54 protein-coding genes and 1 riboswitch are annotated in these 55,352 nt (G+C 67.7%); of the genes, 18 read left to right on the top strand and 36 right to left on the bottom strand.

Annotated elements, in window-relative coordinates; all coding sequences use genetic code 11:
- Positions 1–37: 37 nt before the first annotated feature.
- From AX767_RS18690 to nth, 3 genes are read left to right on the top strand one after another with little or no spacing between them, the layout of a single operon-like run.
- Entirely contained in the window at positions 38–298 is a 261-nt protein-coding gene (locus tag AX767_RS18690) for a helix-turn-helix domain-containing protein (RefSeq protein WP_068632689.1), read from the top strand.
- The gene (locus AX767_RS18685; protein ID WP_068632688.1) at positions 292–1,653 is read left to right on the top strand and encodes a type II toxin-antitoxin system HipA family toxin; all 1,362 of its coding nucleotides are present in this window, start codon (positions 292–294) and stop codon (positions 1,651–1,653) included. Before AX767_RS18690 ends, AX767_RS18685 begins: the two co-directional genes overlap by 7 nt.
- Entirely contained in the window at positions 1,650–2,294 is a 645-nt protein-coding gene (gene nth, locus AX767_RS18680; protein ID WP_068632687.1) for an endonuclease III, read from the top strand. The genes AX767_RS18685 and nth overlap by 4 nt, the downstream gene beginning before the upstream one ends.
- A gap of 4 nt (positions 2,295–2,298) precedes the next feature.
- On the opposite strand, the gene AX767_RS18675 is transcribed toward nth, so the two are convergent.
- From AX767_RS18675 to AX767_RS18660, 4 genes are read right to left on the bottom strand one after another with little or no spacing between them, the layout of a single operon-like run.
- Entirely contained in the window at positions 2,299–2,856 is a 558-nt protein-coding gene (locus AX767_RS18675; protein WP_068633887.1) for a histidine phosphatase family protein, read from the bottom strand.
- A complete protein-coding gene (gene cobS, locus AX767_RS18670) occupies positions 2,853–3,635 on the bottom strand; it encodes an adenosylcobinamide-GDP ribazoletransferase (protein ID WP_068632686.1) in 783 nt (260 codons plus the stop codon). The genes AX767_RS18675 and cobS overlap by 4 nt, the downstream gene beginning before the upstream one ends.
- A complete protein-coding gene (gene cobT / locus AX767_RS18665) occupies positions 3,632–4,675 on the bottom strand; it encodes a nicotinate-nucleotide--dimethylbenzimidazole phosphoribosyltransferase (RefSeq protein ID WP_068632685.1) in 1,044 nt (347 codons plus the stop codon). Before cobT ends, cobS begins: the two co-directional genes overlap by 4 nt.
- Before the next feature lie 4 nt (positions 4,676–4,679).
- On the bottom strand, positions 4,680–6,143 hold the full coding sequence (locus tag AX767_RS18660) for a cobyric acid synthase (RefSeq protein WP_068633886.1): 1,464 nt from the start codon (positions 6,141–6,143) through the stop codon (positions 4,680–4,682).
- 81 nt (positions 6,144–6,224) lie between these two features.
- On the opposite strand from AX767_RS18660, the gene AX767_RS18655 reads away from it, so the two are divergent.
- Together AX767_RS18655 and AX767_RS18650 are read left to right on the top strand one after the other, a co-directional pair.
- Positions 6,225–6,833: a phosphatase PAP2 family protein gene (locus AX767_RS18655; RefSeq protein ID WP_068632684.1), complete on the top strand. Its 609-nt coding sequence runs from the start codon at positions 6,225–6,227 to the stop codon at positions 6,831–6,833.
- 37 nt (positions 6,834–6,870) lie between these two features.
- Positions 6,871–7,833 (top strand): MBL fold metallo-hydrolase, encoded by a 963-nt coding sequence (locus tag AX767_RS18650; RefSeq protein ID WP_068633884.1) that lies wholly within the window; start codon positions 6,871–6,873, stop codon positions 7,831–7,833.
- Here AX767_RS18650 and AX767_RS18645 read toward each other — a convergent pair.
- The 5 genes from AX767_RS18645 to AX767_RS18625 all read right to left on the bottom strand — a co-directional run bounded on the left by AX767_RS18645 (position 7,799) and on the right by AX767_RS18625 (position 15,646).
- The gene (locus AX767_RS18645) at positions 7,799–8,542 is read right to left on the bottom strand and encodes a Coq4 family protein (protein WP_237288493.1); all 744 of its coding nucleotides are present in this window, start codon (positions 8,540–8,542) and stop codon (positions 7,799–7,801) included. The two genes, AX767_RS18650 and AX767_RS18645, sit on opposite strands and share 35 nt — an antisense overlap.
- 193 nt (positions 8,543–8,735) lie before the next feature.
- Complete coding sequence (locus tag AX767_RS18640) at positions 8,736–10,175, bottom strand: efflux transporter outer membrane subunit (RefSeq protein ID WP_068633878.1); 1,440 nt, start codon at positions 10,173–10,175, stop codon at positions 8,736–8,738.
- Between the two features lie 23 nt (positions 10,176–10,198).
- Positions 10,199–13,450 (bottom strand): efflux RND transporter permease subunit, encoded by a 3,252-nt coding sequence (locus AX767_RS18635; protein WP_068632683.1) that lies wholly within the window; start codon positions 13,448–13,450, stop codon positions 10,199–10,201.
- Positions 13,447–14,637, bottom strand: a complete 1,191-nt coding sequence (locus tag AX767_RS18630; protein WP_068632682.1) for an efflux RND transporter periplasmic adaptor subunit — start codon at positions 14,635–14,637, stop codon at positions 13,447–13,449. Before AX767_RS18630 ends, AX767_RS18635 begins: the two co-directional genes overlap by 4 nt.
- Positions 14,638–14,764: 127 nt before the next feature.
- Complete coding sequence (locus AX767_RS18625) at positions 14,765–15,646, bottom strand: alpha/beta hydrolase (RefSeq protein WP_068632681.1); 882 nt, start codon at positions 15,644–15,646, stop codon at positions 14,765–14,767.
- A 184-nt stretch (positions 15,647–15,830) separates the two neighbouring features.
- Here AX767_RS18625 and AX767_RS18620 point away from each other — a divergent pair, with 184 nt between their 5' ends.
- The gene (locus tag AX767_RS18620; protein ID WP_068632680.1) at positions 15,831–16,745 is read left to right on the top strand and encodes a LysR family transcriptional regulator; all 915 of its coding nucleotides are present in this window, start codon (positions 15,831–15,833) and stop codon (positions 16,743–16,745) included.
- Between the two features lie 17 nt (positions 16,746–16,762).
- Here AX767_RS18620 and AX767_RS18615 read toward each other — a convergent pair whose 3' ends face one another.
- Genes AX767_RS18615 through AX767_RS18555 form a run of 13 tightly spaced genes read right to left on the bottom strand, consistent with a single transcriptional unit; the run spans position 16,763 to position 31,113 of the window.
- A complete protein-coding gene (locus AX767_RS18615) occupies positions 16,763–17,773 on the bottom strand; it encodes an aminotransferase class I/II-fold pyridoxal phosphate-dependent enzyme (RefSeq protein ID WP_068632679.1) in 1,011 nt (336 codons plus the stop codon).
- A complete protein-coding gene (gene yidD / locus AX767_RS18610) occupies positions 17,770–18,177 on the bottom strand; it encodes a membrane protein insertion efficiency factor YidD (RefSeq protein WP_082755168.1) in 408 nt (135 codons plus the stop codon). The genes AX767_RS18615 and yidD overlap by 4 nt, the downstream gene beginning before the upstream one ends.
- 41 nt (positions 18,178–18,218) lie before the next feature.
- The gene (gene cbiB / locus AX767_RS18605; protein WP_068633876.1) at positions 18,219–19,172 is read right to left on the bottom strand and encodes an adenosylcobinamide-phosphate synthase CbiB; all 954 of its coding nucleotides are present in this window, start codon (positions 19,170–19,172) and stop codon (positions 18,219–18,221) included.
- Entirely contained in the window at positions 19,169–23,293 is a 4,125-nt protein-coding gene (cobN, locus tag AX767_RS18600; RefSeq protein WP_237288492.1) for a cobaltochelatase subunit CobN, read from the bottom strand. Before cobN ends, cbiB begins: the two co-directional genes overlap by 4 nt.
- Positions 23,290–23,628 carry a DUF2149 domain-containing protein gene (locus tag AX767_RS18595; protein WP_068632677.1) on the bottom strand — a complete coding sequence of 113 codons (339 nt, stop codon included), beginning with the start codon at positions 23,626–23,628 and terminating at the stop codon, positions 23,290–23,292. Before AX767_RS18595 ends, cobN begins: the two co-directional genes overlap by 4 nt.
- The gene (locus AX767_RS18590) at positions 23,625–24,098 is read right to left on the bottom strand and encodes a MotA/TolQ/ExbB proton channel family protein (RefSeq protein ID WP_068632676.1); all 474 of its coding nucleotides are present in this window, start codon (positions 24,096–24,098) and stop codon (positions 23,625–23,627) included. Before AX767_RS18590 ends, AX767_RS18595 begins: the two co-directional genes overlap by 4 nt.
- A 4-nt stretch (positions 24,099–24,102) precedes the next feature.
- Positions 24,103–24,672 carry a cob(I)yrinic acid a,c-diamide adenosyltransferase gene (gene cobO / locus AX767_RS18585; RefSeq protein WP_068632675.1) on the bottom strand — a complete coding sequence of 190 codons (570 nt, stop codon included), beginning with the start codon at positions 24,670–24,672 and terminating at the stop codon, positions 24,103–24,105.
- 9 nt (positions 24,673–24,681) lie between these two features.
- The gene (locus tag AX767_RS18580) at positions 24,682–25,452 is read right to left on the bottom strand and encodes an ABC transporter ATP-binding protein (protein WP_068632674.1); all 771 of its coding nucleotides are present in this window, start codon (positions 25,450–25,452) and stop codon (positions 24,682–24,684) included.
- Positions 25,449–26,453, bottom strand: coding sequence for a FecCD family ABC transporter permease (locus AX767_RS18575; RefSeq protein WP_068632673.1), 1,005 nt, complete (start codon positions 26,451–26,453; stop codon positions 25,449–25,451). Before AX767_RS18575 ends, AX767_RS18580 begins: the two co-directional genes overlap by 4 nt.
- Complete coding sequence (locus AX767_RS18570) at positions 26,450–27,304, bottom strand: ABC transporter substrate-binding protein (protein WP_068632672.1); 855 nt, start codon at positions 27,302–27,304, stop codon at positions 26,450–26,452. The genes AX767_RS18575 and AX767_RS18570 overlap by 4 nt, the downstream gene beginning before the upstream one ends.
- Complete coding sequence (locus AX767_RS18565) at positions 27,301–27,873, bottom strand: bifunctional adenosylcobinamide kinase/adenosylcobinamide-phosphate guanylyltransferase (protein WP_068632671.1); 573 nt, start codon at positions 27,871–27,873, stop codon at positions 27,301–27,303. The genes AX767_RS18570 and AX767_RS18565 overlap by 4 nt, the downstream gene beginning before the upstream one ends.
- On the bottom strand, positions 27,866–29,227 hold the full coding sequence (locus tag AX767_RS18560; protein ID WP_068632670.1) for a cobyrinate a,c-diamide synthase: 1,362 nt from the start codon (positions 29,225–29,227) through the stop codon (positions 27,866–27,868). The genes AX767_RS18565 and AX767_RS18560 overlap by 8 nt, the downstream gene beginning before the upstream one ends.
- Positions 29,212–31,113, bottom strand: a complete 1,902-nt coding sequence (locus AX767_RS18555) for a TonB-dependent receptor domain-containing protein (RefSeq protein ID WP_082755075.1) — start codon at positions 31,111–31,113, stop codon at positions 29,212–29,214. The genes AX767_RS18560 and AX767_RS18555 overlap by 16 nt, the downstream gene beginning before the upstream one ends.
- 89 nt (positions 31,114–31,202) lie before the next feature.
- Positions 31,203–31,462: riboswitch (cobalamin riboswitch) on the bottom strand.
- 42 nt (positions 31,463–31,504) lie between these two features.
- On the opposite strand from AX767_RS18555, the gene AX767_RS18550 reads away from it, so the two are divergent.
- The 5 genes from AX767_RS18550 to AX767_RS18530 all read left to right on the top strand — a co-directional run bounded on the left by AX767_RS18550 (position 31,505) and on the right by AX767_RS18530 (position 34,224).
- The gene (locus AX767_RS18550) at positions 31,505–31,735 is read left to right on the top strand and encodes a hypothetical protein (protein ID WP_068632669.1); all 231 of its coding nucleotides are present in this window, start codon (positions 31,505–31,507) and stop codon (positions 31,733–31,735) included.
- Positions 31,732–32,064: a cell division protein ZapA gene (locus AX767_RS18545; RefSeq protein ID WP_068632668.1), complete on the top strand. Its 333-nt coding sequence runs from the start codon at positions 31,732–31,734 to the stop codon at positions 32,062–32,064. The genes AX767_RS18550 and AX767_RS18545 overlap by 4 nt, the downstream gene beginning before the upstream one ends.
- A 290-nt stretch (positions 32,065–32,354) precedes the next feature.
- The gene (locus AX767_RS18540; protein ID WP_068632667.1) at positions 32,355–33,170 is read left to right on the top strand and encodes a sulfite exporter TauE/SafE family protein; all 816 of its coding nucleotides are present in this window, start codon (positions 32,355–32,357) and stop codon (positions 33,168–33,170) included.
- 95 nt (positions 33,171–33,265) lie between these two features.
- Positions 33,266–33,709: a universal stress protein gene (locus tag AX767_RS18535; protein WP_068632666.1), complete on the top strand. Its 444-nt coding sequence runs from the start codon at positions 33,266–33,268 to the stop codon at positions 33,707–33,709.
- An 89-nt stretch (positions 33,710–33,798) separates the two neighbouring features.
- A complete protein-coding gene (locus tag AX767_RS18530; RefSeq protein WP_068632665.1) occupies positions 33,799–34,224 on the top strand; it encodes a universal stress protein in 426 nt (141 codons plus the stop codon).
- Positions 34,225–34,228: 4 nt separating this feature from the next.
- Here the strand turns inward: AX767_RS18530 and AX767_RS18525 are convergent, their stop codons facing one another.
- The 8 genes from AX767_RS18525 to AX767_RS18490 form a co-directional block, all read right to left on the bottom strand.
- Positions 34,229–35,107, bottom strand: coding sequence for a TorF family putative porin (locus AX767_RS18525; RefSeq protein ID WP_068632664.1), 879 nt, complete (start codon positions 35,105–35,107; stop codon positions 34,229–34,231).
- A gap of 101 nt (positions 35,108–35,208) precedes the next feature.
- Complete coding sequence (locus tag AX767_RS18520; protein ID WP_068632663.1) at positions 35,209–36,768, bottom strand: malonate--CoA ligase; 1,560 nt, start codon at positions 36,766–36,768, stop codon at positions 35,209–35,211.
- Positions 36,769–36,782: 14 nt separating this feature from the next.
- A complete protein-coding gene (locus AX767_RS18515) occupies positions 36,783–37,541 on the bottom strand; it encodes an enoyl-CoA hydratase/isomerase family protein (RefSeq protein WP_068632662.1) in 759 nt (252 codons plus the stop codon).
- Positions 37,538–38,536 carry a Bug family tripartite tricarboxylate transporter substrate binding protein gene (locus AX767_RS18510; RefSeq protein WP_068632661.1) on the bottom strand — a complete coding sequence of 333 codons (999 nt, stop codon included), beginning with the start codon at positions 38,534–38,536 and terminating at the stop codon, positions 37,538–37,540. The genes AX767_RS18515 and AX767_RS18510 overlap by 4 nt, the downstream gene beginning before the upstream one ends.
- Positions 38,537–38,583: 47 nt before the next feature.
- Entirely contained in the window at positions 38,584–39,939 is a 1,356-nt protein-coding gene (locus AX767_RS18505) for a malonyl-CoA decarboxylase (RefSeq protein WP_082755074.1), read from the bottom strand.
- A complete protein-coding gene (locus AX767_RS18500) occupies positions 39,936–40,607 on the bottom strand; it encodes a GntR family transcriptional regulator (protein WP_068632660.1) in 672 nt (223 codons plus the stop codon). Before AX767_RS18500 ends, AX767_RS18505 begins: the two co-directional genes overlap by 4 nt.
- A 90-nt stretch (positions 40,608–40,697) precedes the next feature.
- The gene (lgt, locus tag AX767_RS18495; protein ID WP_068632659.1) at positions 40,698–41,528 is read right to left on the bottom strand and encodes a prolipoprotein diacylglyceryl transferase; all 831 of its coding nucleotides are present in this window, start codon (positions 41,526–41,528) and stop codon (positions 40,698–40,700) included.
- Between the two features lie 30 nt (positions 41,529–41,558).
- Positions 41,559–42,488, bottom strand: a complete 930-nt coding sequence (locus AX767_RS18490) for a LysR family transcriptional regulator (RefSeq protein WP_068632658.1) — start codon at positions 42,486–42,488, stop codon at positions 41,559–41,561.
- A 101-nt stretch (positions 42,489–42,589) separates the two neighbouring features.
- Here AX767_RS18490 and ilvD point away from each other — a divergent pair, with 101 nt between their 5' ends.
- Positions 42,590–44,278, top strand: coding sequence for a dihydroxy-acid dehydratase (gene ilvD / locus AX767_RS18485; RefSeq protein ID WP_068632657.1), 1,689 nt, complete (start codon positions 42,590–42,592; stop codon positions 44,276–44,278).
- 15 nt (positions 44,279–44,293) lie between these two features.
- Here ilvD and AX767_RS18480 read toward each other — a convergent pair whose 3' ends face one another.
- Positions 44,294–44,551, bottom strand: a complete 258-nt coding sequence (locus tag AX767_RS18480; RefSeq protein ID WP_068632656.1) for a TIGR04438 family Trp-rich protein — start codon at positions 44,549–44,551, stop codon at positions 44,294–44,296.
- A 79-nt stretch (positions 44,552–44,630) separates the two neighbouring features.
- Between AX767_RS18480 and AX767_RS18475 the strand changes: the two genes are divergently transcribed.
- A complete protein-coding gene (locus AX767_RS18475) occupies positions 44,631–44,936 on the top strand; it encodes a c-type cytochrome (RefSeq protein WP_068632655.1) in 306 nt (101 codons plus the stop codon).
- Positions 44,937–44,951: 15 nt separating this feature from the next.
- Here the strand turns inward: AX767_RS18475 and AX767_RS18470 are convergent, their stop codons facing one another.
- Together AX767_RS18470 and acs are read right to left on the bottom strand one after the other, a co-directional pair.
- Complete coding sequence (locus tag AX767_RS18470) at positions 44,952–45,440, bottom strand: Signal transduction histidine kinase (RefSeq protein WP_068632654.1); 489 nt, start codon at positions 45,438–45,440, stop codon at positions 44,952–44,954.
- A 112-nt stretch (positions 45,441–45,552) separates the two neighbouring features.
- On the bottom strand, positions 45,553–47,553 hold the full coding sequence (gene acs / locus AX767_RS18465; RefSeq protein ID WP_068632653.1) for an acetate--CoA ligase: 2,001 nt from the start codon (positions 47,551–47,553) through the stop codon (positions 45,553–45,555).
- 156 nt (positions 47,554–47,709) lie between these two features.
- Between acs and AX767_RS18460 the strand changes: the two genes are divergently transcribed.
- Complete coding sequence (locus tag AX767_RS18460; RefSeq protein ID WP_068632652.1) at positions 47,710–48,324, top strand: YqhA family protein; 615 nt, start codon at positions 47,710–47,712, stop codon at positions 48,322–48,324.
- Between the two features lie 21 nt (positions 48,325–48,345).
- Here AX767_RS18460 and fumC read toward each other — a convergent pair whose 3' ends face one another.
- Both fumC and AX767_RS21450 read right to left on the bottom strand, forming a co-directional pair.
- The gene (fumC, locus tag AX767_RS18455; RefSeq protein ID WP_068632651.1) at positions 48,346–49,731 is read right to left on the bottom strand and encodes a class II fumarate hydratase; all 1,386 of its coding nucleotides are present in this window, start codon (positions 49,729–49,731) and stop codon (positions 48,346–48,348) included.
- Between the two features lie 61 nt (positions 49,732–49,792).
- Positions 49,793–49,969: a hypothetical protein gene (locus tag AX767_RS21450; protein ID WP_156481085.1), complete on the bottom strand. Its 177-nt coding sequence runs from the start codon at positions 49,967–49,969 to the stop codon at positions 49,793–49,795.
- A 244-nt stretch (positions 49,970–50,213) separates the two neighbouring features.
- Between AX767_RS21450 and AX767_RS18450 the strand changes: the two genes are divergently transcribed.
- From AX767_RS18450 to AX767_RS18435, 4 genes are all read left to right on the top strand, one after another.
- Complete coding sequence (locus AX767_RS18450) at positions 50,214–51,470, top strand: branched-chain amino acid ABC transporter substrate-binding protein (protein WP_068632650.1); 1,257 nt, start codon at positions 50,214–50,216, stop codon at positions 51,468–51,470.
- Positions 51,471–51,540: 70 nt separating this feature from the next.
- Complete coding sequence (locus AX767_RS18445) at positions 51,541–53,094, top strand: fumarate hydratase (RefSeq protein ID WP_068632649.1); 1,554 nt, start codon at positions 51,541–51,543, stop codon at positions 53,092–53,094.
- Positions 53,091–53,912 (top strand): glutamate racemase, encoded by an 822-nt coding sequence (gene murI / locus AX767_RS18440; protein ID WP_068632648.1) that lies wholly within the window; start codon positions 53,091–53,093, stop codon positions 53,910–53,912. Before AX767_RS18445 ends, murI begins: the two co-directional genes overlap by 4 nt.
- Positions 53,913–53,923: 11 nt before the next feature.
- Positions 53,924–54,694 carry a hypothetical protein gene (locus AX767_RS18435; protein WP_082755166.1) on the top strand — a complete coding sequence of 257 codons (771 nt, stop codon included), beginning with the start codon at positions 53,924–53,926 and terminating at the stop codon, positions 54,692–54,694.
- A gap of 1 nt (position 54,695) precedes the next feature.
- Here the strand turns inward: AX767_RS18435 and AX767_RS18430 are convergent, their stop codons facing one another.
- Positions 54,696–55,346, bottom strand: coding sequence for a DUF6806 family protein (locus AX767_RS18430; RefSeq protein WP_068632646.1), 651 nt, complete (start codon positions 55,344–55,346; stop codon positions 54,696–54,698).
- Positions 55,347–55,352 lie beyond the last annotated feature (6 nt).

The raw sequence follows: 55,352 nt of genomic DNA, 5'->3' as shown, positions 1-55,352 counted from the left end.
GTAAATTGCATTCACCACTTCAAAGTAGTAAATTGACATGCGATACCCGCTCGAGACCAGCCAGCAACTCAGCGCTGTACTGAAGGCCCTGCGGCAGTCCCGCCACCTCACGCAAGCCGAGTTGGGCGAGCAGCTCGGCGTGAACCAGAAGCGGGTGGCCCGCATCGAGGCGGCGCCCGGCGTCACCAGTTTCGATCAGATCTCGCGGCTGGTCGCGCTCATGGGCTATCGGCTCGTGCTCGAAGCCCTGCCCTCTACCGAAGCGCCGAGCGCCGACACACAGGAAAAATCATGGTGAGCAGCCCGAAGAAGCGGGGTCGCGGTCCGCGGCATCCACACCCACTCCAGGTCTGGATCAACGGCCAGACGGTCGGTGAATGGACCATCCGCGAAGGCGAGGATCGTTTCCAGTACACCGAGGAATGGACCGCCTCGCCGGCGGCACGCCGCCTCTCGCTGTCCTTGCCGATCACGCCTGGCAACGCGCCGTTGCGCGGCGCGGTCGTGCAGAACTACTTCGACAACCTGCTGCCCGACAGCGACGCGATCCGCACGCGCCTGCAGCGCAGGTTCGCCACGCAAAGCACCGATGCGTTCGATCTGCTGACCGCCATCGGCCGCGAGTGCGTCGGCGCCGTCCAGTTGCTTGCGCCGGGCGTCGAGCCCACCGGCTTCGACCGCATCGAGATCGAGCCGCTGGACGATGCCGGCGTGGAGCGCGCCATCAACGCATCGCTCTCGACGGGCCGGGTGCTCGGCCAGCGCGACGACGAGGATTTCCGCATCTCGATCGCGGGCGCGCAGGAGAAGACCGCGCTGCTGCAGCGCAGCGGCCACTGGTTTCGCCCGCTCGGCGCCACGCCGACCACGCACATCTTCAAGTTGCCGCTCGGCCTCGTCGGCAACCTGCAGGCCGACATGCAGCAGTCAGTCGAGAACGAATGGCTTTGCTCGAAGATCATGTCGGCTTTCGGCCTGGCCACGGCACACGCCGACATGGCCACCTTCGGCGAACGCAAGGTGCTGGTCGTGCAGCGTTTCGACCGCGCACTGCAGAACGCAGGCACCGACAGCGAATGGATCGCGCGCCTGCCGCAGGAAGATTTCTGCCAGGCGCTCGGCGTGCCGGGCGCGCAGAAGTACGAGGCCGATGGCGGGCCGGGCATGCGCGAAATCCTGCGGGTGCTCGACGCGAGCAGCAACGCCGCGGCCGACAAGCTGGCTTTCGTCAAGGCGCAGATCGTGTTCTGGCTGCTCGCGGCGACCGACGGCCATGCGAAGAACTTCTCGATCTTCCTGGAGCGTGGCGGCGGCTACCGGCTCACGCCCTTCTACGATGTGCTGTCGGCCTGGCCGGTGATCGGCCACGGCGCCAACCTGATCGCGCCGCAGAAAGCCAGGCTCGCGATGGCGCTGCGCAGCAAGAGCGCGCACTGGGGCCTGACCGACATCCAGGCGCGGCACTGGGATGGCGTCGCCAAACTGGCCGGCCTCGGCGATGCGCGCGCGGTGTGCGACGAGCTCGCCGCGCAGGTGCCTGAGGTGCTTCGCGCCGTGCAGGCGCAACTGCCGGCCGACTTCCCGGAGCCATTGGCGTCCGCCATCTTCGACGGCCTCCACCGCACGGCGAAGCAGCTCGAACACGCCTCGTGAAAAAAGACGACATCGTCCCGTTCTTCGCCACGCTCCAGGCCGCCAACCCCGAGCCGAAGACGGAGCTCCAATACAACACGCCGTTCGAGCTGCTGGCCGCCGTGCTGCTGTCGGCACAAGCCACCGACGTCGGCGTGAACAAGGCGACGCGCAAGCTCTATCCTGTGGCCAACACGCCGCAGGCGATCTTCGACCTCGGCGTTGAAGGGCTCGAGGGCTACATCAAGACCATCGGCCTGTACCGCAGCAAGGCGAAACACCTCATCGAGGCGTGCCGCATGCTCGTCGAGCTGCATGGCGGCGAGGTGCCGCGCACGCGTGCGGAACTCGAAGCGCTGCCCGGCGTCGGTCGCAAGACGGCGAACGTGGTGCTCAACGTAGCCTTCGGCGAGCCGACGATGGCGGTCGACACGCACATCTTCCGCGTGAGCAACCGCACCGCGCTGGCGCCGGGCAAGACGCCGCTGGCCGTCGAACTGAAGCTCGAAAAGCGCGTGCCGAAGGAATTCAGGCTGCACGCGCACCACTGGCTGATCCTGCACGGGCGCTACATCTGCGTGGCGCGCAAGCCCAGATGCTGGGAATGCGCCGTGCACACGATGTGCAGCTACCAGCCGAAGACGCCCGCGCCGAAAAGCTGAGCGATCAAGCGCCCGTCGTTTCGACGAGCTGGCATTCGCCATAGCCGATCGGCTGCGACGGCCATTCGTCGGCACGCTCGACATGCCGCACGCCACGGTGCAGCAACTGCACCGCGCGCATCACGCCGGCATGCGTGACCCACACCGCATCGCGACCCGACGCGCGCCAGTCGTCGAAGGCCCCGCCGACGCGCTGCATGAACCGACGCGTGCTCTCGCCGTGAACGCCGGGGTTCCCGTCGGCGAAGTTGCCGGTCCACGCATCGAAGTCTTCGCGTGCGATGGACGACCAGGGCCGTCCTTCCCACGCGCCGAAATCCATCTCCGCGAGGCGCGGATCGACCCGCGCCTGCAAGTCGGGTCGCAGCGTTGCGAGGGTGCGCGCGAGTTCGGCGCAACGCCGCAGCGGCGACCCGTACAACGCAACGCCGAGGGGAATTTGCGCCACCACGCCCTGCGCCGCCTGCAAGGTCGCTTCGGCCGGCACGCCGACATCGGTGCGGCCGTAGCAGAGCCCCGGCGCCGCCTCGGTGAGCGCGTGTCTGACCAGCCAGAGCTTCACGCGCGCCACGCCAGCGCGACATACATCGCGAGTTCGCACACCTGCTGCGTGGCGCCGAGCCCGTCGCCCGTGAAGCCCTGGAGGCGCCGCCGGAACAGACGCGCCATCCACCCCGCCGCGAGCGCGCACGCGGCGAGCGCCGCGATGGCGTCGATCACGCCCAGCGCCACGACGACCAGCGCGACAGCGGGCAGCGCCCACAGCATGCCGACGAACAAGGCGCTGCCGTCGATGGCGTCGGCGAGCGGCTTCGACTTGCTGGCGCCGCTGTCGCCGACGTAGGGCAGCCATCGGATCAAAAACAGCGGCGCGAGGCGCGACAGCACATGTGCGAACACGATGGCGCTCACCACCGCCCCGGCGCCCTGCCCCGCCATCGCAGCGAGCAAGGCGACCTTGAGGCCGAGCGCGAGCACGAGCGCGATGGCACCGAAGGCGCCGATGCGCGAGTCCTTCATGATCGCCAGCGCGCGCTCCCGGTCGGATGAACCGCCCAGCCCGTCCACGACATCCGCGAGCCCGTCTTCATGGAAGGCGCCCGTCAACAGCACGGTGGCGATCGTGCAAAGGAGTGCCGCCACCATCGCCGGCAGCCCCTGCCAGGCCAGCACGAACACCGCGGCACCGACAAGCCCGACCAGCCACCCCACCCCCGGAAAATGTGCCGCGCTGGCGCGCAACATCTGCGGGCTGAACCCGACCCAGGCCGCCAGTCGCCCGGTGACCGGCACCCGCGTAAAGAACTGCAAGGCCAGCAGGAAGTGACGAACGCCGTTCATTCCGGCGCGCTGTCCTGCCGCGACACGCCCGCTGCCTCGAAGCTCGCCATCTCGCGCAGGATTCGGCAGGCCGATTCGAGCAACGGCCACACCAGCGCGGCGCCCGAGCCTTCGCCCAGGCGCAGGTCGAGCCGAAGCAGCGGTTGCAGGCCGAGCGCCTGCAGCAGCAGCGCGTGTCCCGGCTCGGCCGACTCGTGTGCCGCCACGCAGCGCTGCACCACGTGCGGTTGCAGCCGTGCGGCGACGAGCACGGCCGAGCTCGCGATGAAGCCGTCGAGCACGATCACGCGCCGCTCGTCGGCCGCCTGCAGCACCGCACCCACCAGCGTGGCGATCTCGAAACCGCCGAACGCGGCGAGGGCGTCGAGCGGCGAGCGCGCGTCCACATGCAGCGCCATCGTGTCGCGCAGCACGGTGCGCTTGTGGGCACGACCCGCCGCGTCCAGGCCGGTGCCGGCACCGACGCAGGCCTCGATGTCCTGCCCGGCCAGCCGCGCGAGCAGCATCGACGCGGCCGAGCTGTTGCCGATGCCCATCTCGCCGAGCAGCAGCGCGTTGCCGGGCAAGCCGCGCACGACCGCGCGACCGTTGGCGATGGCCTCTGCGCATTGCGCCGCGCTCATCGCCGCACCGACCGACGCGTCCGCGGTGCCGGCGGCGATCTTGTGGATCAGCAAGCCCGGCTGCGGCGCGAAATCGTGCCGCACGCCGCAATCGACCACCGTGAGCGCGAGGCCGTGCTGCCGCGCGAGCACGCTGACCGCGGCACCGCCCGCCAGAAAGTTCTGCACCATCTGCCAGGTCACGTCGCTCGGGTAGGCCGATACGCCTCGCGCCGCCAGGCCGTGATCGCCCGCGCAGACGAGCATCTGCGGCGCGACCAGCTGCGGCGTTTCGGTGCCGAGGATGCTGCCGAGACGGAGCGCCAGTGCCTCGAGCTGCCCCAATGCGCCCACCGGCTTGGTCTTGTTGTCGAGCCGGTGCTGCAGGCGCTGGAGGAGCACGTCGTCGTGCAGGTCGGAGACGTCGGGAATGTTCATCGTGTCAGTCGATCAGGGCGCGCAGCACGCCCGTTGAAAAGTGGGTGTCGATGTAGTCGGCGAGGCCGTCGAACACCGAGTCGAGCGTGGGCGCACCGGCCCCGAACAACGCGTGCAGCACGGCAGGGTCTTCGAACATGCCGTGCAGGTAGAGGCCGAGCACGTTACCCGCGCTGTTTTGCCAGGCCAGCCCGTCGGGCATGACCGCCGTGGCGAGGTCGCCGGCAGCGGCCATCGCCGTGTGTTCGGCGGTCTGGCCGTGGTGAATCTCGTAGCCGTGCATTGCGACGCCCGAGAGCGCCGCCCAGCCGCCGGTGAGATCACCAAAATGCGCGTCGCGATGCCGCACCGTCTTGTCGGGCGCGAACACCGTGACCAGCGGCAGCAAGCCGAGGCCGGGCGCATTCCCGTCGATGCCGTGCGGATCGATCAGCGCCTCGCCCAGCATCTGCAGCCCGCCGCAAATGCCGAGCACCGCGCCGCCGCGCGAAGCGTGCGCGGCAATGGCGCGGTCCAGCCCCTGTGCACGCAGCCAGGCCAGATCGCCGCTTGTGTGCTTGGAACCGGGCAGCACGATCCAGTCCGCATCGGCCAGTTCGGCCGGAGCGCGCACCCACCGCAAGCGCACCCCCGGCACGTTTTTGAGCGGTTGGAATTCGTCCAGGTTGCTGATGCGCGGATATGCGACGACGGCGATCGTGCGTGTCACTTCGCCGCTGCTGCGCGCGGTGGCGTCGAACACGCCGTCTTCCTCCGGCAGGCCGTGCTGCCACCACATCGGCAAGGTCGCCACGGTCGGCACGCCGGTCATCTCCTGCAGCATCTGCGGCGCGGGTGCGAGCAGTGCCGCGTCGCCACGAAACTTGTTGAGTACGAAGCCGTGCAGCAACGCGCGGTCTGCCTCCGGCATCAGCGCCCAGGTGCCGTAGAGATGCGCGAAGGCGCCGCCACGGTCGATGTCGGTCACGAGCAGGCAGCGCGCCTCGGCGTGCCGCGCGACGCGCAGGTTGACGATGTCGCTCGCCATCAGGTTGATCTCGGCCGGCGAGCCCGCGCCCTCGATCACCACCACGTCGTTCTCGGCACGCAGTTCGTCCAGCGCCTGCGCGATCTGCGGCCACACGCGCTCGCTGCGCCCGCGCCACGGCAAGGCCGACATTTCTTCGCTCACCTGCCCCATCAGCACGACCTGGCTGTGCGTGTCGCGTTCGGGCTTGAGCAGCAGCGGGTTCATGCGCACATCGGGCTCGGCGCGGGCGGCAAGCGACTGGAAGTACTGGGCGCTGCCGATCTCGCCGCCGGCCACGACGCGCGCGTTGTTGCTCATGTTCTGGGCCTTGAACGGCGCCACGCGCAGGCCTTGCCGCGCGTACCAGCGACACAGCGCAGTGGTCAGCCAGCTTTTGCCTGCGCCGCTGGTGGTGCCCAGCACCATGACGCAGCGGGCGGGCCGGTTCTTCTCTCGCATTTCACTCATCGCCGCATTGTCCCCGAGCCTTCTTGCGGCTTGACATGCTGTTGCCACAGACCGCCGCCACGCTCCGTGTCCATGCAAGCGTTGAACCTCCTGCTTTTCGATGTGCTCGGCGCGGGCTTCGCCCCCGATGCGTGGACGCTCGACGTGGCGCGCGCGGCGACAGCGGCATCGGTCTGGGCCGTCGTGACGCTGCTGGCGGGCGCCGTGTGGCGGCATCCGGCTCAGGCCTTCGACGTCGCGCTCGGGCTGGCGTGCGCCGGCTGCGTCGCGGTGATCGCGCACGCGCTGGCGGCCTGGCTCGACTCGCCGCGGCCGTTCATGGTCGGGCTCAGCCCCCCGCACGTTGCACACGGCGCCCGTGGCGGACTGCCCAGCACGCACGCGTCGGTCATGACGGCGCTCGCCGTGTTCCTGATGCTGCGACCGGGCCTGCAACGGGTCGGCATCGCCGCCGCGGCACTCATGCTCGCGACGGGCTGGGCGCGCATCCATCTCGGCCTGCACTTCCCCCTCGACATCGTCGGCGGCATCGTGCTGGGGACGCTCTCGGGCGCGGTCACCGCCGCTGCAGCGCGCCTCCTGCGCCCCTACGGCGTCGCGGTCGCTGCACGGATTTCGCGAGCGAAATCGCGTTCTTCCTCCAGCGTCCTACAGGGCGCGAATCGGTGGCGGCCATACTGACATCCCCTCGTTCCCTCGACGACTGCCGGAGATGTTCATGAAGCGATTTTCCCCACTCGCGGCGCTCGCCGTGTCGGCCCTGCTGGCCCTTCCCGCACTGGCCCAGAACGTCAAGGTGACGTCGCTCGGCGGCATCGACGGCGAGTTTTGCCCACAAGACCGCGCGCTCGTCTTCGAAGACCCGAACGGCACGCGCGTCCTGTACGACCCGGGCCGCACCGTGGCGGGCCCCAGCGATCCGCGGCTCGGCAAGATCGACATCGTGCTGGTGAGCCACATGCACGGCGACCACGTCGGCAATGCGCACACCAAGGCCCCGAACGCCGGCACCTGCGCCAGCCCCGACATGTCCGTCTCGGCACTGCCCAACACCAGCGCGGTGAACATCGCGCTCGCGAAGAATTCGAAGATCGTCACCGGCAGCGAGATGCCGGCCTTCTTCGCGGCCAAGCTCCGCGCGAACGGCGGCGATCCGGCCAACTCGGTTGCCGCACGCTTCGGCGCCAGCGTGACCATCGGCGGCGTGCGCATCGCGACCGTCACCGCGATGCACAGCAATGGCGTCGACCCCGACTTCATCGGCGGCGACCTCGGCAAGGCCATGAAAGACGCGGGCATCGCCGGCGACGTGGGCCTGGCCACCGGCTACGTGCTGCGCTTCAGCAACGGCCTGGTCACCTACCTTTCGGGTGACACCGGCATCACCGCCGATCAGGAGCGCGTCGTGCGCGACTACTACCAGGCGAAGCTGGTGGTGATGAACATCGGCGACGGCCTCACCACCGGCCCGCTCGAGTCGGCCTATGTGATCAACGAACTCGTGAAGCCCGCGGCAGTGATCGCGTCGCACGCAAACGAGGTCGGCACGGTCGGCGGCAAGGTGCGCCCCGGCAGCAAGACCGAGAACTTCGTCAAGGCGGTGAAAGTGCCGGTGCACATTCCGCTCTCGGGCATGCCGATGGAATTCACGTCGGCCGGTGTGTGCGCTGCGGGCTGCTGACAGGCACTTCACCGCCGATGGCCACGTAGGCGACCGGCTCGCCGATGCGGAGTCGCTCACGCGCCGCAATCAGCGGTTCGTGCATCAGCGCTTCGTAGTCTTCGCCCATCAGCCACGCCGCTTTCCGACCGTTGCGATAGCCCTCGGCGATGGCGCGCGCCACGCCCTTGTTGCCTTCGCGCAGGTTTTTCAACACCGCCGCCAGCGCGATGAAGCCCCAGCCCAGGCCGCCGGTCTGCGCGAAGCTGAACGCGACCAGCGCGGCCTCGCCTAACGGATCGTCGGCCTTGTAGCCAGTCAACGCGTGCCAGATGTCGTGCACGTCGCGCTGTCGACGGGCGCACCAGGCGTACGGATGCTCCGCCAGCGGCTCTTTCTCCAGGTTGGAAATCTCCGCCAGGCCTATGGCGGTGTAGCCGGTCTCGCTCAGGAAATCGCGGTAGGTGGCGCCGACGGTGCCGGGCGCAAAACTGGCGATGAAAGCAGGATCGGAGAAGCGCTCGGCCAGTTCGACCCGACGGTAGGCCAGGCGCGGACCGCCGGGCGTCTTGAGCAGCCGCTGGTAATTCTTGACCGCCATCTTGCCGTTGAGCGATCGCATGATGACGAAGACCTGCGTTGTGTCGTCCGGGTTCGACAACAGCTTGCGCACGGCGCGGTACGCCGCCGGAAGGTCGCGCTCGTAGGGCGACTTTGCGGGAGCAATCACCGGGGACTTCTCAGGGGTCAAATCGAGGTCGTTGTTCATGGTCATTGAATCCGGATGCCTGCCGCCAGCGTACCTGCTGAACGACCCGGGCGCCCGCGCCGGGTCATGACGTGAGTTCCTCCTCTGTCTGGCCCGAAAGGCCAGCTTCTAAAGCCCACCGGGGCCTTAACCCGGTGGGCTCTTTTTCGGGCGCTCAGGAAGCGCTGGCCACCTTGGCCGCCGGAACATCCCATCCGCCGCCGAGCGCGCGAATCAGCCCCACCGTCGCCTGGTATTGCGCCGACTTCACCTGCAGCGCCTGACGCCGGTTGCGCAACTCGCTGCGGCGCGCGTCGAGCAGGTCGAGCTGGCTGACGTAGCCATTCCGATAGCGCGAATCGGACAGCACCGTGGCGCGGCGTGCCGAAGCGACCGCCCTCGCCTGCACTTCCGATTGCGCCTGCAGCAGCCGGAGAGACGCCAGCTGGTCTTCGACTTCGCGGAAGGCGACGAGCACCTGCTCGCGGTAGCTGGCCAGCGCGCCATCGAGCTGCGCCGAGGCACCCTGCACGCCCGCCGCTCGACGCCCGCCGTCGAGGATCGGGAGCGACAGCAACGCGCCGATGCCCCACGAACGCGCAGACCACTTGAAGAGGTCGCCGAGCTCGGGCGAAGCGAAGCCGCCGCCGCCGGTGAGCGCGATGGTCGGGAACCAGGCCGCCTCTGCCGCGCCGACGCGGGCCTGCGCGGCCTGCACGGTTTTTTGCGCCGCGACCACGTCGGGCCGGCGTTCGAGCACGGTCGACGGCACGCCGGCCGGAATGGACGGCAAGGCCGTCGACCATTCGGCGGCACGCATCCCGAAGTTGGACGCGATATCGCCGGTCAACACAGCAAGCGCGTGTTCGAGCAAGGCACGCTGGCGGTCGAGCGCGAGCGCTTCCGATTCGGTCGCGGCCAGTTCGGTCTGCACGCGCGCCAGGTCGAGCTCGGCGAGATCGCCCGCGCGCACCCTGCGTTCGATGAGCCGCAGCGTGTCGCCGTAGGCATCGACCTGCTCGCGCACCAGACCGCGCTCGGCGTCGAGCGCACGCAGCGACAGGTAGGTCTGAGCGGTTTCGGCCTGCACCAGCAGGCGCGCGCTTTGCAGCAGCGATTCGCGCGACTGCGCGTCGAGCTTCGCCGCATTGCTCGCGCCCGAGAGCTTGCCGAACAGATCCAGCTCGTACGAAATGCTGGCGCCCGCGCTCAGCAACGTTGACGGCCGGGTGCTCAGGTTGCGATCGAGGCCGGCCTGGCGATTCGCGCCGGCACCGAGCCCGACCTGCACCGCGCGATCGGCGTCGACGGTGCGCGCCAAAGCGCGTGTTTCGGCCAGCCGGGCCGCCGCCTGCTGGATGCTGGTGTTGCCAATGGCTGCGCGCTCGACCACGGCGTCGAGCGCCGGATCGTTGAACGCGCGCCACCAGTCGCCGGCGGCCTGCAAAGGCGCCGCGGTGCCGGCCCTGGCCGATTGCTCCTTGAACTGCGCCGGCGTGGTGATGCCGGTCGCGACTTCGGCGGTCGAGGCGCAACCGGCGAGCACCAGTGCGGCGACGAGCGGCAGCAGCGCGGTGCGCAACGGCCGGGTGAAGGTTGAAAAGCGGAGGGTCATGATCGAATTTCTTTTCGCGTCGTTCATTCGTGCGACGAATGCGGTGCGGCGGGCTGCAGATGCTGGTTGCCAGCGCCGCCGCCCAAAGCAGGGACCGCTGTTGCCGGCAGATCGGATACGGTCGATTCACCTTGCTGCTTCAGCGGCCGGTTGCCGGCCAGGCGGCGCAACACCACGTAGAACACCGGCGTGAGGAACAAGCCGAAGGCCGTCACGCCGATCATTCCGGCGAACACCGCGACGCCCATCGCCTTGCGCATTTCGGAGCCGGCACCGGTCGACAGCACCAGCGGCAGCACACCCATCACGAAGGCCAGCGAGGTCATCAGGATCGGGCGCAGGCGCAGACGGCTGGCCTCGATCGCGGCCTGGATCGGTGACCTGCCTGCGAACTCCAGCTCGCGTGCAAACTCCACGATCAGGATCGCGTTCTTCGCGCTCAGGCCCACCAGCACGATCAGCCCGATCTGCGTGAAGACGTTGTTGTCACCCCCCGATATCCAGACGCCGGTCATCGCGGCGAGCAGGCCCATCGGCACGATCAGGATGATCGCGATCGGCAGCGTCAGGCTCTCGTACTGCGCAGCCAGCACCAGGAACACCAGCAGGATCGACAGCGGGAACACGAGGAACGCGGAGTTGCCGGCCAGGATCTCCTGGTAGGTGAGCTCGGTCCACTCGAAGCTGATGCCCTGGGGCAGCGTTTCGGCCGCGATGCGCGCGACCGTGTCCTGCGCCTGGCCCGACGAAAAGCCGGGTGCGGGGCCGCCGTTCACGTCGGCCGCGAGGTAGCCGTTGTAGCGCATCGCACGCTCGGGGCCAAAGCTCGAATTGACCTTCATGAGCGCCGACAGCGGCACCATTTCGCCAGAGGTCGAGCGCACCTTCAGCAGCCCGACGTCTTCGGCGCGCGCACGGTACGGTGCATCGGCTTGGACCCGCACCGAGTACGTGCGGCCGAACTTGTTGAAGTCGTTCGCGTACAGGCTGCCGAGGTAGATCTGCATCGTGTCGAAGATGTCGGTCACCGGCACGCCGAGCTGGCGCGCCTTGGTGCGGTCGATGTCGGCATAGAGCTGCGGCACGTTGACCTGCCAACTGGTGAACATGCCGGCCAGTTCGGGCGCCTGCGAGGCCTTCGCCATGAACGCTTTCACGGCCTTGTCCATCTCGTCGTAGCCGAGCGAGGCGCGGTCTTCGATCTGCATCTTGAAGCCGCCCGTGGTGCCCAGCCCCGCCACCGGCGGCGGCGGGAACATCACGATGAACGCGTCCTGGATGCTGGAAAAAGCCCCGTTGAGTTGACCCGCCACCGCGCCGCCGCTCTGGTCGACGCGCTTGCGCTCGTCGAAGGGCTTGAGCGTGACGAACACCACGCCCGAGTTCGAGCTGTTGGTGAAGCCGTTGATCGAGAGGCCCGGGAACGCGATCGCGTCTTCCACGTTCGGGTTCTTCTTGACGATCTCGCCCATGCGGTGGATCACATCCTCGGTGCGGTCCAGCGTGGCGCCGTCGGGCAACTGCGCGAAGCCGATCAGGTACTGCTTGTCCTGCGCCGGCACGAAGCCGCTCGGCACTGCCTTGAAGAGGCCGAAGGTCACGCCGATGAGCGCCAGGTAGATCACCAGCATCAGCGTCTTGCGCGAGATTGCGCCCGTCACGCCGCCGCTGTAGGCCTGCGAGCCGCGGTGAAACAGCTTGTTGAAGCCGCGGAACAGCCAGCCGAGCGAGGTGTCCATGCCGCGCGTCAGGGCGTCTTTCGGCTGGTCGTGCCCGCGCAGCAGCAAGGCCGCGAGCGCGGGCGACAGCGTGAGCGAATTGATCGCCGAGATCACCGTCGAGATCGCGATGGTCACCGCGAACTGCTTATAGAACTGGCCGGTCAGTCCGCTGATGAAGGCCAGCGGCACGAACACCGCGACCAGCACCAGCGCGATCGCGATGATCGGCCCCGAGACTTCGCGCATCGCCTTGTAGGTCGCCTCGCGCGGGCTCAGCCCGGCTTCGATGTTGCGCTCCACGTTCTCGACCACGACGATCGCGTCGTCCACCACGATGCCGATGGCCAGCACCAGCCCGAACAGGGAGAGCGCGTTGATCGAGAAGCCCAGCACATGCAGCATCGCGAAGGTGCCGACCACCGACACCGGCACCGCCAGCAACGGAATGATCGAGGCGCGCCAGGTCTGCAGGAACAGGATCACCACGAGCACCACGAGCGCAATGGCTTCGAGCAGCGTGTGAATGACCGATTCGATCGACGCCCGCACGAACTGCGTCGGGTCGTAGGCGATGCGGTACTCGACGCCTTCGGGCATGCCCTTGGCGATGTCGTCCATCGTGGCGCGCACGTCGCGCGAGATGTCCAGCGCGTTGGAACCCGGCGCCTGGAACACGCCCATGCCGACGGCCGCGTCGTTGTTGAGCAGCGAGCGCAGCGAATAGTCGGCCGCGCCCATCTCGAGGCGGCCGATGTCGCGCAGCCGGGTCACGGCGCCGTCGGTGCCGCTCTTGACGATGATGTCGCCGAACTCTTCTTCACTTTGCAAACGCCCCTGCGCATTGATCGACAGCTGCATGTCGACGCCCGTGAGCCCCGGCGATGCACCGACCACGCCGGCGGCGGCCTGGATGTTCTGGCTGCGGATCGCCGCCACCACGTCGCTCGCCGACAGGCCACGCTGCGCGACCTTCTGCGGATCGAGCCAGACGCGCATCGAGTACTCGCCGCCGCCGAAGATCTGCACCTGCCCCACGCCCTGGATGCGGGCGAGCCGGTCTTTCACATTCAGCACCGCGTAGTTGCGCAGGTAGTTGATGTCGTAGCGGTCGTTCGGCGACACGAGGTGCACCACCATCGTGAGGTCGGGCGCGCTCTTGATCGTCGTGAGCCCCAAGCGCCGCACTTCTTCGGGCAGGCGCGGCTCGGCTTGCGACACGCGGTTCTGCACCAGCTGCTGCGCCTTGTCCGGGTCGGTGCCGAGCTTGAAGGTCACGGTCAGCGTCATGACGCCGTCGGTCGTGGCCTGGCTGCCCATGTAGAGCATGCCTTCCACGCCGTTGATCGATTCCTCGAGCGGCGTCGCCACGGTTTCGGCGATCACCTTGGGGTTGGCGCCGGGGTACTGCGCGCGCACGACCACCGAGGGCGGCGCCACGTCGGGGTATTCCGAGATCGGCAAGGCTCGCAGGGCGATGAGCCCTGCGATGACCATCAGCACCGACAGCACGCCGGCGAAGATCGGCCGGTCGATGAAGAACTTCGAGAGATTCATGACGCTTCCTGGGGTGCCACGAGCGCGCCGGGGCGGATGTGCTGCAGGCCGTTCACGACCACGCGTTCACCCGGCTTGAGCCCCTTGCTCACGATGCGCAGGCCGTCGCTCGGCGCGCCGAGCGTCACTTCGCGGTACTCGGCCTTGTTGTCGGCGCCGATCACCATCACGAACTTCTTGGCTTGATCGGTGCCGACCGCGCGTTCGCTCACGAGGATGGCCTTGTCGGTGCGCGCCTGGCCCATGCGGATGCGGGCGAACTGGCCGGGCATCAACGCGCCGTCGGTGTTGTCGAACGCGGCGCGCACGCGCACCGTGCCGCTCTTGGCGTCGACCTGGTTGTCGATGAGCTGCAGCTTGCCGAGCCACGGCGTGCCGTCGCTCACCGCCGTGCCCATCTGCACCGGAATGCGTTCGATGAGGCCGCGCGCACTGCTGCCGGCGGTCGACACGTCTTTCAGTGCCCGCACGATCACGCCCTCGTCGGCATCGAAGCTCGCGTAGATCGGGCTCACCGACACCAGCGTGGTGAGCACCGGTGCACCGGGGCCGGCCGCCACGAGGTTGCCGACCGTCACTTCGAGCTTGCCGATGCGGCCGGCCACCGGCGCACGCACCTGCGTGTAGCCGAGGCTCAGCTTCGCGGTTTGCAGCGACGCTTGCGCGGCGCGCAGGTTGGCGTCGGCTTCGTTGCGGCCGTTGGCACGCTCTTCGAACTCACGCTGCGCGATGGCCTGCTCGTCCCACAGGCGCTTGGCGCGCGCCTGTTCGCTGAGGGCCTGGGCCACGCGGCTCTGGGCGGCAGCGACCTGCGCCGACGCACGATCGACGTCGGCTGCGTAAGGCGCCGGGTCGATGGTGATGAGCAGATCACCCGCCTTCACCAGCGCGCCCTCCTTGAAGTGCACGGCCTGCACGGCACCAGCGACGCGCGAGCGCACGTCGACGCGTTCGACCGCTTCGAGGCGTCCCGAAAAATCGTGCCAGCCGGCGACGTCGCTTTCGGCGACGGTCGCGACCGACACAGGGATCGCCTGCGGTGCGCTCGCGGTCGGCACATCGCTGGCTTCGGCCTTCAGGGTGTGGAGTCCGAGGCCGGCCGAGACCAGCGCAAGGACGGCAGTGAGGCCGGTGACAGTCGGCCAGAGGCCACGACGGGCCAGCAAAGAGAGTTGATTTTTAGACATGGGAAACGTCCTTGTGGTGACTTGGGGATGCAGAAGGCCAGCCCGGCGCGATTGGCGACAGGCGGCGGCTCCGGTGGCCGGGATCACCGGCTACCGAAAATTCGGAAAGGGAAAGAAAGGAGCGGCGTCAGCCAGCTGCTTGGGGGGGCGTCGCGGGCGGTGGCGTCGAGGCGCTGAAGAACTCGCGAAAGTGCTGCTGCACCGTCGCGCTGCACACGCACTCGTTGGCTTCGGGCGCCGACAGCGCCTCCGGCCAGTTGGTCGCCGACGGCAGCACGTTGCTCGTCACCGGGTTGCCGGCATGGCGAAGGCGTTCGGCGAAGGCCAGCGCTTCGTCGCGCATCGGGTCATCGGCACCGACCAGCACCAGCGTCGGCGCGATCTCCGAGAGGCGCAGCGACGCGCCCGGCACGGCATACGGATGCACCGCATCGTTCGGGCAGCGGAAGAAGTCCTGCCAACCCGACGCGAACTTGCAGTCGGTCGCATCACCCGTGGCCTTGCGCAGCGACGCCGTACCGGCACACGGGTCGAGCATCGGCGACAGCAGGATCTGCCCGCCGAGCGGCGGATGCCCGCGGTCGCGCGAAATCAGCGCCACGGCGGCGGCCAGGTTGCCGCCCGCTTCTTCTCCGGCGAGGAACAGCGGCGCGCCCTTGCCGGCGAACTTCACGCGGTTCTTGTAGAGCCACTCGAGCGCGGCGTAGCCGACCTCGATCGGTTCCGGGAACGGATACTTCGGCGCCAGCGGATAGGCCAGCGACACCACGACCGCGCCCGCACCGGCGAGCATCAGGCCGACGGTGCGCCCGTTGTCCAGGTCGCCCGAGACGAAGGTGCCGCCATGAAAATGCAGCACCAGCGGCGAGACGACGCCTTTGGTTTTCGCGCCATAGGTGCGCGCCTTCACCGGCTCGCGATGGGGCAACTCGATGGTGATGTCGGCCTCGGCAACGACCGCCGCGGCGGCGGAACCTCGGGCGACTGGCAGCGGTGAACGGGGTGACATGGCGAACCTGGTGAATGGACGGGGCGCCCGGAGAGGCGATGGATCGAATATAGGACCTGCGGTGCGTTCAAAAACAGCGTTGTGACCCCTTCTCTGTTTCCATTCGAACAACAATCGGCCCAAAAGCGCATGTGAGAATTCCGCAGCGCCGGCATTTCCGCTGCGCGCTGCCAGGAGCACTTCGATGGACCAGATCCAGGCCATGCGGATTTTTGTCCGCGTCGTGGAGGCCGGCACCTTCACCCGTGCCGCAGATTCGCTTGGCCTGCCCAAGGGCACGGTCACCAAACAGATCCAGGCACTGGAAGCGCGCCTGCGCGTCAAATTGCTCAATCGAACCACGCGCCGCGTGACGGTCACGCCGGACGGCGCCGCGTATTTCGAGCGCACCGCGCGCCTCCTGAACGACTTCGACGACATCGAGGCCGGCATGACCAACGCGCAGGCCAACCCGACCGGCCGGTTGCGCATCGACGTCGGCACGCAGATCGCGCGCTACGTCATCTTGCCGGCGCTCGCGCAGTTCATGGAGCGTTATCCAGACATCCAGGTCGACCTGGGCGTGAGCGATCGCGCGATCGATCTCATCACCGACAACATCGACTGCGTGATCCGCGGCGGCGCGCTCACCGACCAGTCGCTCGTGGCACGCCGCATCGGCAGCCTGCCTTTCGTGACCGTGGCGTCACCCGCCTACCTCAAGCGCTACGGCATGCCGCAGCACCCGAACGACATCGAAAAGCGCCACCAGCTCGTCGGCTTCTTTTCGGGCAGCACGCGCCGGCCCTATCCGCACGAGTTTCACAAGGGCGACGAGGTGATCGACCTGACCGGGCCGTACCGCGTGTCGGTCAACGACGGCAACGCGCATCTGGCCGCTGTGCTGGGTGGCTTCGGCATTTCGCAGTGCGTGCGCCTCGTGGTCGAGCCGCACTTGGCGAACGGTGAGCTGGTGGAAGTACTGCCCGACTGGCTCTGCCCGCCGATCCCGATGCACGTGGTCTACCCGCCGAACCGCCACCTGAGCGCCAAGGTGCGTGCCTTCGTGGACTGGGCCGCGGAGCTGTTCGCGAAGAACCCGCACCTGCAGCAGCGCTGACCCGGCCGCAGCGCTTTTCAGCCGCGCCGCATCACATCTGCCAGCGCCTGCTGGCTCGCTGGCGGCATCACCGCCATCCGCACATGACCTGGCAGGCCGAAGGACGCACAGTCGCGCAGCTTGATGCCGCGGGCGCGCAATGCGGGCAACAGAGTGTCGAGCGGTTGCTCTACCCGTGCGCAGAAGAAGTTGGCATCGCTCGCCAGCAGGTGCCATCCCGGCATCGCCCCCAGGCACGCGCGTTGCGCAGCCTTCCAGACGCGCAGGGTGACCAGGCTCTCCGCGAGCCATGCCTGCACTTCCGCCGACACCCACGCCTCCAGCAACGCTGCACCGTGTGCGCCGAGCGGCCAGGACGGCGCGAGGGCCTCGAGCCGCTGTTGCAGCGCCGCCGCCACGTCGTTCGCAGGCGCGATCGCGTAAGCGGCGCGCACTCCCGTCAGGCCGAGCGCCTTGTTGGGCGTCCACAGCTGCCAGAGGCGATCGCGCTGGCCGGCGTCGAGCGCTGGCCGACCTTCCAGTCGCAGCGGCGCGTAGGCCATATCGAGTACGCGGGCGCCCTCCCCGCTCCAGGCATCGATGCGCGCGCCCAGCGCTGGCGGCGTTTGCCCCAGCGGGCTCGACGGGTCGCAGCACCAGACAAGGTCGGCAGTCCCTGCGGCGCCGTCGTCGCGGATCAGGTGGAGCTGCCAGGCCGATGCGGCGTGCGCGTAGTCGCCATAGCTGTGGGTCGGCACCGCGACCGTCCGGCCGCCCGACTGCGCGACCGCCGCGGTGACGCGGGCGATGAATTCGCTGCCGCTCGCCGCGACCACGATGCGCGATGCAGCGACGCCGTGAAAGCTGGCGAGCCGCGTGCGCAGCGCGGTCGACTGCGGGTCCGGATAGCGGCTTGCATCGGCCGCCCGAACCGCCGCCAGCGCGGCCGGACAGGGCCCGCACGCATTGCTGTTGGTCGAGAAATCGTGCGGCACCGGACCCGATGCATCCACGCCGCCGTGAACCGCTTGCCCTGCGTTCGCACTCATGGCGTGCGCGGAATGTGCATGTATTCGGGCGTGCTGCGTTCTTTTTTCCTGTGGGCCCGTGGGTCGCCGCAGCCGCGCGGCAGATCGCAGGTCGCCACATCGCAGCAGTCCAGGTCGAGCCCGTCGCACGAGACATCGCAAAAGCCGGCCTCTCGAAGACGCGACGCGGACAGCGCCGGTGCCGAGTGGCGCCGATGCACGGCGGCGCAACGCGCGAAGCGCTGCCGAAGGATGCCGATGCCGCGCCACACGCCGTGGCGCCGGATCGCGCGATAGCCGAGCGCCGAACAGCTCGCGCAGCCCGTGTGGCAACGGTAAGCACACGAGAAGCCCTTGTACGGCGAGATGAAGCGCTGGTAGCCGCGGATTGCTGCGAGCGCCGCCAACACGGCCGGGTGCGACATGGCGAGTCCTTTCATCGGAGTGGGCCGCAGTGTGCCAGCCGTCAGGCCCGCGCAGCCGCCCACAGCGTCACGCTGGCCGCAGTCGCCATCCACACCACCGAGACTGCTCCCCATCGCGCCGCGCGGTGCAGCTCGGCCGCCTCGGGCGTGCGACCCGCTGCGTTGAGCACGTAGACCCCCGGCTTGCCCAGGCGCACGCCGAGCAGCAGTGCCATCGCGGCCATCGGCCAACCACTGTTCGGTGACGGTGTGCGCGCCGCTTCGCGCCACAGCCCGGACGGCCAGTGCCGCGCCGCGACGCCCAGCAGCAACGCGGTGATGCGTGCCGGCACCCACGACAGCACATCGTCCGCCCGCGCTGCGAATTTGCCGGCCCAGCTCCAGTCGCGGCCGCCGCGTTCGCCACGGTAGCCCCACATCGCATCGGCCGTGTTCGCGAAACGGTAGACCGCGGCGCCGGGCAGGCCGAGCAGCACGAACCAGAACACCGGCGCGACGACGGAATCGTTGAGGTTTTCGGCGAGCGATTCGATGGCGCTCTCCCGCACCGCCGCAGCGGTCAGGTCGCTCACGTCGCGGCTCACCAGCCGGGCCAGCTGCGCGCTCCCGGCGTCGAGCGATACGCCCAGTGCGGCTTCGACGGCCAGCACTTCGTCCCGCAACATGCGCCACGCGAGCAAGGGCTTGAGCGCGACGCCGAGCAGCACCCCACCCGCCCACCACGGGAGCCAGCGGACCAGCGCACCGACGGCCAGTGCGGCGATCAGAACCATCGCGGCACCCGCACACCAGGCCAATGCGCCGGCGACGAAAGGCTTCAGCTGTTGCAGGCTGCCCGCAGCGGCCAGCGGTGCGATGCGACGGCCGATCCAGCCGAGGTAATGCCCCATCCAGACCACCGGATGCCAGCGTGCGGGCGGTTCGCCGAGTCGCCAGTCGACGGCGAGCGCGAGCCACAGCGCGAGCACCGGGACGAATGCGCCCGCCATGCTCATGCGCCCGCGATGGTGCGCACAGCCGGCCGGCGCGACTGGCGCCATGCGCCGGCCAGCAGCACCAGCGCCAGCCCAAGCAACGCGGCGAGGCTCGCGATCAGCGACTGCGTCGGCGCCGGCACGCGTGGCGACTCCGGCTGCGGCGTCAGTTGCAGGCCCCGCACCGGCGTCGGGGCATCGGGGTCCGGCGCAGGGGCCTCGGCCGCTGCGCTCATCGGCGGCTGTGCGGCCGCGACTTCGACCGGACGCGGTGCCACGGGCCATGCGTTGCGGCGCGGCGCGCTGCCGTCCGCCGCTGCAGCGTCGGTGGCCTCGCCGGCCTGGCGCGCGGCGAAGCGTTGCACCGCCGCATTGCCGTCGCGCTGGCCGGTCGCCTGGATCGCCGCGTTGTAGGCCTGCACCAGTTCGCGCCGGGTCGCTGCATCGGGCTCCCAGTACTTGAGGCGCACCGCGTCGAGCATGCGTTCCAGCGTCTGCGCGAAGGCGGCGCGGTTGTCGCCTTCGAGCCATTCGCGCGTGCCGAGCTGGTACTTGTCGCGCACGTAGACCTCGTGCAGCGATTGCCAGTGGTCTTGCCGCACCGCCTGCGGGGCCGTCACCTGCCAGCCCCACAGAAACTGCGCGGTCTTGAGCACTTGCAGCGTGCCGCTGTAGCCCTCGGCCTTCTGGGCGTTGATCCACTGCGGATGCAGGTAACGCGTCTGCATTTCCTTGGCGATCGCGGTGTCGGCGCTGTCGGTGCGCACCTCGCTGCCGTCGCGCAGGTTCTGCACATACAACGCCGGGCTCTTGCCGGTGAGCTCGCGCACCGCGAGCGCGATGCCCCCGAGGTACTGGAACGGATCGTCGCTGGTGAGCATGCCGTAGGTGTTCGAGGTGCGCGAGAGCAGCGCCGCGTCGACCTGCGCGAGGTTGGCCGCATAGGCCTTGTGGCGACCCATGCCGTCGACATCGTCGCCCTGCGCGTGGCCCATGCGGTCGAGGTAGAGCGCCGCCATCTGCGCATCCCCGCCCGCCTTGTCCTGCATTTTCCAGGTGTCGCTGGCGAGCGCCGCGTCGGCCAGGCCGCTGCCGTAGCTGCCCTGTGCATTGGAGAACACGCGCGCCGTCGACCAGCGCTGCGCCTGTGCCGGCGTTGCGCCTTCGGCGACCATGCGGGCAGCCAGCGCGTCGCTGTTGCGGGCCACGAAGTTGTCTTGCTCCCGCAGCAGCGCGACCTGCCGCACGGCCGTGTCGAGCCAGCGCATCACGGTCGGGAACTGGTCGCGATAGGAACCGGTGACGCTCACCAGCACGTCCATGCGCGGGCGCTTGAGCGCATCCATCGGCAGCGTGTCGACACCGACCACGCGGCCGGCTTCGTCCCAGCGCGGCTTCACGCCCATCGCGTAGAAGGCCTGGCTTTCCATCACGCCCTGGTGCCGCATCGTCTCGCCGGCCCACAGCGTGAAGGCGATCTTCTCGGGCGGCTTGCCGCCATGCGTCTTGCGGTGCTCGGCCACCCAGGCGTCGAGTGCGGCCACGGCCGTGTCCCAGGCCTCGCGCGTCGGCACGCGGCTCGGATCGAAACCGTAGAGGTTGCGCCCGGTCGGCAGGCTGTCGGGGTTGCGCACCGGGTCGCCGCCGTAGCTCGACGCGAGATGCCGCGCATCCAGCGCACTGAGGAAGCCTTCGATTTCCTCGTTGCGCGCGAGCACCGCATCGAGTTTCTGCGCGCGCTCGGCCAGCGCGAGCAGCGCGGCGCTGTCGAGCTTCTTTGCCTCGGCGCGGTTCGGGATGGCGCTGGCCATGTGCGGCTGCGCGGCGTCGACGGCGCGCAGGTCGAGCGTGCTGGCGGCGCGCGCATCGGTCAGCGCCGCGGCCAGCCAGCGCGCGGGCCGCGAGGCCGCAAGGTTCTTCGCGTCGAGCAGGAACACCTCGTCGATGTCTTCGCCGAGCGCCTCGATCAGCGGCTTGCGGAGGATCTGCAGGATGGTCGTGCGGCGGCGCTCGGCATCGGGCACTTCGCCGAACGCAGCCAGGCCGAGCGGCTGCGCGGTCATCGCGAGCTCGTCGAGGAACGGGTGCAGCAGCTCCATGAAACCACTGAAGTCGGCGAGGATCTGCTCGCGCGTCCACTTGAGGTCGCGGTGGTATTGGTGCTCGACGAACTGCGCGGTGAGCCGCGCTTCGAGCTCGACCTTTACCGGCCCGGGCGAGACGTTCTCCCAGTCGTGCATGAGCTCGTGCATCTCCTGCACCTGCGGGCGGAAACCGGCCGGCGAGAACATCGGCGTCGAGTGGCTCACCAACACCGCGCGGCCGCGCCGCTTGGCGGTCACGGCCTCGCCGAGGTTGTCCATGATGTACGGGTACACGTTGGGCAGGTCGCCCAGCGCGAGCAGCGGATCGTCCTGCGTCGCGAGGCCGCGCTCCTTGCCGGGCGCCCATTCGAGCGTGCCGTGCGTGCCGACGTGCACCACCGCGCTGGCGCCGAATTGCGTGCGCAGCCAGAGATAGGTCGCGAGGTAGCTGTGGCTCAGCGGCGTGGCCGAGCGGTGGTAGATGGTCTTGGCTTTCTGCGATGGATCGTTGCCCGGCTCCTGCCGCGGCGGCTGCGGCAGCACCACGACGTTGCCGAACGCGACGCGCGGGATCACGAAGGCCGGCTCGCCGGCGACCGTGCGCAGCATCGCCGACTTCTCGGGCGCGCCCCAGTGGCTTTCGATGCGCCGCTGCGTCTCGGGCGGCAACGCACGGAACCAGGCCATATAGCTGCGCAGCGGCAACGCATCGGCCAGGCCGCGCGTCTGCAACGGCGCCAGCATTTCGGGTTTGTAGAAGGCCGACATGGTGGCCTGAACCTGCGGCGTGATCGCATCGGCTGCAGGGGCCTCGGTGCGGTAGCCCGCCGTCTGCATCGCGGCCAGCATGTTGTGCAGGCTCTTGGGCACATTGAGGAACGAGGCGCCGAAGTTGCCCTCGCCGGCCGGATAGTTGTAGACCAGCATCGCGACGCGGCGCTCGGCGGGCGCGATCTGGCGCAGGCGCAACAGCGACGCGGCCTTGGCCGCCACGGCCGCGATTTGCGACGGGATCGGCTGCAACGCGCCGCTCACCGGATCGCGTGCGGTGATCAGCATCGCGTCGACCATGCCGGCCAGCTCGCTCGGCGTGTAGTAGGACGCCACGTCGGACTGCGCAAAGCCGTCCTTGCTGGCGGCCCACTGCGCCGCGTCCATCGCCAGCGCGGGCATCGTCTGCAGCACCGGCACGCCGATGCGCTCCAGCTCGGCCTTGCGCTCGGTCGGGTTGAACACCAGCGCCGCGTTGATGACGAGGTCGGCCACGCGACGCGGCGCGGCGCCCGTGTTCGCATGCGTCATCCCGAAGAACAGGTCTTTTTGCTGACGCGGGCCGTAGAACGCATAGGCGCCCAGGCCGCGCTGTTCCAGCGTGCCGATGAGCTGGTCGAGCCAGCCGGTGTCGTCGCTGCTGAAGACCGCGTTGTTGACCGCGATGGCCACCGTCTTGCCCGGTCCGCGCGACGGCAAGCGGTCGAGCGCCGCGATGTCCGACTCGATGCGCGGCCAGCCCGGGTGATAGAAGCCGGCCAGCGGCACCTGCACCGGCGCGGGCAATCCGTCGAGCACGCCGATGCGGCGCAACGCCGTCATCGATGCGGCCATGTTGGCGGCGCCGGCGAAGCGCCAGTAGGCACGCAGGCGCTGCGCCCAGGCGGCGTCCACGCCACGCTCCGCGGCCAGCGGCACGGCCGCCGACGACTGGCCGCGCGACACGGCAGAGAACTCGCCAACCAGCACGTAGGGCGTCGCGCTCTTGCCGATCGCTTCGCCGAAGCGCACTGCCGTGTTCTGCGCCACGCTCGGGTGCGGCGTGTCGATGACCAGCAGGCTCGCACCCTCGATGGCGCGCGCCAGCACATCGGGTGCATCGCGCTCGGCGGACACGGTGGTGAGCGGGACGCCGGCCTGTTGCGCTGCCGACTGCAGCTTCGCCAGGCGCGCCGGCGACACGAGGTAGGTGCTCAGCAGCACCACGCGTGGCGGCTCGGCCGCCTCTGCCGCAAAGCCCAGCGTCAGCAGGCACAGGGCGGCCCAGGTGGCGCGCAACACCTTCACGGTTTGCCGGTGGCCGGCACGTAGACCAGGGTGCCGTCCTTCATGCGGTAGGCCGTGCCGGCCTTCTCGCCATCGCCCTCGCCCGAGGCGCCGCTCGCCTTGAAGCGCGTGATCTTCTGGCCGTCCTTCTGCAGGATCTCCATGTCGGGCTGGCCTTCGTTGCGGATGATGGTCAGCTTGTCCTGCGCGAACGGATTCATCGGGTTGTTGATCACCGCGATCATCAGCATGCCGATGACCACCATGAACACGTCGATCAGGTTGATGGTCGAGAGCACCGGATCGTCGTCATCGGTGTCCAGGCTGTTCAAGATGGAAAACTGGCGTTTGCTCATGCCGCGACCTGCTGTGCGTCGAGCACCATCACCAGTTCGCGCATGAGCCAGCGGCGGCGCACGGTGTAGACGACGAAGGTGATCGACGCGGCGGCCAGCGCCACGATCACGCTCGCGAACGCTGGCGCCAGGCTTTGCGCCACGCCCTGCGATTCACCCGAGGCCACGGCCACCAGCGCCGGGCCCATCGGGATCATGGTCGCGATGAGGCCGAGCATCGGCGCGACGCGGCTGCACAGCCGCACGCCCTCGAGCTCCTTGAGCACCGCGAGCTCCATCTGGTCTTGTCCACCGATCGCGCTCGCGCCGAGCACCAGCGCACGCGATGGCGCACGGCGCCGCTGCAAGTACTCGATGCCGAAAGCGCCGAGGCAGTACACGGCGTAGACGAACGAGAGCAGCACGCCCAGCGTGACGGGCCAGAGGAACAGGCGCGCCAGCTCGAAGAGGATGGTGTCGAAAGCGAACATCGGGTCAATCCTCGATGCCGCGCTGGGCGGGAATGCCGGCCTTGAAGGCGTGCTTGACCATGGTCATCTCGGTCACGGTGTCGGCCAGCTCGATGAGCTCGGGCGGGCAGCGCCGGCCCGTCAGCACCACGTGCACTTCCTTCGGCCGCGCGCGCAGCGTCTCGAGCACGCCGTCGAGCGGCAGCCAGCCGTAGATCAGCGGATACGTGATCTCGTCGAGCACCACGAGAAAGTGGTCGCCCGAAAGGATCGCCGCCTTGGCCTTCTCCCAGCCATCGCGCGCCAGTTGCGCCGAATGTTCCAGGTCCTGGCTCTTCCAGCTGAAGCCGTCGCCGAGCCCTTCGATCGGGATGCCGATCTGCTCGAACATGCGGTGTTCGCCGAAGCGCGCGCTCGGCACCTTCATGAACTGGAAGATCTTCACGGCCTTGCCGCGGCCGTGGGCGCGCAGCGCGAGGCCGAAGGCTGCGGTGCTCTTGCCCTTGCCGTCGCCCGTGTTGACGATGACGATGCCGCGGCGTTCGCCCTCGGGCTTGTCGTAGGGCTTGGCACTGGGTGGGGTTTCGATCTGCATGGGGATTCCTTATCGGGGCAGCGCGATCCACTGATCGGCCACGCGGTGGATGTGAACGCGCCGGTCGAAGACGTTTTCGAGCGCGCTGTGGGTGGTCGGGTCGTCGCAGGCGCCGTCGTGCAGCACGCGGCCGCCGGCCATCACCACGAGCTGGTCGGCGGCGAGCGCCATCGAGAGTTCGTGCAGCACGCTGACGACCGTCTTGCCGGCGGCGACGAGCGCGCGCGTGGTGGCCATCCAGTCGGCCTGGTGCGGTGGGTCGAGGTTGGCGAGCGGCTCGTCCATGAGCAGCAGATCGGCATCGACGGCGAGCGCACGCGCGAGCAGCACGCGTTGCCGCTCGCCGCCGGAGAGCTGGCCCAGCGGCCGGTCGCGCCAGTCCCACGCCTGCGTGCTGCGCAGCGCGCGCTCCACGGCAGCGCGGTCGGCCGCGCTCGGTGCCGCCAGCCAGCGCTGGTGCGGCAGGCGGCCGAGCATCGTCACGTCGTAGACCATCAGGTCGTCGGCACTGCCCTCGCCCGCGCCGCCTTGACCGAGCCATGAAAGTCTTTGGGCACGCGCGCGACCGGGCATCTTGCCGAGTGGGCTGCCGAACAACCGCACCTCGCCGCTGTGCGCGAGCAGGCCGGCCAGCACCTTGAGCAGCGTCGACTTGCCCGCGCCGTTGGGCCCGACGATGCTGGTCCAGCGGCCGGCCGCGATGCGCAGGTCGATGGTGTGCAGCACGTGCGCGGTGCCGAGCGATGCGGACACGTCGCGCGCTTCGAGCGCTGCCTTCATGGCGCCGCCCTCGCGCTGCGCCGGTGCATGAGCCAGAGCAGGTAGCTGCCGCCGAGCACCGCGGTCAGCACACCGACCGGCAACTCCTGCGGGGCGATGAGCCAGCGCGCGCCGAGGTCGGCCGTCATCAGCAGCAGGCCGCCCATCAAGGTGGCGAGCACGATCAGCCCGGCGTGCGTGGTCTTGACGACCGAGCGCACGAGGTGCGGCGCGGCCAGGCCGACGAAGGCGATGAGCCCGGTCTGCGCGACCGCCGTGCCGGTCGCGAGCGCGAGCACCGCGACCAGCGCCGCACGCATCGCGCCGAGCGGCAGGCCGAGGCTGCGCGCAGTCGCTTCGCCGAGCGCGAGGCCGTCGAGCACCGGCGCGAGCGCCCAGGCGAGCAACAGGCAGAGCGCGCCGGAAGCGCCCATCACCACACACGCGCTCCAGCCGACGAGGCCGGTGTTGCCCAACATGAACGCGGTCATGGCGACAAGGATGTCGGCCGAGGCGATGGTGAAGAGATCCTTGATGGCACCGAAGACCACGCCGACGATCACACCCGCGAGCAGCAGCCGCAAGGTCTGCTGGACGCCGCGCGCCAGCAGCAAGGTGAGCAGCACCGCCGCCACGGCGCCCAGGAACGCGGCGCCGGTCACGCCGATGCGCGTGACCCACTGCGTGCTGGTCGGCGAAGCGCCGAAGAGCACCATGGCCGAGGCCACGCCCAGCGATGCGCCCGAGGCACTGCCGAGCAGGTAAGGGTCGGCCAGCGGATTGCGAAAGAGCCCTTGCGCCACCGCACCCGCGAGCCCGAGCAGCGCGCCCGCGAGCCAGGCGCCGAGCGTGCGCGGCAGGCGGATGTCCCACACGATCTGCATCGCGACCGGGTCGTGGCGCGCGACCCAGAGGCTCTCGAATCCCGTGCTGCCGATGCCGGCGCCGAGCGCGAGCGCTGCAGCGGCCAGCACCAGCAGCACAGCGCCGAACACCAGCGCACGACGGCGCTGCGTGTTCACTTCGCCTTGTCCTGCAGGCAGGCGGCCATGATGCGCGCGGCCTCGCCCATGCGCGGGCCGGGCCGCACCAGCACGTCGGACTCGGCGGCCGCGAAGCGGCAGACGCGCCCGTCGCGGATCGCCCGGATGCCGGCCCAGCCGGGCCGCTGTTCCATGCCCTGCGCACTGCGCTCGCCGACCATGATGAGGTCGGGGTTGGCGCGCACCACGTATTCGGGATTGATCTTCGGGAACGGGCCGAGCTCGGCCGGGATGATGTTCCGCACGCCCAGTCGCGTGAGCGTCTCGCCCATGAACGACGACTCGCCCGCCGCGTACGGCCCGTTGTTGACCTCGTAGTACACGCGGGTGCCCCGCACGCTCGCGGGCAGCGATTGCGCCGCCGCCGACACGCTGGCGTCGATCACGCGCCACACGCGCTGCGCATCGTCGACCGCGAGCACCTGGCCGAGTTTGTCGAGCACGCGCCGCACGTCGGCGTGGTTCTTGGGCTCGAGCACCAGCACCTTGAGGCCGAGCTGCTCCAGCCGCTGCGTCACGCGCGACGACTTCGCGAGCAGCACCACGTCGGGCTTGAGCGCGACGATGGCCTCGACGTTCGGGTCGAGCCCGCCGCCGACCTTGGGCAGCGCCTTGACCGACTCCGGCCAGTTCGAATAGCGGTCCGACCCGACCAGCCGCTCGCACCCGCCAAGCGCACACACCGATTCGGTGAGCGACGGCAACAACGTGACGATGCGTTGCGGGGGTTGCGGCAGGTTGACGGTCACGCCGCGCTCATCGGTCACATCGACCGCGTGCGCCGCGACGCAGCACACCGCCGTCGCCCACAGGGCAAGCCATTTTTTCATGAGGGTTCTTTCAGGGTGAGCGGCAGGCCTGCCGCCATCAGCGTGACGCGATCACAGGCGGCGGCCACGTCCTGGTTGAGGCGCCCGAGCGCGTCGACGAAGGCGCGCACGTCGCGGCCCATCGGGATCACGCCGAGGCCGATCTCGTTGCCCACCAGCACGACGGGGCCACGCGCTGCGCCGATCGCGGCCAGCAGCGCCGTCTGTCGTGACGACGGGACGATCGCCAAAGCCTCTTCCGGCGCGAGATCGTCCGCCGGCATCAGCAGGTTGGTGAGCCAGAGCGTGAGGCAATCGACCACCACGAGCGTATCGGGTGCGCTGTGCGCGGCGATGGCTTCGGCCAGCGCGAGCGGCTCCTCGAGGGTCGCGACCCCGGGCACGCGCAGTGCGCGATCGGCCTGGTGGCGCGCGATGCGTTCGCGCATCTCGTCGTCCCACGGTTGCGCGGTGGCGATCAGCACGGCACGGTGCGTCGGCAAGGCCGCCAGCCAATCGGCGGCGCATTGTTCAGCGCGGTGCGACTTGCCGCTCTTCTGCCCGCCGAGGATGAATTCGCGCTCAGCCATGCGGCACCCCGATCGGGCCGGTGTCGAACAGATGCGCGGTCGCCTCCGGGCTCGACGCGAACCATGCGTGGAAGTAGCTGGCCCGCACCGGTCCCTGCGCGAAGAACGCCTCGCCGGCGCGTGCCCCCGCCATGGCCTCGGCGCCCGGACGTGCGGTGTGCGCGGCCGGCATCAGCGGGGTGTCGCAGGTCGAATAGTGAAAGGTGTGGCCGCGCAACGCGTGCCCGCCGACGTGGAGCTGCTGCGGACCGAGCCCTGCGAGACGCTTGTGCATCGTGACGCGTCCCGGCAGCAGGTTCCACATCGGGTGCACTTCGCCGTCGGACGTGACCAGCGCGTCGAACAGCGCCATCATCCCGCCGCACTCGGCCCAGATCGGCTTGCCCGCCGCGACGTGCGCGCCGAGCGCCGACCGCATGTCGGATGCATCGGCCAGCGCACGCGCGTGCAGTTCGGGATAGCCGCCGGGCAACCACACCGCGTCGCAGGCCGGCAGGGGATCGGCCGCCAACGGCGAGAAGAAGACCAGCCGGGCGCCGAGCGCATGGAGCGTTTCGAGGTTGGCCGGGTAGATGAACGAGAACGCGGCGTCGCGCGCGATCGCGATAGTGCGGCCGGCCAGCAGCGGCGCGATGGCCGCAACAGGCGGCGGTGGCGCCTCGAAGCGCACTTGCGGCAGCGCGTCGAGCGAACGCTGCCCGAGCGGTGTGGCTGCGAGGGCATCGGCTGCCGCGTCGAGGCGCCGCATCGCGTCGGCCAGATCGCCGTCCGCGACGAGACCGAGGTGGCGCTCGGGCAATGCGAAGTTGGCGCCGCGCGGCAGCGCGCCGAGCCATTGTTCGGGCTCGCGCAATGCGGCCTGCAGCATGCCCGCATGCCGTTCGCCCGCCACGCGGTTGGCCAGCACGCCGGCCCAAGGCAAACCGGGCCGGAAGTTCTGCAGGCCGAATGCCAGCGCGCCGAAGGTGCCGGCCATCGCCTGCGCGTCGATGACGGCCAGCACCGGCAGCCCGAGGCGTTCGGCCAGGTCGGCGGCACTGGGGTCGCCGTCGAACAGGCCCATCACGCCTTCGACGATGACGAGATCGGCTTCGGCCGCCGCCGCATGCAGTCGCTGCCGGCAATCGGCCTCGCCCGTCATCCAGAGGTCGAGCGAGTGCACCGGCGCGCCCGTCGCGAGGGCGAGCCAATGCGGGTCCAGGAAATCGGGCCCGCACTTGAAGGCGCGCACGGTGCGGCCCTGCCGCGTGTGCAGCCGCGCGAGCGCGGCGGCCACCGTGGTCTTGCCCTGCCCGGAGGCCGGCGCCGCCACGAGCACGGCGGCGGTGGTGATGGCGTTTAAAGCGGCGTCCACTTGACGCCGATGTAGCCGGTGCGGCCGCCGGTGGCATAGCCGCGGGCCAGCGTGTAGTCCTTGTCGCCGACGTTGTCGATGCGCGCGAGCAGGCTCCACTGCGGCGTGATCTGCGTGCTGGCCGTCAGGTTCAGCAGCGTGTAGCCGCCGAGGCGGCGCTTGTTGGCCGCGTCGTCGTAGCGGAAGCCGGAGGTCTGCACCTCGGCGCCCAGCGTCCAGCCGGCCACGCGCCAGTCGGCACCGAAGCTTGCGTGCTTTTTCGCACGGCGCGCCAGCAGGTTGCCCGTGTCGAGGTCGCGCGGGTCCTGGAAGTCCATCGAGCCGCGCAAGGTCACGTCGCCGAAGTTCTGGCTGGCGCTGAGCGTGATGCCTTCGTACTCGGCGCGCGCCACGTTGCGGTAGCAGCCGAAGAGCGAAGCGCAGCCACGCGCGGTGCTGTCGTAGGTGATCAGGTTGTTCACCCGGTTGCGATACGCCACGATGCCGGCCACGGTGCCGCCATCGGCATAGCGCAGCCCGACCTCGGCGTTGCGGCTGGTCTCGGGCGAGAGGCTGTCGACACCGTATTCGCTGAAGCGCTGGTACAGCGTGGGCGCGCGGAAAGCACTGCCGACGGAGGCCGTTAGACGCCATTGCGGCGTGACGGCGAAGCCGTAGGCTGCGCTGCCGGTGGTCTTGCCGCCGAACTCGCTGTCGTCGTCGCGGCGCGCGTGCAGCTGCAGCGAGTGCGGACCCTGCACGAAGCTGTAGCCCAGGCCGAGCGCATCCTGCGAGCGGTCACGCTTGAGCAACTTGCTCGACAGGCTGACCGGCGGGTTGGTGAGGTCGTCTTCCCGGCGCTCGAGCGTCGCGGTGAACAGGTTCGCACCGAAGCGGAACTCGTTCTGGAACAGGTAGCCGCGCAGGTGCGTTTCGGTGCGGTAGTAGCTCGGCTGCGTCTCGTAGTTGCTGACCGAATCGGTCACCTGCACGCGCGTGCTGTAGATCGCGTTCCACTTCGCGTTCCAGGCGAGGCCCGCGGTGCGCAGGCGCTGGTAGCCGATGTCGTTCGGATAACTGGTTGGAGGCCGTGCGACGAACTTCGACGTGTCGTACTGGGCCTGCTGCTCGTTGTAGAGCACGGTGGCCTCGACGCGCTGGTTCGGCGTGATCTGGTAGCCGAGCTTCACATTGGCGGCGTCGGTGCGATAGCCGTCGCGGTCGGGGCTGGTGAAGCCGTCGGCCGAATACTGGGCGGTGCGGGTCACGTTGCGCTTGTCCCAAGGCTGGATGTTGTAGCCCTTGCTTTCTTCGTGCGTGGCGCCGATCGAGTAGTCGAACACGTTGCCTTCGCCGGCCGTGCCGCTCACGCCGACTTCAGCGCGGCGCAGCCCATGGCTGCCGAAGCCGATGCCGACCTTCGGCGACACACCGCCTTCGCCGCGGCGCGTGAAGAGCTGGATCACGCCGCCGATGGCGTCGGAGCCATACACCGCAGCGGCCGGGCCGCGCAACACTTCGATGCGGTCGATCTGCGAGAGCGGAATGCTCTCCCAGTTCGCGCCGCCGGTCGACTGCGAGTCGACGCGCACGCCGTCGATGTAGACCGCGGTGAAGCGCGTCTCGGCGCCGCGGATGAACAGACTGGCGTTGTTGCCCACGCCGCCGTTGCGCGAGATTTCCATGCCGGGCAGGCGCGCGAGCAGGTCGACGACGCCGACGGCGCCCGCGCGCTCGATCTGGTCACGGTCGAGCACCGAGACATCGGCCACGAGCTGCGACAACGGCTGGGGTGTGCGGTTGGCCGTGACGACGGTTTCGCCGAGGCGGGGTGGCATTTGCGCGAACGCGGCAACAGGCAGCTGCAGCAATGCAGCGGCTGCGAATAAAGAAACGCTGGTTTTCATCAGAGGAGACCGGAAGAACAATGCCCGTCACCGGCTTCCCCGCCGGTGCTTGGGTGTCATGGCGACTCCACGCGCAAAAAATCACGCGCGGCGTCGCCGCCTTGTTGGCCGGTATCCGGGCTGACAGAACGCTCGACCCCCGCCTTCCCAGGCACCTGTTTCAGGGCGCCCAGTGGCTGATGGGGGTGAGTGGTGCGCGAAGCGTGAACTCCGGCACCGTCTGCTTGACCGTTGCGGGGGCAGCGCAGGTGGCTCCGCACTTCGTGACACCGAAGGGCTCGACTCCTGCTTCCCGTTGAACTGCGGCGCGTGAACCACGCCGCGAAGCACCAACGGGCAGGATTCTAAATTGAAAGGGAATGCAAACCGGAGGAACCTACAATCCCCGACCATGTCCGCCGCCAGCCCCATCAATCAGATCGCCGAGCGTGTCGAGCGTCTTCTGGTCCGCCACGAGGAGGTGCAACGCACCAATGCGCTGTTGCAGGAACAGGTCGATGCACTCACGCGCGAGCGCGATGCGCTCAAGTCGCGTCTGGGCGCAGCGCGCACAAGGCTCGATGCCCTGCTCGACCGGCTGCCGCCCGAACCCCCACCTGCCGAAGATTCCCACGCCGCATGAAGCAAATCGAAGTACAGATCATGGGCCAGAGCTACCTGCTCGGCTGCCCCGAAGACGGCGAGGCGCAGTTGCGTTCTGCCGTCGAACGCGTCGATGCCGCCATGTGCAAGATTCGCGACGCCGGCAAGGTGAAGGCCCGGGATCGCATCGCGGTGCTGGCATCGCTGAACCTGGCGTTCGACCTGATCCAGTTGCAGGACGCGCCCGCCGCGCCGGCGACCGAGGTGGCGATGCCCGCGCGCAACGACACGGACATCGACGATCCGCGCTTGTCGCAGCTCGTGCAAAGACTGGACCATGCCCTGGCGGGCGATGGTCATTTGCTCTGAGCGCCTACACGTCGCAAACGTTGCGGGCGTAAAATCCCTTCTGTCTGCAGTGCGCGTCGGGCTTAATATTTCCTTGTTCCAATGCTCTCCGGAGCCGGGCTTGGTACATCGCTTGACGGGTGTGATCATCTCGCGTCAGATGAACCCGAAGTCTCGCTGCCCTCGCCCACCTGAACCCTGGTTCAGGATGCGGGTCCGGCGCTCACACTGCAGACACCTTTTTCGATGAAGCCACGGCCCTGCAATCCTTTGCAGGGCCGTTTCTTTTTTGCCTCCGGACCCGCAACGCCATGACGCTCGAACCCCTCCTCATCGTCGAACTCGCCGTGCTCGGCCTCGGCACCGGTTTCCTCGCGGGCCTGCTGGGCATCGGCGGCGGCATGCTCATGGTGCCGTTCCTCACCATCATCCTGGCCAACCGCGGCGTGCCGGCCGACCTGGCCGTCAAGATGGCGATTGCGACCTCGATGGCGACGATCATCTTTACCTCGATCTCCAGCGTGCGCGCGCACCACAAGCGCGGCGCGGTGCGATGGGACATCGTGAAGCGGCTCGCACCCGGCATCGTGATCGGCAGTCTCATCGGAAGCCTCGGTGTGTTCGCGCTGCTCAAGGGGACGGCGCTCGCGATCTTCTTCGCGCTGTTCGTCGGCTTCTCGGCCACGCAGATGTTCCTCGACAAGAAGCCCAAGCCCACGCGGCAGATGCCCGGCGCGGGCGGGCAGCTCGCCGCCGGCGGCGTGATCGGTTTCATTTCTGGCCTCGTCGGCGCCGGCGGCGGCTTCATCAGCGTGCCGTTCATGACCTGGTGCAACGTGGCGATCCACAACGCGGTCGCGACGAGCGCGGCGCTCGGCTTTCCGATCGCGGTGGCCAACGTGGTCGGCTACATCGCGAGCGGCCAGTCGGTGCAGGGCTTGCCCGAAGGCGCGTTCGGCTACATCTGGCTGCCGGCATTGGCGGTGGTCGCCGTGTGCAGCGTCTTCACCGCACCGCTCGGTGCCCGGGCTGCGCACAGCCTGCCCGTGGGCAAGCTCAAGCGCGTGTTCGCCAGCATCCTGTACGTACTGGCTGCCTACATGCTCTGGAAGGGCCTGCGCGGCTGATCGATTCGGCGCCGGCGCCGGCGCCGATTTTTGAACACGCTGATGGGAGCGCTACGCGGAGCGCTCCGCTCTTCACCCATTTGCCGGAGATTTTCATGTTCCAACGCATCCTCGTCGCCACCGATGGCTCTGCGCTGTCCCGCAAAGCCGTCAAGGGCGCCATCTCGCTCGCTGCGATGAGCGGCGCGGAACTGATCGCGCTCACGGTCGTGCCACGCTACCCGACCAGCTACCTCGACGGCGCGGCGGTGTTCGCGCCCGAGGACGTGGCCCGGGTCGAACGACAGTGGGCCGAGGCCGCGCAGACCACGCTCGAAGCAATCCGCAAGAAGGCGATGGCCGAAGGCGTCAAGGTCAAGACGGCGACGGCGAGTTCGGACCGCGTGGCCGAATCCATCATCGCCGCGACGCGAAAGCACGGCGCCGACCTGATCGTGATGGCATCGCACGGACGCAAGGGCATCAAGCGGCTCTTGCTCGGCAGCGAGACGCAACACGTCCTGACGCACTCGACCGTGCCTGTGCTCGTGCTGCGCTGAACGGGATGCGGGTGAACCCCGTGAGCCGGTTGCGATGGCCGCCCGTATAACGGTATGGCACCCAACCGCTTTCACAGAGGAGCAGAGCCATGAAGATACTTGTCGCCGTCGACGGCAGCGCTTTCACCCGCAAGGCGCTCGATTACCTCGTCACGCACCGCCACATGTTCGTGGAAGGCAACCATCTGGTGGTCGTGCACGTTTGCATGGGCATTCCGAACCACGTCGCCAAGCACGTCTCCAAAGATGTCGTCGACAGCTACTACACGGAAGAAAGCGCCAAGGTCATCGACCCGTTGAGAGCGTTCTTTGCGGAAAAGAACATCACCGACTATTCGCTCGAAGTGCGCCACGGCCATGCAGCAGAGGAGATCCTGCGCACCTGCCGCGCGACCGGCGCCGAGCTCATCGTGCTCGGAACGCACGGCCACGGCATCTTCGGCCGCGCGCTGATGGGCTCGGTCGCGACCAAGGTGATCGGCGAGGCGGACATCAGCGTGCTGCTGGTGCAGTAGTCGTTCAGAAGCTCTTGGTCAGCGTCGCGATCAAGCGCGGCTTGTTGATCGACTGCGTCTGGATGCCGACCGGGCCGAATCCGACGTCGTAGCCAGGGTTCACGGTGGCCAGGTACGCTTCCTTCTTGTTGCCGCCCTGGACCGCTCCGGCCAGCGAGAGCCCGCCGCCGAAATCGTAGGAGGCGCCGACGTTGTAGTCGACGTAGCTCTTGTAGCCGGTGCTGCGGCGGATGTCGCTGTTCAGGTGGGTGTAGCCGACTGCGGCCTTCAGCGTGAGGTGAGGCGCCACTTCCTTCGCGTACGACAGGTTCAGGTAGCCGGTGTTGCGCCCCTGGATGCCGGAGCCGTTCGCGCTACCGGCGAAGCCGAAGTAGTCCCTGGAGACGGTGTGCGAGTACTTGAGCGTGACAGCGCCGAGCTGCTCGTTGGCGTAGGTCGTCGCGGCGTAGAGCTCGGTGGTATTGCCGAGGCGATTGCCCGGGTACACATAAGTCAGCGCACCGAAGTCGAGGTCGAACAGTCCGGCTTTCATTTTGTAGCCGCCGTAGAAATCCATTTCGACGCTGTTGCCCGAAAGCCAGTTGACGCTCGAGTTCCAGTTGCCGACATAGAAACCGCTGTCGCCGAAAGCGTAGTCGAAACCGCCCTGCACGGCGGGCTTGATGCCACGTTTCTTGTAGTTGCCGTCGTGGCCGAGCGTGTCCTGGTCCTGACCACGGAACTTGTAGTGGGTGGTGAACGAGATATTGGCGGTCAACGGCGCTGTGACGGCCGGCGTGGCCGCTGCGGCGCTGGCGTCGGAAGGCGTCGCTTGCGCGAACGTGAGGCACGAGGCCGTTGCGAAGACACCGGTGAACCCGGCCTTGAGAACGAGACTTTTCATTGCGCTGTGGAGTTGTTGGAAGACGGCCGCCAGCGTAAGCACGACCGCATAAAGGCCGCGTAAAAAGAAAGCCGCTTCGCGCAAAGACTGGCAGCGACGTCTTATGGCCTGGCCGCGAACAGCGCCTGGTGCTGCTCCCTCAGCAACGCCTTCTGCACCTTGCCCATGGCGTTACGCGGCAACTCGGCCACCACGAAGCAGCGCTTCGGAATCTTGAAGTTGGCGAGCTTCGACTTGAGCTCGGCGAGCATCGCATCGGCATCCACCGTGGCACCGGGGCGCGCGATCACGATCGCCACCCCGACCTCGCCGAAGTCTGGGTGCGGCACGCCGACCACTGCACTTTCGGCGACGCCGGGCATGTCGTTGAGGTAGCCCTCGATCTCGGCAGGATAGACGTTGTAGCCGCCGCTGATGATCAGGTCCTTGCTGCGGCCGACGATGGTGATGTAGCCGAGGCCGTCGATCCTGCCGACGTCGCCCGTCTTGAAGAAGCCGTCCGCGGTGAACTCTTCCTTCGTCTTCTCGGGCATGCGCCAGTAGCCGGCGAAGACGTTGGGCCCGTCGACCTCGATGCCACCGATCTCGTCGGTCCCACAATCGCGCGCCTCCTGCCCATCTTCACTCGCGCGCACGCGCAGTTGCACGCCGGGCAACGCGAAACCGACCGTGCCGCCGCGCCGCTCACCCTGCACCGGGTGGTAGGGGTTGGAGGTGAGCATCGCGGTCTCGCTCATGCCGTAGCGCTCGAGGATCGTGTGGCCCGTGCGCTGCTTCCACTCGTTGAAGGTTTCGATGAGCAGCGGCGCCGAGCCCGCGATGAAAAGGCGCATGTTGCGCACTGCCTGCTTCGTGAGGGCGGGCTCGGCCAGCAGGCGGACGTAGAGCGTCGGCACGCCCATGAACACGGTCGCATCGGGCAGTCGCTCGACGATGCGCTTCGCGTCGAACTTGCCGAACCAGAGCATCTTGCTGCCGTTGAGCAGCGCCCCGTGGATCGCCACGAACAGGCCGTGCACATGGAAGATCGGCAGCGCGTGAATGAGCACATCACCTTCGGACCAGCCCCAATAATCCTTCAGCACTTCGGCGTTCGACAGCAGGTTGCGGTGCGTGAGCATCGCGCCCTTGCTGCGACCGGTGGTGCCGCTGGTGTAAAGGATGGCGGCGAGGTCGTCTTCGGCCTTGTGCGCGACGGTGTGGTGGTCACTGCACAGCGCGGCCACCTCCAGCAACGTGCCGGTGCGGTCGTCGTCGAGCGTGAACACGTGCCGCGTGCCCGCGGCATTGGCGATCGGGCCGACCCAGCTCGCGTTCTTGCGGGTGCAGACGACCACGGCCGGCTCCGCATTGCCGATGAAGTAGTCGATCTCGGCGCTCTGGTAGGCGGTGTTGAGCGGCAGGAACACGAAGCCGGCGCGCAGGGTCGCGAGGTACAGCAGCATCGCCTCGACCGACTTCTCGACCTGCACCGCAATGCGGGCGCCGGGTTCGAGGTCGAGCGCATGCAGCAGGTTCGCGATGCGCGCGCTGGCGTGGTCGAGGTCGCGCCACGAATAGTGCAGGCCGTTGTCGGTCTCGACCGCGATGCTGTCGAGATCGGCCGGAAACGCGGCGCGCAGTGCGGTGAACAGGTTGGCGTTGGGGGCGGTCTTCGTCATGGTGTGCAGAGAAATCAGAATTCGGCCGGGCGCTTGGCCAGGAACGCCGCGATGCCTTCATGGTGTTCCGCCGAATCGGCGTAGTCGTAGGCGGTCGGCAGCATGGCCGCGATGGAATGGAGCGCGGCAAAGGTGCCCTTGTTGAGCCGCGCGGCTTGCGGGGCCAGCGCAGCGACGCGAGCGGCATGGGCCGCTGCAGCGGCGGCCACGTCGGCGTCCGGCAGCACCTTGAGCAGGAAGCCGGCGTCGTAGAGCCGTGCGGCATCGTGCACGCCGGCAGCCAGCAGCATGTCGCGCGTTAGCACATCGCCGACCGCGCCGTGCACCAGCGCGGCTTCACGCGGGGCCATCGGAAAGCCCAGCTTCGCAATCGGCGCACCGAACGTCGACGATGCACCGGCCAGGCGCACGTCGCAGCAACTTGCGATCTCCAGGCCGGCGCCCATGCAGGCGCCGTCGATCTGCGCGACCAGGGGTACGGGGCAATCAAGCATCGCCTGCAACCCGGCCCAGACCTCGTCTTCATGGAAGGCGCGCAGGCTGTCGATGTCGAATCGAAACGACGGGTATTCCGAGATGTCGCCGCCCGCGCAGAACGCACCGCCCTCGCCGCGCACGACGATGCAGCGCAGGGAGTCGTCTTCTGCGGCGCCGATGAACACATCCCGCAATTCGCGCCACATGGCCCGCGTCATCGCGTTCAGGCGCGACGGGTTCGAAAGGGTGACGAAGGCGATCGGGCCTTCGCGCTGCAGCCGCACGGACAGCGTCATTCGAGCTTGGCCCCCGACGCCTTGACCACGGTGGCCCAACGCTTGATTTCGGCATTGACGAAGCTTGCGTATTGCGGCCCGACAAGGTTGGGAATTTCCGACCCGTTCGCCGCCCAGATCGTTTTCAGCTCGTCTGCGGCCCAGGCCTTTTTCACGTCGTCGACGATGCGCGTCTGCACGTCGGCCGGCGTGCCCTTGGGCGCCCACAGGCCGTACCAGGTTGTCACCGTGTAGTCTGGCAAACCAACCTCGCTGGCGCAGGGCACATCGGGGAACGCGGGGTTGCGCTTGTTGCCCGAGACCATCAGCGCCTTGATGCGGCCGCCCTTGATGTGCTGCGCCGACGAGCCGAGCCCGTCGAAGCAGACATCGACGTTGCCGGCGATCAGGTCTTGCAGCATGGGGCCCGCGCCGCGGTAAGGAATGTGGGTGATGAAGGTGCCCGTTTGCTGCTTGAACAGCTCGCCCGCCAGATGGTGCGACGTGCCCGCGCCGGCCGAGCCGTAGTTCATCTTCGCGGGGTTCTTCTTCGCGTAGGCAACGAATTCCTGCAGTGTGCCTTGCGTCACCCGCTTCGGGTTGACGACCACCACCTGCGGCGCGTTGGCCAGCAGCATGAGCGGCACGAAATCCTTCTCGATGTCGTAGTCGAGCTTGGGGTAGATCGATGGCGCGATCGCGTGGTGCACAGCGCCCATGAAGAGCGTGTAGCCATCGGCCGGCGCCTTGGCCGCGATGCTCGCGCCGAGCGTGCCGCCGGCGCCGCCGCGGTTGTCGATCACGAGCGTCTGGCCGCTCACGCGCGTGAACTGCGCCGCGAGCGGCCGCGCGAACGCATCGGTGCCGCCGCCGGCCGGGAACGGCACGATCAGCGTCACGGGCTTGGTCGGCCAGCCGGCCTGCGCACGCGCCGCGCCGCCGAGCACGGCTGCGCTCGCTGCGGCCATGCGCAGCACGCCGCGGCGCGGCACCTGAAAGTCGAAACGGTCTGTCATCGGTCTTGTCTCCTGTCGTTGTGTTGTTTGTCTCTGTCTTCTTGTTGTCAGTTCTTGAAGAACAGACTGTCGATGTCGCCCGACACCGCCACCCTGCCCGTCGCCAACCAGCCACGATGTTTGTCGAGCCGCTTCAGGTCGTAAAGATAGTTAACCATGAGGCCGTACGACTGCTTCAACCCCTTGGGCGACGGATCGCCCGCCCAATTGAGGCGCTCGATGCGCGCGCCGTTGCCGAGATGAAAGCGCGCGACCGGGTCGGCGGGCTTGCCGTCGACCAGGGCGCGGCCGAGGTATTCGGCCGCGCCCTGCAGCAGCCACTGGCGCAGCGGCGACCTGGCGCTGCGCAGCGTCGCATCGTCGAGCGCGGACAGGACGCGCTCCGCCGTCGGCGGCAGCGACCCGACCAGCCGGCCGATCTCGGTGGCGCGCTTGTCGTCGAGCCTGGCGAGCATCGGCCCGGCATTCTTGGCGAGCCAGCTGCGGAAGCCCGGAATCGGCGACAGCGTGGCGAAAGTCTTCAGTCGCGGCAGCTCCGTCTGCAACTGTTCGACCACGCGCTTGATCAGCGAATCGCCGAAGCTCACGCCTCGCAAGCCGGCCTGCGTGTTGCTGATCGAATAAAAAATCGCAGTCGTCGCCTTGGCGGCCGGCATGGGCAGCGCGGCCTCGTCGAGCAGCGGCATGATGCCGTCGCTGATGCGGTCGACCAACGCGACTTCCACGAAGATGAGCGGCTCGTTCGGCAGCCTTGGGTGAAAGAAGCCGTAGCAACGCCGGTCGCCGTGGTCGAGACGGTTCTTGACGTCGGCCCAGCCCTTGATGTCGTGCACCGCCTCGTAGCGGATCAGCTTCTCGATCAGCGACGCGGGCGAATCCCAGTCGATGCGCCTGAGCTCCAGGAACGCGACGTCGAACCAGGTAGAAAAGAGATGTTCGAGTTCGGCATCGAGCGCGAGCAGCCGCTTGTCGGCCTTCAGGCACGGCAGCAACTCGGCACGCAGGTCGACCAGAAAGCGCATGCCTTCGGGCTCGACCGCAAAACGTTGCAAAAGGCGCATGCGCGGCGAGACCAGCGCGTTGCGCAACTTCATCTCGGCCTGCCCTTCGTCGGGCGTACCGACCGCGGCTTCGTGGTGGTCGCGCGCCGCCTTCAGCTTGGCCGCGTCGGCTGCGAAATGGTCGCTCATAAGCGACCAGTAATCGCGACGCTCTTCGGGTGCGGCCGCGGCGTAGGCCAGTGCCACCGCGTGCGCGCGGCGGCCCCCCTCGACCTCGCTCACCCGCGGATCGATCACCGCCTGGAGGGCCGCAAGCACCTTGCGCAGCGTGCGCGGCGGCAGGGCCTCGTCGGCCTTGCGCAGCGTGACCAGGAGGCGCTCGTGCGTCGTTCGCCCGCTCATGAGGCGACCCTCGATTTCTGCTGCTGGCGCGCGACCTCGCGCAAGGCTTCGCGTTGGCGGGTGAGGTGGGTGCGCATGGCGGCGTCGGCGCCTTCGCTGTCGCGCGCCTTGAGTGCAGCGAACACCGCCAGATGCTCCGACAGACTTTGCGCCAACCGGCCCGGCGCGTGCAACTGCTGCAGGCGCGCAAGCTTCAGGATCTTGCGCAAATCGCCGATCACCTGCGCGAGCCAGCGGTTGTCGGCCAGTTGGATGATCGCCTCGTGGATCAGAAAATTGGTCGCGTAATACGCGTTGATGCGCTTGGCGCCGGCGTGGCGCACCAGCTTTTCGTGCAGGGCGTCGAGCTGCTGCAGTTCGGCATCGCTCGCGTTGCGGGCGGCCTCGAAGGCGCAGCGACCTTCGAGCAATGCGATGACCGGGAAGATCTCGTCGAGGTCGCGCTCGGTCACCTCGCGCACGAAGCAGCCGCGCCGCGGTTCATGCCGCAACAGACCTTCGGCAGTGAGCACCTTGAGCGCTTCGCGCAGCGGCGTGCGCGAAATCGAGAGCCGTTCGCACAGCGTCACCTCGTCGACGAAGCTGCCAGGCGCCAGCGTGCCGTCGAAGATCTGCTCGCGCAGCGTGGCGGCGACTTCGTCGTGCAGGGAGTTGGCAATCAGACGCATCGGCGGCCCCGTAATTTCCTGTAATTACGCGTAATTGTGGGTGCCGACATCGGGCCGCGCAAGCCGGTGCGCGGCGTGATGTCTCGGTAATTACCCTGCAGCCTGGGTGCGTGCCGGCGGGCGTCGAGCAGCCCAGAACCAAAGCCCGATGCCGAACAGAATCATCGGCACGCTGAGCCATTGGCCCTGGCTCAGGTTGAGCGCCTGCAGGCCCAGGAAGTCGTCCGGCTCGCGATAGAACTCGGCGATGAAGCGCATCACGCCGTAGCCTGCGCAGAACACTGCTGCAACCTGGCCGGTCTTGCGCTCCCGGCGCGCGTAGAGCCACACGATCACGAAGAGCAGCAACCCCTCGAGCAGGAACTGATACACCTGCGACGGGTGGCGCGGCAGCATCGATCCGCTTTGTGGAAACACCATGCCCCACGGCAGGTCGGGGCTGCTGAAACGGCCCCACAGTTCGCCGTTGATGAAGTTGCCGACGCGGCCCGCTGCGAGCCCGGTCGGCACGCACGGTGCCACGAAATCCATCACCTGCCAGAACGGCCGCATGCGTGACCGCGCAAACCAGACCATCGCGCCCATCACACCCAGAAAGCCGCCGTGAAAGCTCATGCCGCCCTGCCACACGAAGAAGATTTCGAGCGGGTGGGAGAGGTAATAGCCGGGCTTGTAGAACAAACAGTAGCCGAGCCGGCCGCCGACGATGACGCCCATCACGCCGAGAAAGAGGATGTCTTCCACATCCTTGCGGCTCCAGGCCGAAGCGCCGGCGAGCGAACGGTACGGCTCATGTCGGAGCCGGTGGGTGCCGAGGAAAAAGAAAAGCGCGAAAGCGGCCAGATAGGTCAGGCCATACCAGTGGATGGCGATCGGACCGAGCTGGAGCGCGACGGGGTTGATCTGGGGATACATGAGCATCGCGCGATTGTGCCGCGCCCGACGTGGCCGTCAGCCGCGTGTTGCCTTGACGAAAGCGACGAAGCGCGCGAGCGCCGGATCGTCGGACGCCGCCCGCCACACCAGGCTGGTCTGGCACGCCGGCAATGTCTTGCGGCGGCGCGCGGTCGTCGCGAGCTCGCCTGCCTTGCGGTAGACGACGCCTTCACGCCGGAACTGCGTGACGCTTTCGGGCACCCAGGCCACGCCGAGGCCGCCCCACACGAGATTCACGATGGTCTGCATCTGGATGGCCTCCTGCGCGACCACCGGCATGCGTCCTGCCGCCTGGTAGAGCGCGTAGATGGCGTCGTGCAGCGACGGCACGATGCGTCGCGGGAAGATCACCAGCGGCTCCGCCAGCACGGCATCGAGCGTCAGCGGCTCGGCGCCGGCGAGCGGGTGCGCTGTCGGCAAGGCCAGCACCAGCGGCTCTTCCGACACCGGCAGCCGGTCGAGTTCGGGCGGCGCGAAACCGGGCGAATGCAGCATCAGCCCCGCATCGATCTCGCCGCGGGCCAGCGCGTCGAGCTGCACATCGCCGGTCGCCTCGACCAGTTCGAGCGCAACCTCCGGGCACTGCGCGCGAAACTCGCGCACCCAGGCCGGCAGCGTCTCGAAACCGATGGTCGAGACGAATGCCAGCCGGACTCGGCCGACCTGCCCTGCCGCCGCCGCTCGTGCCCGCAGCGGCAAGGCCTGCGAACGCGCCAACAGCTCGCGCACGTCGGGCAGCAGCGCCTCGCCTGTCGGCGTGAGCGCGACGCGCCGTCGCGTGCGGTCGAACAGCAGCACGCCGAGCGTCTTTTCGAGTTGCGCAATGGCCTGTGTCACGGGCGGTTGCGTCATGTGCAGGCGAGCGGCCGCTCGGCCGAAATGCAGCTCTTCGGCCACGGCGACGAACTGGCGCCAGGCGCGCAGGTCGATGAGCGTTTCTTTCATACGCCGAGCATATCAATCTGGCCAATGAATAGGATTGGAAGCAATCAATACTTCGTCGGATACTGGGCGTCCACGATTTCCCCAAGAGAAAAGAGACCGCCATGGCCGACACGCCGATCAACCGCCGTTCCCTCAACATCGTCGAAGGCAAGAGCCGCGCGCCGAATCGCTCGATGTTCTACGCGATGGGCTACGAAGAAGCCGACTTCAAGAAGCCGATGGTCGGTGTCGCGAACGGCCACAGCACCATCACGCCCTGCAACTCGGGCCTGCAAAAGCTGACCGACGCGGCCATCGAAGCCATCGAGGAAGCCGGCGGCAACGCGCAAGTTTTCGGCACGCCGACGATTTCCGACGGCATGGCGATGGGCACCGAAGGCATGAAGTTTTCGCTGGTCAGCCGCGAAGTGATCTCCGACTGCATCGAGACCTGCGTCGGCGGCCAGTGGATGGACGGTGTGCTGGTGGTCGGTGGCTGCGACAAGAACATGCCGGGCGGCATGATGGGCATGCTGCGCGCCAACGTGCCGGCCATCTACGTCTACGGCGGCACCATCCTGCCGGGCCGCTACAAGGGCCAGGACCTGAACATCGTCAGCGTGTTCGAAGCGGTCGGCCAGAACGCCGCCGGCAACATGAGCGACGAAGACCTGCTGCAGATCGAGAAGCGGGCCATTCCGGGCACGGGCTCCTGCGGCGGGATGTACACGGCCAACACGATGTCGAGCTCGTTCGAGGCGCTGGGCCTGTCGCTGCCCTACTCGTCCACGATGGCCAATCCGCACGACGAAAAAGAAAACTCGGCGAAGGAATCGGCCAGGGTGCTGATCGAGGCGATCCGAAACGACCTGAAGCCGCGCGACATCGTGACGCGCAAGGCCATCGAGAACGCGGTCGCCGTGATCATGGCGACCGGCGGCTCGACCAACGCGGTGCTGCACTTCCTGGCGATCGCGCACGCGGCCGAAGTCGAATGGACCATCGACGACTTCGAGCGCATGCGCAAGAAGGTGCCGGTGCTGTGCGACCTGAAGCCGAGCGGCAAGTACCTCGCGGTCGACCTGCACCAGGCCGGCGGTATTCCGCAGGTCATGAAGATGCTGCTCAAGGCGGGCTTGCTGCATGGCGACTGCATCACCATCACCGGCCAGACCATCGCCGAAGTGCTGGCCGATGTGCCTGACGTGCCCCGGGCCGACCAGGATGTGATCCGCCCGTTCGACAAGCCGATGTACGCCGAAGGCCATCTCGCCATCCTGAAGGGCAACCTGTCGCCTGAAGGCGCGGTCGCCAAGATCACCGGCCTGAAGAACCCGGTCATCACCGGCCCCGCCCGCGTGTTCGACGACGAGCAGTCGGCGCTGGCCGCCATCCTGGCCGGCAAGATCAAGGCGGGCGACGTGATGGTGCTGCGCTATCTCGGCCCCAAGGGCGGCCCGGGCATGCCGGAAATGCTGGCGCCGACCGGCGCACTGATCGGCGCGGGCCTGGGCGAAAGCGTGGGCCTCATCACCGACGGTCGCTTCTCGGGTGGCACGTGGGGCATGGTGGTCGGCCACGTGGCACCGGAAGCGTATGCGGGCGGCACGATCGCGTTCGTCCACGAAGGCGACTCGATCACCATCGATGCCCACAAGCTGGTGCTGGAGCTGAATGTGCCGGACACCGAACTCGACAAGCGCCGCGAGGGCTGGAAGGCACCGGCGCCGCGCTACACCCGCGGCGTGCAGGCCAAGTTCGCTTTCAACGCGTCGAGCGCGAGCTCCGGCGCGGTGCTGGACAAGTATTGATCGCCTCGCGGTGGCTTACTTGCGCCGCTTGGTCGCCGAGCGGCTGTTGAGCATCCCGAGCGCACTGCGTTGCCGATCGATTCGGTGGGCCTTGCGCTCGTTTTCTCTTTCGATCACGCGACGCTTGGTGTAACCCGACGCATCGGCATAGGACCACCAGGCGATCGCGAGCGCGAACGGAATCAGCACGACCCACCAGCTCAAGGTGGCGACCGGACCGATTTCGAGATATTTGAGTGCCACGCCGAGCAAGCCCAACATCAAAAACCACATGGCGAATCCTTCAGTGCATTCGCACCTTGCTGTCTACAATTGTGGATTGAATGTAACTCACTGTTTACGAAGTCACACCATGAAAAGAGCCTTGCTGCTCGCTGTCGCCGGTCTGGCCCTCGCGGCACCCGCGTTCGCCGACCTGGCGCTCGCGACCTCGAAAAACTGCATGAGCTGTCACGCGGTCGAGCGCAAGGTGCTCGGACCGTCGTTCAAGGACATCGCGGCGAAGTACAAGGACAACAAGGGCGCCGTGGACCTTCTGGCGACCAAGATCATGAAGGGCGGCGCTGGCGTGTGGGGCCCGGTACCGATGCCGGCCAACACCCAGGTCAGCGACGCCGACGCGAAAAAGCTCGCAGCCTGGGTGCTCTCGACAAAGTGAGCTCCGGCCGCGGGGTCACGCGAACGGCGATGGCGTGACCGCTGGCTGTGGCGCGGTCACGGCCATGGCTCGACGCTCCAGCCTGTCTTCAAGCTGGCCGATGTGCGCGGCGATCGTGTTGTCGACCTGGTCCACGCGGACCAGCACGGCTTGCTGCATGTCGGTCGCACGCGCGGCCTGCTTTTGCGCCTGCGCTTCGATGAAGTTGCGCAGTTCGGTGAACCGCGAAGCTTCGGCCTTGTCAGCGAGCTCGCGCTGGACCTGCATTTCCTTGCTATGGCGGCGGGCGTCGATCATGACGGTGCTCTGCAGGTAGAACACGTAGAAGAGGAACATCAGCCCGAGCAAGGCGGTGAGGCCCAGCATGATCAGCCCGAGTGGGGCCGACACCGTCATGAAGCCGATCCACATGTCGACAGGCGTGACAAGCGCGCCCCAATTCAGGGTGGCGAGCGCCACGATCAGTACCACCACCAACGACAAAAGTCCCAAACGCCATCCCATGATTCAGTCTCCTCGAACAATCAGGGCCCGTTTGTAACGCACAACGGAGAAGGGCCGCGTCGGACGCGGCCCTTCGGGCGTAACGTGATGTACGGGTACGGGCGGATCGTTGTCAGTAAGCCTGGCCGAGCTGCTCGAGGATGGCCGGGTTTTCCAGCGTCGAGGTGTCCTGCGTGATGGCTTCGCCCTTGGCGATGCTGCGCAACAGGCGCCGCATGATCTTGCCGCTGCGGGTCTTGGGCAGGTTCTCGCCGAAACGGATGTCCTTGGGCTTGGCGATGGGGCCGATCTCCTTGGCGACCCAGCTGCGCAACTCGGCCGCGATCTTCTTGGCTTCCTCGTCGCTGGTCGGCCTTCCGCGCTTGAGCACGACAAAGGCGCACACGGCCTCACCCGTCACGTCGTCCGGACGGCCCACCACGGCGGCTTCGGCCACAAGATCAGTCTTGGACACCAGCGCCGATTCGATCTCCATCGTGCCCAGACGGTGGCCCGACACGTTCAACACGTCGTCGATGCGGCCGGTGATGCGGAAGTAGCCGCGGTCTTCGCTGCGCACCGCGCCATCGCCGGCCAGGTAAATCGTGCCGCCCATTTCTTCGGGGAAATAGCTTTTCTTGAAGCGCTCGGGGTCGTTCCAGATCGTGCGGATCATCGAAGGCCAGGGTCGCTTGATGACGAGCATGCCGCCCGCGCCATTTGGCAAGTCCTTGCCCGTCTCGTCGACGATGGCGGCCATGATGCCCGGCAGCGGCAGCGTGCAGGAGCCTGGCACCAGCGGCGTCGCGCCCGGCAGCGGTGTGATGACGTGGCCGCCCGTTTCGGTTTGCCAGAAGGTGTCGACGATCGGACATTTCTCGTGGCCGATGTTCCGGTGGTACCACATCCAGGCTTCGGGATTGATCGGCTCGCCGACCGAGCCAAGGATGCGCAGGCTCGACAAGTCCCAGTTCTTCGGATGCACTTTCTCGTCGGATTCCGCAGCCTTGATGAGCGAACGGATCGCCGTCGGCGCCGTGTAGAAGATCGAGACCTTGTGCTTCTCGATCATTTGCCAGAAGCGCCCGGCGTGCGGGAAGGTCGGGATGCCCTCGAACACGACCTGCGTCGCGCCCGCGGCGAGCGGACCGTAGGCGACGTAGGTATGGCCGGTGATCCAGCCGATATCGGCGGTGCACCAGAAGACGTCTTCGGGCCGAAGGTCGAAGGTCCAGTCCATCGTGAGCCGTGCCCACAAGAGATAGCCACCCGTCGCATGCTGCACACCCTTCGGCTTGCCGGTGGAACCCGAGGTGTAGAGGATGAAGAGCGGATGCTCGGCGTTGACCGGCACGGGCGCGCACTCGGTGCTCTGGCCTTTCAAGGCTTCGGCGAAGGTCAAGTCGCGGCCGGCGACCATGTCGCAGGCCGTGGCCGTGCGCTCATAGACCAGCACCGTCTTGATGGATTCGCAGCCGCCCAGCGCGATGCCGTCGTCCACGATCGCCTTGAGCGGCAGTTCCTTGCCGCCGCGCAACTGGTAGTTGGCGGTGATGACCGCGACGGCGCCGGCGTCGATGATTCGTTCCTGCAACGCCTTGGCCGAGAAGCCGCCGAACACCACGCTGTGCGTCGCGCCGATGCGGGCGCAGGCCTGCATCGCGACCACGCCTTCGATGGTCATCGGCATGTAGACGATGACGCGGTCGCCCTTCTTGACACCACGCGCCGCCAGCGCATTGGCGAACTGGCTCACGCGGGCGAGCAGTTCCTTGTAGGTGACCTGGGTGACCGTGCCGTCGTCCGCCTCGAACACGATCGCGGTCTTGTTCTCGACCGGCGTGCCCATGTGGCGATCAAGGCAGTTGGCCGACGCGTTCAGTTCGCCGTCGCCGAACCATTCATAGAAAGGTGCCCTGGATTCATCGAGCGTGCGGGTGAAGGGCTTCGTCCAGCTGAGGTTTTCGCGAGCCAGTCGGGTCCAGAAACCATCGAGGTCGGTTTCCGCTTCCTTGCAGAGGGCCTCGTAGGCCGCCATGCCGGCGATGCGAGCGCCGTGGCGGGCACGTTCGTCCGGCGGGAAGACGCGGTTCTCGACCAGAACCGATTCGATGTTTTTCGATGCGCTGCTCATTGTTGTCTCCTGAACCTGCTTGTGGGTATCGGCGGTAATGTCTGCGGGGCCACTTACGGCGCACTGACGCGCTAAACCATGTGAGCGAAGGCGCCTTCCAAAAGGCGCCTCTGGTCCACCCCTAGAATCGCGCCTTTCCTCCCCCGCGCCCACCCGATGTCTTCCCCTGATCCGCTCATTCCCACGCCCGCCAGAACCTCGCCATTGCGGCCGCTGCCCAAGCTGATCTTCGCGAGCCGCTGGCTGCAATTGCCGCTGTATCTCGGCTTGATCGTGGCGCAGGCGGTGTACGTGGTGCATTTCCTGGTCGAGCTGGTTCACCTGGTCGAGGCGGCCTTCGGGAGCCAGACGGCCTTGCAGGCGCTGGTCAGCAGCATCGGCTACAAAACGATCGCGCCAGTCACGACGCTCAACGAGACGGTCATCATGCTGGTGGTGCTGGCTCTGATCGACGTGGTGATGATCAGCAACCTGCTGATCATGGTCATCGTCGGTGGCTACGAGACCTTCGTGAGCCGCATGCACCTGGAAGGCCACCGCGACCAGCCAGAGTGGCTGAGCCATGTGAACGCCTCGGTCTTGAAGGTCAAGCTGGCCACCGCCATCATCGGCATCAGCTCGATCCACCTGCTGAAGACCTTCATCAACGCCGACAACTACACCGACCGCGTGCTGATCGCGCAGACGGTGATCCACATCACGTTCCTGCTGTCGGCGATGGCCATCGCCTACACCGACAAGCTGATGACCCGGCTCCCCGGCGAGCACTGAGCCTTGGCGCTTGGCGGGCCTTCAGCGGCCCGTCATGTTTGCCGGGATGACCCAGGCGTCGAACTGGTCGCCGGTCAGGTGTCCCGAGGCCACCACCGCCTCGCGCAGGCTCGAGCCTTCCTTGTGCGCCTTCTTCGCGATGGAGGCCGCCTTGTCGTAGCCGATGTGCGTGTTGAGCGCGGTGACCAGCATCAGCGAACGCTCGACCAGTTCGGTGATGCGTTCGCGGTTCGGCTCGATGCCCACGGCGCAGTGGTCGTTGAAGCTCACCATGCCGTCGGCCAGCAGGCGCACGCTCTGCAGGAAGTTGTGCGCCACCATCGGGCGGAACACGTTCAGCTCGAAATTGCCCGACGCGCCCCCGAAGTTGATGGCGACGTCGTTGCCGAACACCTGCGCGGCCAGCATCGTGACGGCTTCGCTCTGCGTCGGGTTGACCTTGCCCGGCATGATCGACGAACCCGGTTCGTTCTCCGGAATGCTCAGTTCGCCGATGCCGCTGCGCGGACCGCTCGCGAGCCAGCGCACGTCGTTGGCGATCTTCATCATGCTGGCGGCCAGCGTCTTGAGCGCCCCGTGCGCATGCACCAGGGCGTCGACCGACGCCAACGCCTCGAACTTGTTGGGCGCCGTCACGAAGGGCAGCCCGGTCAGTCGCGCGAGTTCGGCCGCGGACTGCTCGGCGTAGCCCTTGGGCGCATTCAGACCCGTGCCCACGGCGGTGCCGCCGAGCGCCAGTTCGCACAGGTGCGGGAGCGCGGCCCGCACGTGACGCTCGCCGTGGTCGAGCTGGGCAACGTAGCCCGAAAATTCCTGGCCGAGCGTGAGCGGCGTCGCATCCTGCAGATGGGTGCGCCCGATCTTCACGATGTCGGCAAAGTCGTCCGACTTCTTCTGCAAAGTGCCGCGCAGCTTGGCGATGGCTGGCAGCAGCTTGTGCGTGAGCGCCTCGACCGCGGCGACGTGCATCGCGGTCGGGAACACGTCGTTGCTCGACTGGCTGCGGTTGACGTCATCGTTCGGGTGCACCAGCCGCCCTTCCCCGCGCTCGCCGCCGAGGATCTCGCTCGCGCGATTGGCCAGCACCTCGTTGACGTTCATGTTGGTCTGCGTGCCCGAGCCGGTCTGCCAGACCACCAGCGGGAATTCGCCGGGGTGCTTGCCGGCGATGACTTCGTCGGCCGCGGCCACGATGGCCTTCGTCTTCTTTTCGTCCTGCAGGCCGAGCGCGTGGTTCACGACGGCCGACGCGCGCTTGACCTGCGCCAGCGCCGTGATGATTTCGGTCGGCTGGCGCTCCCCGGAAATGTCGAAGTTCTGCAGCGAACGCTGCGTCTGCGCGCCCCAGAGTTTGTCGGAGGGGACTTCGATCGGGCCGAAGGTGTCGCGCTCGGTGCGTGTGGTCATGGGAAGGTGCGGGGTCGGTTAAAGAGCCGACAGTATCCCCGCGGCACGCGCGGCCCGGCGTTCAGCGGCCGAGAGGCCTTGTCGCTGGCGCGCCCTCCTGGCGGTCGGGTGCGGCCTTGGCGAAAGCCTCGTGCGCATCGCGGGTGGCGACGATCCGGTCGATGGTCGGCGTGCTCGGAACAGTGACCTTGAACACGCGCATGACCGCCACGATGCTGGCGAGGCGTGTCTGCAGCACGCATCAAGGCCAGGCCACGCACCCTGTAGACGGCGGAAGAGCATCAGAAGGCGAAGGGTTCGAAATCGGTGCTGTCGGCCAGGGCGTGGTGCTGCCTGGGTGATCGGTTTCAGATCATGACGCAGGTCGCCGGATGGCGCAGCGGCTAAGGGATAGTCCCTGCGCGGAAAGTCGCGCGGGCGACGGAAGCGCCGCGATGCGCCGCCTTACTGTCCGCTCCACCCCCAATCCAATGGAGACAAGCATGCAGCGCTTCGGTTTCATCCGCCCGGTCCGTTCCTTACTTTGCGCTGCCGCGTTCGCCGCATGCGGCGCCGCCACCGCCGCCGAAACGGTCAAGATCGGCTTCATCGAGGTGCTTTCGGGCGCCTTCGCCTTCACCGGCCAGGGCTCGCTCAATCAGTTGCGCGAAGTCGTCGCGCAGCTCAATGCCACCGCCACGCCGACCGACCCGAAGTTCGAGATCGTGCCCTTCGACGGCAAGGGTTCGCCGCAGGAGAGCACGTCGGCGCTGAAGGCAGCCTACGACCAGAACATCCGCTATGTCACGCAGGGCGGCGGTTCGGGCGTGGCCTTCGCACTGGTCGACGCGATCAACAAGCAAGCCGACCGCGACCCGAACGGCGCGATGGTCTACCTGAACTATTCGGCGATGGACCCGGGCCTGACCAACGAGAAGTGCAGCTTCTGGCACTTCCGCTTCTACCCGTCGAGCGAGATGCAGATCGAAGGCCTCACCACCTACCTGCAGACCAAGCCGGCGGTGAAGAAAGTCTTCCTGTTCAACCAGAACTACACACACGGCCAGCAGGTCGCGAAGGCCTCGCGCGCCTACCTGGCGAAGAAGCGGCCCGACATCCAGATCGTGGGCGAAGACTATGTGCCGATCGCCACCGTGCGCGACTTCGCACCGTATGTCGCCAAGATCGCCGCCTCGGGCGCCGACACCGTCATCACCTCCAACTGGGGCAGCGACCTCGGCCTCCTGTTCAAGGCCGCCAAGGACTACAACCTCAACATCAATTTCTACACCTTCAACGCCAACAACCCGGGCATCCCGTCGCAGATGGGCGCGTGGGGCGTCGACAAGGTGAGCGTGATGTGGAACTGGGGCAGCAACGCGCCGACGCCCGCGCTGGAGAAGATCGCCCAGGCGTACAAGAAGAAGTCGCCCGACGAAGACTTCATCTACGCCTCGCACTGGTACACCATGAACATGCTGCGCGCTGCGATGCGCACAGCGAAATCGACCGACCCGAAAAAGGTCGCTTTCGCGATGGAAGGCATGAAGTACGAAAGCCCGGTCGGCGAGGTCGAAATGCGCAAGGCCGATCACCAGATGCTCGCGCCGATCTACCTGGGCGTGTGGGCCAAGAAGGGCAGCCCGGGCGTGAAGTACGACGCCGAGAACACGGGCTACGGCTTCCGCTCCGAAGTCGTGTGGGATTCGTACGTGAGCGCGCAGCCGACGTCGTGCCAGATGAAGCGTCCGCCGGTCTGACACACGAGGGCGGCCGGAGAGGCGGTGGGAGATAATTTCGGCTCCCCACCGCACACCCAAAAACCGCACGATGACCACCACCATCCAGCAGGCCGACCTGATCGAATCCGTCGCCGCCGCCCTTCAGTACATCAGCTACTACCACCCGACCGACTACATCGCGCACCTGGCCAAGGCCTACGAGCGTGAGCAGAGCCCGGCGGCCAAGGACGCCATTGCGCAGATCCTCACCAACAGCAAGATGAGCGCGACCGGCCACCGGCCGATCTGCCAGGACACCGGCATCGTCAACGTGTTCCTCAAGGTCGGCATGGACGTGCGCTGGGGCGGCTTCACCGGCAGCCTGGACGATGCCATCAACGAAGGCGTGCGCCAGGGCTACAACCACCCCGACAACACGCTGCGCGCCTCGGTCGTGGCCGACCCGCAGTTCGACCGCAAGAACACCAAGGACAACACGCCCGCGGTGATCTTCACCGAGATCGTGCCCGGCGATAAGCTCGAAGTGACGGTCGCGGCCAAGGGCGGCGGCAGTGAGAACAAGAGCAAGCTGGTGATGCTGAACCCCGGCGACAGCGTGGTCGACTGGGTGCTCAAGACGGTGCCGACGATGGGCGCGGGATGGTGCCCACCCGGCATGCTGGGCATCGGCATCGGCGGCACCGCTGAAAAGGCTGCGCTGATGGCCAAGGAGAGCCTGATGGACGACCTCGACATGCACGAGCTGCAGGCCAAGAAGGCCTCGGGCGCCGAGCTCTCGAAAGTCGAAGCGCTGCGCATCGAGCTGTACGAGAAGGTCAATGCGCTCGGCATCGGCGCGCAGGGCCTGGGCGGCCTCGCGACCGTGCTCGACATCAAGATCAAGATGTACCCGACCCACGCGGCCAGCAAGCCGGTGGCCATGATCCCGAATTGCGCGGCCACCCGGCATGCGCACTTCACGATGGACGGCAGCGGCGCCGTCTACCTCACGCCGCCCTCGCTCGACCTGTGGCCCGATGTCGACTGGAAGCCCGACTACCAGAAGAGCAAGAAGGTGTACCTCGATGCGCTCACGCCCGAAGAAGTCGCCCGCTGGAAGCCGGGTGACACGCTGCTGCTCAACGGCAAGATGCTGACCGGCCGCGACGCGGCGCACAAGCGCATCGCCGACATGCTGGCCAGGGGCGAGAAGCTACCCGTGGACTTCACCCACCGCGTCATCTACTACGTCGGCCCGGTCGATCCGATGAAGGGCGAGGCGGTCGGCCCGGCCGGCCCCACCACCGCCACGCGCATGGACGGCTTCACCGAGATGATGCTGGCGCAAACCGGCCTGATCGCGATGATCGGCAAGGCCGAACGCGGCCCGGTCGCCATCGAAGCCATCAAGAAACACAAGAGCGCCTACCTGATGGCCGTCGGCGGTGCCGCGTACCTGGTCAGCAAGGCAATCAAGACGGCCAGGGTCGTGGGCTTCGCGGACCTCGGCATGGAAGCCATCTACGAATTCGACGTGGTCGACATGCCGGTGACGGTGGCCGTCGATGCCGGCGGCACCAGCGCGCACATCACCGGCCCGGCCGAGTGGCAAAAGCGCATCGCCAGCGGCGAGTTGAAGACGATTGCGCTGGAAGCCGTTTGAGCGATTCCCCGATCGGCGTTTTCGACAGCGGTGTCGGCGGGCTCAGCGTGCTGAACGCGCTGCGCGCCGAACTGCCGCACGAGCGCTTCGTCTACTTCGCGGACACGGCGCACGCGCCGTATGGCGAACGCAGCGAGGCGTACGTGGCCGAGCGCACCCGCGCGGTCGCTCGCCACCTCATTGATCGGCATGGCATCAAGGCACTCGTCGTTGCGTGCAACACGGCGACGGCGGCGGCCATCCATCTGCTGCGCGCCGACCATCCGGCGCTGCCACTGGTCGGCGTGGAGCCGGCGCTCAAGCCCGCCGTTGCCCGCAGCCGCACCCGGCACATCGCCGTGCTCGCCACGCGCGGCACGCTGGCCAGCCGCAAGTTCGAGGCGCTGCAGGCGTCGCTGGCCGACCAGGCCCGCTTCAGCCTCGTGCCCTGCGATGGGCTGGCTTCCGCCATCGAGGCCGCAGACGCTCCGAGCATCGCGGCGCTCTGCGCGCGCTACACGGGCGACGCGGGTGATTTCGGAGACGCCGACGGGCAGATTGACACGCTCGTGCTGGGGTGCACGCACTACCCGTTCGTTGCCGCCGAGCTGCGCCGACACACCGGCGAGTCGGTGCATTTCATCGACACCGGCGCCCCGGTCGCGCAGCAAACGCGGCGGCTGCTGACCGCGGCGGCTCGGCTTGCCGACGGCGAAGGAAAAGTGGAACTGCTGACCAGCGGTGTCGCCCCTCAGCTCGATGCCGCGGCCGCACGCTGGCTGGTCGGGCCGGCGGCGCCGGCATCCCTCGCCCTGCCCATCGCCTCGGCGGCTGTTTGACGGTGGCGCGCATGTTGCGGCTGGTTTGCATCGCCTGGACCCTGGCCGCCTTCGGCACGGCCAGTCAGGCCTCCTGCGACAGCGGTCTGGCGGAGCGGATGCATGCCAAGCTGCACCCGGACAGGGAGCTCGACCGCGACAAGGCCGGCTGCAAGGCCTGGCCGGGGTTTCTCGGGCGCTACATCGTGGTGCTCCCGTTGCCGCGGACCGCGTCGCCAGAAGGCAGCACCGACTACGACCTCGATGTCATGGTCGTGCAACAAGCCGACAACGGCAACACCGATCGCGCCCGCATCAGCAGTCGCGTTTTCGAATCCCGGGCGCTCGTGGAAGACGCGGTGCGCATCAGCGACATTCAGATCGATACCGCGCGCTACATCCTGGCAGCGGACACGCGCGCGTTCGGCTTGCGGGTGAAGCACAGCGGCGCGTCTCGCGCCAACCCCTACGCGAACGAAGAACTCTCTCTGTATGTGCCGCAGGGGGAGCACCTGCGCAAGGTGCTGGACGGCCTGGAAACGGCACGGGAGCGCGGCGAGTGGGACACCAGCTGTGCCGGCAAGTTCGAGCAGCTCCGCATGTCGGTGGCCCTATCGCGGACGACGGCGAATCGGGGTTATGCCGACCTGCTGCTGAGCCAGACCCGCATCGAAAGCCACGCCGTCCCGACGGGCGACGGCGAGTGCGCCGAGCGCGAGCAGCCGGCCAGTTTCAAGACCCTGACACTGCAATACGACGGGACGCGCTATGCGATCCCGCCGGCCCTCCGGCTCGTCGAATAGCTCAGTGCAGGTGCCGCGGACGGCGACCGCCGCCGTGTCCGCCGCCGCCCGAGCCACCACCGGTGCCGCCGCCGCCGCCTCCGCGTGGGCGCTTGCCGATTTCGAGCGAATTGACCAGCGCATCGAAGCGTTCGCCGAACAGCTTGTCGATTTCGGTGACCACGCCACCGAGCTCTGCGCCGTCGAAATGGCGCTCCATCAGGTTCACCACGTCTTCGACCAGCAGGTCACGCTGCACCTGCATGATGGCCGCCGGGTTCGGGCCAACGAACAGCATGATGAAGTCGTCGCGCGACTCGTCGTCGGGGTCGCCGTCTTCCTCTTCATCGAACTCGGTGTCGTAGAAGGTGATTTCGATGGCGGCGCCCTGCCCGGCCAACTCGTTCAACGCCATGCACATCTCGTCGAGCGCCTGGCGGAAATCCTCGTCGCCCGCCACCGTCCAGCACATCTGGAGCACATGGTCCTTCTGCTCGAAACGGATGCCGGGCTCTTCTTCGTAAACGCTGGTCGCGCCATCGGCCAGCGACTTGGCGCCAGCGTATTTCCACAGGGGCGTCAACGCCTCCTGGATCTGCGCGAAGGTGACGTCTGCGCGCAGCGGAACGTCGCCATGCACATGGATTTCAAACGGAGCGTTGTAGCGAGGCATGGAGTG

The sequence above is a fragment of the Variovorax sp. PAMC 28711 genome, assembly GCF_001577265.1.
Lineage (GTDB): Bacteria > Pseudomonadota > Gammaproteobacteria > Burkholderiales > Burkholderiaceae_C > Variovorax.
The sequence above is the reverse complement of the archived record's forward strand: the minus strand, read 5'-3'. Positions and strand labels throughout refer to the sequence as shown.

Bases quoted from the DNA above. Each gene is read 5' to 3' on its own strand.
- AX767_RS18435 (WP_082755166.1), top strand. From the start codon at position 53,924: ATGTTGCGGCTGGTTTGCATCGCCTGGACCCTGGCCGCCTTCGGCACG.
- ilvD (WP_068632657.1), top strand. From the start codon at position 42,590: ATGGCCGACACGCCGATCAACCGCCGTTCCCTCAACATCGTCGAAGGC.
- AX767_RS18535 (WP_068632666.1), top strand. From the start codon at position 33,266: ATGTTCCAACGCATCCTCGTCGCCACCGATGGCTCTGCGCTGTCCCGC.
- AX767_RS18550 (WP_068632669.1), top strand. From the start codon at position 31,505: ATGTCCGCCGCCAGCCCCATCAATCAGATCGCCGAGCGTGTCGAGCGT.
- AX767_RS18615 (WP_068632679.1), bottom strand. From the start codon at position 17,773: ATGAGTGCGAACGCAGGGCAAGCGGTTCACGGCGGCGTGGATGCATCG.
- acs (WP_068632653.1), bottom strand. From the start codon at position 47,553: ATGAGCAGCGCATCGAAAAACATCGAATCGGTTCTGGTCGAGAACCGC.
- AX767_RS18660 (WP_068633886.1), bottom strand. From the start codon at position 6,143: ATGCGAGAGAAGAACCGGCCCGCCCGCTGCGTCATGGTGCTGGGCACC.
- AX767_RS18520 (WP_068632663.1), bottom strand. From the start codon at position 36,768: ATGACGAAGACCGCCCCCAACGCCAACCTGTTCACCGCACTGCGCGCC.
- AX767_RS18540 (WP_068632667.1), top strand. From the start codon at position 32,355: ATGACGCTCGAACCCCTCCTCATCGTCGAACTCGCCGTGCTCGGCCTC.
- AX767_RS18630 (WP_068632682.1), bottom strand. From the start codon at position 14,637: ATGTCTAAAAATCAACTCTCTTTGCTGGCCCGTCGTGGCCTCTGGCCG.
- AX767_RS18515 (WP_068632662.1), bottom strand. From the start codon at position 37,541: ATGACGCTGTCCGTGCGGCTGCAGCGCGAAGGCCCGATCGCCTTCGTC.
- AX767_RS18470 (WP_068632654.1), bottom strand. From the start codon at position 45,440: ATGGGATGGCGTTTGGGACTTTTGTCGTTGGTGGTGGTACTGATCGTG.
- AX767_RS18530 (WP_068632665.1), top strand. From the start codon at position 33,799: ATGAAGATACTTGTCGCCGTCGACGGCAGCGCTTTCACCCGCAAGGCG.
- AX767_RS18625 (WP_068632681.1), bottom strand. From the start codon at position 15,646: ATGTCACCCCGTTCACCGCTGCCAGTCGCCCGAGGTTCCGCCGCCGCG.
- yidD (WP_082755168.1), bottom strand. From the start codon at position 18,177: ATGTCGCACCCGGCCGTGTTGGCGGCGCTCGCAGCAATCCGCGGCTAC.
- AX767_RS18690 (WP_068632689.1), top strand. From the start codon at position 38: ATGCGATACCCGCTCGAGACCAGCCAGCAACTCAGCGCTGTACTGAAG.
- AX767_RS18525 (WP_068632664.1), bottom strand. From the start codon at position 35,107: ATGAAAAGTCTCGTTCTCAAGGCCGGGTTCACCGGTGTCTTCGCAACG.
- AX767_RS18450 (WP_068632650.1), top strand. From the start codon at position 50,214: ATGCAGCGCTTCGGTTTCATCCGCCCGGTCCGTTCCTTACTTTGCGCT.
- AX767_RS18590 (WP_068632676.1), bottom strand. From the start codon at position 24,098: ATGTTCGCTTTCGACACCATCCTCTTCGAGCTGGCGCGCCTGTTCCTC.
- AX767_RS18595 (WP_068632677.1), bottom strand. From the start codon at position 23,628: ATGAGCAAACGCCAGTTTTCCATCTTGAACAGCCTGGACACCGATGAC.
- AX767_RS18640 (WP_068633878.1), bottom strand. From the start codon at position 10,175: ATGACCCTCCGCTTTTCAACCTTCACCCGGCCGTTGCGCACCGCGCTG.
- AX767_RS18445 (WP_068632649.1), top strand. From the start codon at position 51,541: ATGACCACCACCATCCAGCAGGCCGACCTGATCGAATCCGTCGCCGCC.
- AX767_RS18565 (WP_068632671.1), bottom strand. From the start codon at position 27,873: ATGGCTGAGCGCGAATTCATCCTCGGCGGGCAGAAGAGCGGCAAGTCG.
- AX767_RS18490 (WP_068632658.1), bottom strand. From the start codon at position 42,488: ATGAAAGAAACGCTCATCGACCTGCGCGCCTGGCGCCAGTTCGTCGCC.
- cobS (WP_068632686.1), bottom strand. From the start codon at position 3,635: ATGAACGGCGTTCGTCACTTCCTGCTGGCCTTGCAGTTCTTTACGCGG.
- AX767_RS18505 (WP_082755074.1), bottom strand. From the start codon at position 39,939: ATGAGCGGGCGAACGACGCACGAGCGCCTCCTGGTCACGCTGCGCAAG.
- AX767_RS18570 (WP_068632672.1), bottom strand. From the start codon at position 27,304: ATGAAAAAATGGCTTGCCCTGTGGGCGACGGCGGTGTGCTGCGTCGCG.
- AX767_RS18475 (WP_068632655.1), top strand. From the start codon at position 44,631: ATGAAAAGAGCCTTGCTGCTCGCTGTCGCCGGTCTGGCCCTCGCGGCA.
- AX767_RS18460 (WP_068632652.1), top strand. From the start codon at position 47,710: ATGTCTTCCCCTGATCCGCTCATTCCCACGCCCGCCAGAACCTCGCCA.
- fumC (WP_068632651.1), bottom strand. From the start codon at position 49,731: ATGACCACACGCACCGAGCGCGACACCTTCGGCCCGATCGAAGTCCCC.
- AX767_RS18620 (WP_068632680.1), top strand. From the start codon at position 15,831: ATGGACCAGATCCAGGCCATGCGGATTTTTGTCCGCGTCGTGGAGGCC.
- AX767_RS18500 (WP_068632660.1), bottom strand. From the start codon at position 40,607: ATGCGTCTGATTGCCAACTCCCTGCACGACGAAGTCGCCGCCACGCTG.
- AX767_RS18655 (WP_068632684.1), top strand. From the start codon at position 6,225: ATGCAAGCGTTGAACCTCCTGCTTTTCGATGTGCTCGGCGCGGGCTTC.
- cobT (WP_068632685.1), bottom strand. From the start codon at position 4,675: ATGAACATTCCCGACGTCTCCGACCTGCACGACGACGTGCTCCTCCAG.
- cobO (WP_068632675.1), bottom strand. From the start codon at position 24,672: ATGCAGATCGAAACCCCACCCAGTGCCAAGCCCTACGACAAGCCCGAG.
- AX767_RS18510 (WP_068632661.1), bottom strand. From the start codon at position 38,536: ATGACAGACCGTTTCGACTTTCAGGTGCCGCGCCGCGGCGTGCTGCGC.
- AX767_RS18480 (WP_068632656.1), bottom strand. From the start codon at position 44,551: ATGTGGTTTTTGATGTTGGGCTTGCTCGGCGTGGCACTCAAATATCTC.
- lgt (WP_068632659.1), bottom strand. From the start codon at position 41,528: ATGCTCATGTATCCCCAGATCAACCCCGTCGCGCTCCAGCTCGGTCCG.
- AX767_RS18635 (WP_068632683.1), bottom strand. From the start codon at position 13,450: ATGAATCTCTCGAAGTTCTTCATCGACCGGCCGATCTTCGCCGGCGTG.
- AX767_RS18685 (WP_068632688.1), top strand. From the start codon at position 292: ATGGTGAGCAGCCCGAAGAAGCGGGGTCGCGGTCCGCGGCATCCACAC.
- cbiB (WP_068633876.1), bottom strand. From the start codon at position 19,172: ATGAGCATGGCGGGCGCATTCGTCCCGGTGCTCGCGCTGTGGCTCGCG.
- AX767_RS18650 (WP_068633884.1), top strand. From the start codon at position 6,871: ATGAAGCGATTTTCCCCACTCGCGGCGCTCGCCGTGTCGGCCCTGCTG.
- AX767_RS18545 (WP_068632668.1), top strand. From the start codon at position 31,732: ATGAAGCAAATCGAAGTACAGATCATGGGCCAGAGCTACCTGCTCGGC.
- AX767_RS18430 (WP_068632646.1), bottom strand. From the start codon at position 55,346: ATGCCTCGCTACAACGCTCCGTTTGAAATCCATGTGCATGGCGACGTT.
- AX767_RS18555 (WP_082755075.1), bottom strand. From the start codon at position 31,113: ATGAAAACCAGCGTTTCTTTATTCGCAGCCGCTGCATTGCTGCAGCTG.
- AX767_RS18580 (WP_068632674.1), bottom strand. From the start codon at position 25,452: ATGAAGGCAGCGCTCGAAGCGCGCGACGTGTCCGCATCGCTCGGCACC.